This is a genomic window from Burkholderia sp. SRS-W-2-2016, assembly GCF_001931485.1.
Taxonomy (GTDB): Bacteria; Pseudomonadota; Gammaproteobacteria; order Burkholderiales; family Burkholderiaceae; genus Paraburkholderia.
In genome coordinates this window covers 1-55,669 of the sequence record NZ_MSDV01000028.1, presented here as the reverse complement: position 1 = coordinate 55,669, position 55,669 = coordinate 1, and the positions used below count along the sequence as shown (strand labels likewise).

The following is a 55,669-nucleotide window of genomic DNA, read 5'->3' as shown; positions in this document are numbered from 1 at the left end:
GCTGACAACGAACGGTGGTGCGATCATGATCGGTGCAGGTGGACTCTCGGGCACGCTCATCAACCTTGACCTCGTCTCGAAGCAACTCGCTATCAATGGTCCGGTCACGAACGACTATTCCAGTTCGACCGGCGGCGTCCGAACGATTACCGGCAGCAGCACGACAACTTGGGACACCGGGCTTTCGCCGTCCGACAACGGCCACGACTGGCTTGTCGAGTTGAATTCGCCTGGTGTGCAGGGGGCGGCCTATGCGGTCGATATCACGCAGGCTGGCGGCCTCACCGCGGGCCGCGTGCAGCTCATCGTCACGGATCAGGGCGCGGGCGTGCGCAGTGCCGGAACGCTTAACGCGACGGCGGGCGATGTGGCGGTACTGGCCAACGGCGACATCACGGTCGCCGGCGGCTCAATCCTTGCGGCCAATGACGTGGCGCTGACGACTTCCGGCGCGGCGTCAGTGCAGGGCGCGAACATCGCAGCGAACCACGACATCGGCATCAGCGCGGGCAGTATCGCGATCTCGGACAGCGTCTCGGGTTCCTCGATGGTCACCGCAGGCAATGCTGTCACGCTGACTGCCGCAGGGGAGATTACCAACACCGGCAGCCTGGTTCAGGCGGGTCTCGTAAAGTCCGACGGCACGCTCACGGGCGGCGACCTGACGTTGAACGCAGGCGGCGGCATCACGAACCGCTCGGATGCCGCAAATCTCGGCATCCTGTTTTCAGCGAATGGCCAGGCACTCCTTAACGCGCAAGGCGATATCACCAACGACAACGCACGCCTTCTCGCCAACGGCAACGTGATACTCGCTGCACAGGGCGACGTGAGCAACATGATCGACCATGCCGGCGGCGTCAACGGTGGCACCCCAGTGGCGTACGCCGATGCGGCGGGCCGCTTCCTGTTCTTCCGCCATACGTCGAGCGGTTTCAACGTCGACTACGGTACGGTCACCGAGCCTGAGCAACTTTCAACGATTGCGTCGAGTGGCGGCAACGTGCTGATCTCCGGGCGCAACGTCACTAATTCGGGAGGCGTCATTCAGTCGAACGATGGCGATGTGAGCGTCATCGCACAGGACGCCTTCACCAACGCGGCGGTGTTTTCCGGGCAGGCCAGCTACTCGCAGAGTTGCTTCATCTTCTGCCATGGCAGTGCGTCGAGCAACGTGACGCCATGGGGCGGCACCATCCAGGCGGGCGGCGACGTCGCAATCAAGGCGGGCTCCAGCGCGGCGAACCTTGGCGGGAATGTCTACGCGCACGGCGACCTCACGGTCGACGCGCCGCTCACCTACGCGACGGGCGTGACAGGCTATTCGTCGATCAACCAGGATCGCGGCTTCAAGGCGTTCTTCGGCTCGACGTGGGCGCAATTGATCGCGATGGACATCGGCGGCGGCTTCACCGCGGATGGACTCGTGAGACTTACCGGCGACGCGATCATCAACGGCGGCTATATCTCGGGCGGGCACGGCGTCAACGGCCGGCTCACGACGCTGCGCGCGCCCTCGAGAACGCCAGTGCAGATCGGTCAGCACCTGGGCCTGGTAACGTGGTTGTGGTTCTGACGATGCAGATGAAGAAGACCTGGCGGCACGCCGCACTTCCCGCGGCGCTTGCCGTCGCAACGAACGTTTGCGCGCAGACGCCCCCGCCGATCGCGCCGCGCCCTGTGCAGGATCCGGCGCAGCAACTGATCGACCAGCAGCGCGAGAATGCGCGTCAGAGACAACTGGCCGAGCCGCCGGCACAGATCAGCGTTGCGCCGTCTGGCAACGATATCTCGCTGAATATCCCATTGGACACCCCGGTCGACCAGATTCCCGAACCCGGCCCGACATTCCCGGTCAGGCAGATCGTATTGACCGGACCGGACGGCCGGCAAGTCGCACAGACCACGGTAGCGCGGTCGACCCTCGATGCGATCACGGCGGCGTTTGCCGGTCACGAGATCGGCTCGCACCGTCTGAACGTGTTGCTGCGGCGTCTCACCAACGCGTATGTATCCGCGGGATACGTGACGACCCGGGCGGTACTCGGGCCTCAGAACATCGGCTCGGGAACGCTGACGGTCGTGATCCAGACGGGCGTGATCGAAGCCTTCACCGTCAATGGCCAGCCTATCCGCCGTTTGGCGACGAACCAAACCTCCGCCGGCGGTGGATGGCTGACCGACGCGGGCTACCAGAACGCATTCCCGACGAGCCCAGGCGATCCTCTGCGGCTCGCCGACATCGACCAGGGCGTCGCGCAGATCAACCGGCTGCGCCGCAACCAGGCGAGCGTGCAGGTGCTGCCAGGACAGGCCGTTGGCGAATCGGTGATCGCGATCAACAACACGCCTGGCGACCGCACGTACTACACGCTCGGCGTGGACAACTACGGTGCTGCATCGACGGGTGTGACGCGCTACCGCGCGGGCGTCGAGGCCGATAACCTGATCGGCCTGCAGGAGTCGCTGAGCCTGAACTATATCGACAGTATCGAGAGCAATGCGCTCGTCGGTTCGTTCGCGATTCCGTGGGGCCGCAATACGTTCAGCTACACGCTGTCGGATTCCGAATACCAGCAGCTCGTCGGCACCACGGCGCTCGAATATGGACGCACGCTCAGTCACATCTTTGGCTGGAACTATCAGCTTGGACGTACCGCATCCGACCTCACCGCGCTCGACGCAACGCTCTCGTGGCGGCGCACCGATCGCGAGATTAACAACAACGATCTCGATCCGCAGCGCGTGGCCGTGCTGCGCGTGGGAGGCAACTGGCTGCATCGCTTCGTGCTGAACGATGCGCAGGGCAACGTCACGGTCGACGCGGGTCTCTCGCAAGGCCTGCCGTGGTTCGGCGCGAATCATGATGGAGCGGATGCGCCGCGCACCGACGCGCATGCGCAGTTCACGAAGTTCGACGCGACGGCGATCTGGACCGTGCCGCTGCCGAAGCTGGGGCGCGCCGCGTTGGCGTATCGAGGCGCGCTCGGAGGGCAGTACACCAACGTAGCGCTCTATGGCACCGACCAGCTGTACTTGGGCGGCATGGACACGATCAGGGGATTCCGGTCGGGTGACATTGCGGGCGACCGGGGCGTCTATTCGCGCAACGAACTGGCGTGGGTGAACGTGCCGGTCTGGCATGACGGCCGCATTGAACCCTACGTATTCCTCGACGCGGGCAAAGCCGATCTCATTGCGGTGCCAGGATTCTCGACGTTAGCAGGCGCCGGGGTGGGCCTGCGTGCGCAATGGCAGTGGCACCGTCAGCAATTCTCGGCCGAGGGGCTGATCGGACGGCAGCTTTGCCGGCCCGCGGCCATTGGCCCGAAGTCGACGCTCGCGCTCGGCACGATCAACTGGTCTTTCTAACGATTTTTCGAAAAAGGCGTACCCGATGTTCCGACTCGACAGCATGATCCGCACCGTTTGTGTGACCGCATTTACTTCGGTCTCACTGAGCACCTTCGCACCGTCGTTTGCGCACGCCGCCGATGCAGCATCGAGCCTGCCCGTCGGCAGCGTGGCCGTCGTCAATGGCGTGGCCGTGCCGAAGAGCGGACTCGACGATGCCGTGCGGATAGTCACGGCCAGGACTGGGCAAGCCGATACGCCGCAGTTGCGCCAGATGCTCAAAAGCGGGCTGATTACGCGTGAGGTGCTGTGGCAGAACGCGGAAAAGGCGCACTACGATCAGAAGCCGGAAGTGCTGCAGGCACCTGCCGCTGCGAAGGTCGGTACCGCAATCCAGTTGTATCTGAAAGACAGCATTCATCCTGAGCCGGTGACGGACGCGCAGGTGAAGGCGCGTTATGACCAAATCGCCGCTTCGCTCGGCAAGGACGAGTTCAAGCCTCGCATCATCACGGTCGGCGATGAAGTGACCGCGAAAAAGGTTCTCGACAAGATGAAGTCCGGCCAGCCGTTCGAGACGCTGGCAAAGGATTACAGCGTGGCGCCGACCAAGGCGAACGGTGGCGAAATGCCATGGCTGAGTTTTCCGGTGCCGGTGACCGAGGGCCGGACGCAGGGGTTGCCACTGGCGCTCGCGCAGACGATCTCGAAGTTGCCCGTGGGCGGAACGACGGCTCAGCCGGTTCAGGTCGGCAACGTGTGGTTGATCGTGAAGCTGGACGCAAAGCGTCCAACGCAGGTGCCGGCATTCGACCAGACGAAGGATGCGATGCGCAAACAGCTGGAAACGCTCGCTATTGAAAAGGCTGCGGCGCAGTTTACGGGAAACCAGATAAAGGGCGCGTCGATCCAGCAATAAGGTCTCGGCGCCGATAGCTCAGCGAACCGAGGACGACAGCGCGTTCACTGAGCGCGCGTCGGCATTCTTCCCACCCCAACCTCCAATATCGGCAAACCGTTCACCCGAGGAATAGCCACACCCGCCGTTTTCGCGCGATGATCCAACCGCAACCCGATCGCGCGACCACCCGCTATTCACCATCCATGGACAACGGTTTTCTCCTCTTCCCGGTCGCGGCCTTACACGTCGAGGCGACCGATAAGCCGCTCTGGTTCCGGCGCGCGCCCGACTCGCACGCGGCGATCATTTCCGAGTTCGGCGACGTCACCGACATGCTGGTGCGGCTTCCCGAATGCTGGTGCGTGGTCCCCGGTGCGCAACTCGAAGGTCTGCACGACGACGAGGACATCACGCGCGCCGATCCGCGTTTCAATGGCGAATTGCCGGGCCACAGCTTCGCGGTGATTCGCCATACGGACCGGCGTGTGAACGTCGCGCTGCTAGTGATCAACGCGGCCGAAGCGGTGTTGCTGCCAAGACGCCTGCTAGGCACGCGTGCCCACTTCGAAGCGTGCGTACCCGGCCTCGAACACTCCAGCGGCTCACCAATCCGGCAACCCGTTTAAACGCTGCCGCGCGCCGCGCTCGCATCCGGATGCGTCGTATGCGTCGCATGCACCGCGTGTGCCGTATGCGTATCCATCTCAGGGTCAACCCCGCTATTCATCGCAATCGAAAAATGCGTCGCATCGTGCTGTAAGCGCATTCTTCGTTTCGTAAGGAAGACGTAAAAAAACTCCCGATCGTTTGCCGATTTGGGAGCTGTTTCCCGGTTTCTGTACGGTTAATTTTTCGCAAGGCCACAACGAATGTTCTTGCGGAGAAGAGATGTCAAGAAAATGGAAATGGGCGCTGCTGATGGCGGGCAGTGCCGCGATATCGGCCCAGGTGCTTGCAGTCGAAAAAGCCGAGGACCTGACGATCGCGAAGATGCCGCCGTTCAGCCCGCACCACCTGTATGTGGTGGACGTGAACTTCAGTTCGATGACGGATGCGCGTACCTACGTGCTCGACGCGAACCGCGAAGGAATCCTCGGGCAGATCAACGCGGGCTTCGCGCCGGGACTTGCGATCAGCCCCGATCACAAAACGAGCTACGTCGCGACCAGCTACTTCGCGCGCGGCTCGCACGGCACGCGGACCGATGTCGTCGAGATGACCGACAACACGACGCTGCAAATCACCGGCGAAATCGTGATTCCGGCCAAGCACGCGCAAAGCGTGCCGTCGCCGTACAACACGTCGCTCTCTAAAGACGGCAAGTGGCTGTACGTGTCGAACATCACGCCCGCGACCTCGGTCACCGTCGTCGATACGGCCACCCATAAAGTGGCCGGCGAAATCGATACCGACGGCTGCGTGCTCGCCTATCCGTCCGGTAACGATCGCTTCACGGCCCTGTGCGAAAGCGGCAAGGCGTTGACGGTCGTGCTCGGCGCGAACGGCAAGGAGAAAAGCCGCAAGCTCTCCGAACCATTCATCGACGTCGCGAAAGATCCGGCCTTCGTCAACGCGTCGCGCAGCGGCAATACCTACTGGTTCACGACCTTCAACGGCAACGTGCGCAGCGCCGATTTCAGCGGCGCGGCTCCGGTGTTCGGCGCGTCGTGGCCGCTGGTGACGGCCGACGAGGCGAAGGCCGGCTGGCGTCCCGGCGGTCTGCAGCAGACCGCGTTGCATGTGCCGACCCAGCGTTTGTACGTCGCGATGCACGAGGGTGGTCCGGACACTCACAAGGACCCCGCCAGCGAGGTGTGGGTATTCGATCTGAAGACCCACAAGCGCATCGCGCGCTGGAAACTCGCGGACCAGAAGATCGATCCGCTGCTGTCGATCCAGGTCAGCGAAGACGCGCATCCGCTCTTTTACGGCATCACGACGACCTCGGACGTGATCGTCGCCGACGCGGCGACGGGCAAGCTTCAGCGCGTGCACAAGCAGATCGGCTCGACCGCGTCGCTGCTGATGAATCCGTGACGGAGCCCAAACGATGAATCCAACTTTCGCCATCGATCCGGTCGTCTCGACCGCCGCGCTCGCGATCACATCGATCGTCACGCTGACGCTCGCGCTGCCGAAGCTCGCGCGCCAGGCCGAACTGCGCGAAGCGGTCGCCGGCTTCGCGCTGCTGCCGCAGGTGCTGGTCGCACCGGTCGCTTTCATGCTGCCGCTCGCCGAAATCGGCGCGGTGCTCGCGGCCCTCGTGCCGGCCACCCGCGTGTTCGGCGCCACCGCGCTCGCCGCGCTGTTCGTGTTGTTCGCACTCGCGCTCGGAATCAACGTGGCGCGCGGACGTACCGATATCGACTGCGGCTGCAACGGCTTTCGCCAGTCCGGCACTCACGTATCGCACTCGATCGGCTGGGCGCATGTCGCGCGCTCCCTGCTGCTCGCCGCACTCGCGGTCCTCGTGTGCGTGCCGCAAAGCACTCGCGCGGTCGTCTGGTTCGACTATCTGAGCGTGCTCGGCGCGACGCTCGTCGCCGTGGCTGCCTTCTTTACCGTGGACGTGCTGCTCGTCAACCGTCCGAAGCTGAATCACCTGAGGAACTCGTAATGGAAAACGCACTGTTGGTCTCGAATGTCTTGCTGTGGATCGGTCTGCTCGCGCTCGGCGCAATCGCACTCGCGCTGGTGCGTCAGATCGGCATTCTGTACGAACGCATGATGCCGGTCGGCGCGCTGATGATCGATAAAGGTCCGGCCGTCGGCACGGTCGGTCCGTCGTTCGAACTGGGCGCGCTCGACGGCCGCCAGGTGAAGGTCGGCGGCATCTCGCCGAAAGGCCGCAGCACGCTGGTGTTTTTCCTGTCGCCGAGCTGCCCGGTGTGCAAGAAGCTGCTGCCGCTGCTGCCATCGATCCAGGCGCGCGAAACCGCGACCGACATCGTGCTCGCCAGCGACGGCGACACCACCGAACACGCGGCCTTCTACAAGAAGCTCGGCCTCGGCCAGTTCCCGTACGTGCTGTCGCAAGAACTCGGGATGGCCTATCAGATCGGCAAGCTTCCGTACGCACTCCTGCTCGATGAAACCGGCAAGGTCCGCGCAAAGGGTCTGGTGAATTCGCGCGAACACCTGGAAAGCCTGTTCGAGGCGAAGGAGCGCGGCGTTGCTTCGCTGCAGGAGTTCGTCCACGCGGAGAACCACAACCACGCCGCGCACGCATCGCACGCGGAGCAGCACGCCTGAGCACGTCAATACGAATCAGAACGACAGGACGACAAGCATGAAATGGTTCGACTCATTCTTCGAGCTGAAGGCGCGCAACGTCGCGCAGCGCAGCTCGCGGCGCGGCGCGATGGCCACGCTCGGCCGCGCGCTGGTCGGCTCGGCGCTGGTGCCGCTGCTGCCGGTGGACCGCACGTTCGCGGCGAACAACGCGGCGCCCGCGAGTGCGCCGGGTGCGGCGAGCGCGCCGGGCGCCGGCAAAAGCGACGACCCGTATAGCTGCGATTACTGGCGCTACTGCGCGATCGACGGCTGGTTGTGCAGTTGCTGCGGCGGCACGTCGAGCAGTTGCCCGCCGGGCACCTCGCCGTCGCCGATCACGTGGATCGGCACCTGCCGCAATCCGCACGACGGCACCGATTACATCGTGTCGTACAACGACTGCTGCGGCAAAACTTCGTGTGGCCGCTGCTTCTGCAACCGCAACGAACGCGAAAAGCCGCTGTACAAGCTCTCGCTGAATAACGACATCAACTGGTGCATGGCGAGCGGCAACGCGAACTATCACTGCTCGGTATCCGTCCTGCTTGGAGTGGCGCAGCAATGACCTCGACAGTTTTTAGCCGCCGCTTCGCGAAGTTGGCGACGACGTTGTGCGCGACGCTGGCGGCGCTCGGCGCGGCCGACGCGTTCGCACAGAACGTCCAGCACGCAGCGGGCAAAGCGTTCTTCGACAGCAAATGCGCGGTCTGCCACCAGGCCGGCGGCAAGGGCCAGGACGGTCTCGCGCCGGCGCTCACCGAGCTGCCCGGCCGCTACGCGGCGACCCCGCAAGGTCGCACGCAACTTGGCCTGACCGTGCTCAACGGGATGTTCGGCACGATCACGATCAAGGACAAGACCTACAACTTCAAGATGCCGAGCTTCAAGACCGAGTCCGACGAGGACCTCGCGAGCGTGCTCAATTACGTGGTGTTCGACACGAATCCGAAGCATGCGGGCGCGAAGCCGTTCACCGCGGCGGAGGTAAAGGCGATGCGCGCGACGCAGATGGACGGCGCGCAGGTGCGCGAGCATCGCGACGCCGCGTTGAAGAGCATCGGGCTATGACGACCGGACGTGCGCGCGCGCTACTCGCGCTGTTGTTGTGCGCGCCGTTCGCCGCGTACGTCGACGTGTATGCGGCCGGGCCCGGCAACGGGCCCGAAGCCGCGGCACCGACCGCCACACAAACCACGTCGCGCGGCTACGACGCGGCCAGCGCGCGCGAGGCGTGGACGCTCAATTGCATGGGCTGCCACACCGGCGACGCGCACGGCATTCCCGGCAAGGTGCCGCCGCTGACGGGCGCGATGGGCCATTTCGTGCGCGTGGCCGAGGGCCGCGAGTTCGTGATGCGGGTGCCGGGCGCATCGAATTCCGCGCTCAGCGATGCCGAGCTGGCGAATGTTTTGAACTGGCTGATCGACACGAAGAATGCCGACACCCGGCCCGCGGATTTCAAGCCTTATACCGCGCAGGAAGTGGCCGCGAAGCGGCGCCCCGCGCTCACCGATGTCGCGAAACATCGCGCGGCATTGATCGACATGCTGCACAAGAACGGCGATACGGCGGTCGCGCAGCAGTACTAAAGCTCGACCTCGCTTCAGACAAATCAGGAGTAGACATGAATCTCGACACCTTGCTTGCGAACCTCCCGACCCGCATGATCGTCGGCGGCGAGGCCACCGCCGCGCGCAGCGGCAAGACCTTCGCGGTCTACGACCCGGCCAGCGGCCGCGAGATCGCCCAGGTCCCCGACGGCGACGCCGAGGACGTCGCCGCCGCGGTGGCGGCCGCGAAAAGCGCGTTCGCATCGAACGAATGGCGTCGGATGCCGCCGGCCGCGTGCGAACGCCTGCTGCTGAAACTGGCCGATCTGGTCGAGCAGCACGGCGACGAACTCGCCGCGCTGGAGACCCTGAACCAGGGCAAGCTGCTCGGCTTTTCGCGCATGCTCGAAGTGGGCGGCAGCGCGCAATGGCTGCGCTATATGGCCGGCTGGGCGACCAAGATCGAAGGCAGCACGGTCGACCTGTCGCTGAGTTTTCCGCCGGGCGTGCAGTACCGCGCGTCGACGCAGCGCGTGCCGGCCGGCGTGGTCGCGGCGATCGTGCCGTGGAATTTCCCGCTTCTGATGGCGGTGTGGAAGATCGCGCCGGCGCTCGCGTGCGGCTGCACGGTGGTGCTCAAGCCCGCCGAGGAAACCCCGCTCACCGCGATCCGGCTCGCGGAACTCGCGCTCGAAGCCGGTTTTCCGCCCGGCGTGCTGAACGTCGTCACCGGTCGCGGCGAGACCGCGGGCGCGGCATTGGTTCGTCATCCTGACGTCGACAAGGTCACCTTCACCGGTTCGACCGAAGTGGGGCGCCTGATCGGCGCCCAGTGTGGCCGCGATATCCGCCGCGTGTCGCTGGAACTGGGCGGCAAGAGCCCGGTGATCGTGCTCGACGACTGCGATCCGCGCAAGGCGATCGAGGGCGCGGCCAACGCGATCTTCTTCAATCACGGCCAGGTGTGCACGGCCGGCTCGCGCCTGTACGTGCCGCGTGCAATGTACGCGCAGATCGTCGACGGCGTCGCGCAGGTCGCCAACAGCCTCGTGCTCGGTTCCGGCTTCGACGAAAAGACCCAGATGGGGCCGCTGGTGTCCGCGCGCCATCGCGACAAGGTGGTCGGGATGATCGCCGAGGGCCGCGCGCAGGGCGGCGAGGTGATCGCCGGCGGCGGCGCGCGTGACGGCGACGGCTACTTCGTGCGTCCGACCGTGGTCGCCAACGAAGCGCGCAAGCCGTTGTCGCTCGTCAACGAGGAAGTGTTCGGCCCGGTGCTGGTCGCGATGCCGTACGACGACCTGGAGGAAGCGATCAGCGCAGCCAATTCGAGCGAGTACGGCCTCGGCGCCAGCGTGTGGACCAACCAGCTCGACAAGGCGCTGCGCGTGGTCGACCGGATGGAAGCCGGCACGGTGTGGGTCAACTCGCACAACATGGTCGATCCGGCGTTGCCGTTCGGCGGCTTCAAGTCGTCGGGCGTCGGGCGCGAGCATGGCCGCGCGATCATCGATTCGTATACCGAAACGAAATCGGTCTGCTTCGCGTATTGATCGGCGACAGAAGCAAAAAGCCGGGACATGTCCCGGCGTTTTGCGTTAACGCTGTCAAGTTGCGGCGCCTATTGAGGCCGATTGTCCGACGGCATCGCGTCGAATAGCTCGCGATAGTGCTGCGTAAAGTGGCCCGAGTGAAAAAAGCCCCAGTGTTGCGCCGCGTCGCGCACGGTCAGTTCGGCGGCCGACGTGGTGCGCAGCAACTGGCGCACATGGTTCAGACGAATCGCGCGCATGTACTCGACCGGCGATTTACCGGTCACCAGACGAAAGCTCGTCTGCACCGTGCGCCGGCTGAGCCGCAGCGCTTCGCACAACTCCAGTACGGTCACCGCTTCGAGCGGCCGCGCGACGATCATCTCGTGCGCGCGGGCGACCACCGTGCTATGCGACATCCACGTGATATCCGCCTTTTCGTCGGCAAAGCCGTTTTCGACCAGCGAATCGAGCATGTCGAGGATCCGCGCCGACACCTGGCGTTGCCCGAGTTCGGGCTGCGCGAACGCGTTCAGCGCGAGCGCTTCGCCGGTGATGTCGCGCCACAACGCGGTGAACTGCTCACGCGCCGCTTGCGCGAGCGGCAGCACCGGACTCTTGCCGGCGATCAACCGTTCGAGACGCTGCGCCAACCGCGGGTGTTCGTCGAGAAGCGGCAGCCTCACGCCGACGCCGAGCAGCGCGGTTTCACTCGGAAAATGCAGCACGAAATCGCGATTCGCGCGCGCGCAGATCATCGATTCCGCGGTGACGGAGCGGTCCGCGAACGTCACCGGCGCGTTGCCGTCGAGCACGACGCCGAACACCAGCATGTCGCTCGGCGTGCTGCCGCGTTGCACGACCCGCACGTTTGCGGACTCGTGGAACACGTGGACGCCATGCGTGCCGATCTGCTGGAGCCGGCTGTGAAAGGGCCCGCAATCGAGCTGGAAATACTGCTGCTCCCAGCCGGACAGCAGCGCCGCGTGTTCGCCGGCGTCGGTAAAGGTGTGGTTCTCGAGCTGCATGCTGATTGCGGATAACTCGCGGGGACGGAACGATGGACGGCGGGCCAGTGGCTCTTTCGCCGACCGTTTGGTCGGTTAATGAGATTGCGAGGATGCAGGGACGGCAGCGTCTTCGCAAGCCCGGGATGGCCCTGGCTTGCCGGCGCCCTTGCGTTTGGCGCTCGCGATATTCGCGGCCGCATAGTCTTCGGAGAAGGCCCGTTTCGCGAAGCAGGGCGCCGAGGCGGCGAGCAGCGCGTCGACGGTGGCGAACTGTTTGTCGAAGACCCACGGCCGGCGCGCGAGCGTGCGGTCGTTGAGCCAGTACGAACTCCAGTCGCGGGTCGTCGCGATGATTTCGCGCGCGAATTCCGGCCCGTATTCGAGCCCGCCTTCAATCACGACATCGATATACGACTGCACCAGCGGATGATTCGCGTCCGGCACCGGCAGACCTTCGCCGGGCGCGTTGCCGTCGGCTTTCGGCACGTAGACCCATACGGTGCCCGCGGCCGGCAGTTGTTGCCACGACACGGCCTCGATCAGCGCGCGCGGCACCTCGATGCGCACGTAGCCCTTTTCGCGTGCGTCGAACGCGGACATGTCGTTGCCGGCGACCGGATAGATCACACCATTGATTGTCATCGGCGCTTCGCCGTCGAACGGGCGTCGCAGGCCGAGCGCGGTAAAGCCGCTACGCGCGCGGTCGCTCCAGCTGCGCACATAGCCGAATGCCGCCGACACCCGCACCGGAATCGCCGCCACCGGCTTGCCGGCGGTGGCCTCGCGCGACGGCGAATTGATCAGAGAGCCGTAGCCGAAGATGAACTGGGTAGGCGGGTCGGGAAGACGGCTGCCCCAGAAGTCGGCAGGTTGCGCATGCGCGGTCGCGCCGACGAACGCGGTGACCACCAGTAACGCTCGAAACAGCTTCGCAATTTGCGACATCGTCGGGTCTCCGGCCAGTGCGGTATCGCAGATGATCGTCGCAGTCGGGGCGGCGAGCAACCCGCAGCCAAGGCCGCGCTGAGCGCTTCCGCTGCTCGCCGCCGGCAATCTCGCCGGCGCGTCGCCCGGCCCGCGGCGAACAGAATGAATGACCGGCGCGCGTTCAGGCCATCACGTTGCCGGGGTGTTACCTATGCCGCCGAGGAAAAGATCGACCAGGTGACCCACGCGCGATCTTGCCGTGCCGCCCTGTTCGAGCGCGAGTGAAATCGCGGTGACGATACACACGAGATCGTCGAGGCTGACGTCCTTGCGAACAGTCCCCGCCTTCTGGGCACGCTGAAGCAGCCTGCGTCCTTCTTCAAGCCCGGCGTGACAACCGGGCGTGTCGCTCTGAAGTACCGTCCCCAGCAACGCGGCCAGCCCACGATAGTGGCTCGCGTGAGTCACGAGCTCCTTGACGAAGACGCGTATCGAAGCGTCCGGTTCGAGTCTGTCGTCTCGTGCACGGCTCGCCCTGGCGAGTGACAGGAGGCGTTCATCGCTCGTCGCGGCAAGGAGCGCGTCACGCGTCGGGAAGCGACGGTAGAGCGTACCAATGCCGACCCCCGCACGCCTGGCTATATCGTCGAGCGAAACATCGGCGCCGCGTTCGATAAACATCTGTTCCGCCGCTTCCAGAATTCGTTCCCGGTTTCGGATTGCATCGGCACGCAGCGGTGTTTCGTCGGTTGCGGAAGGCTTGTTCTTCATCTTCGTTTCGATTCGTCTTGATAAGCGGATGATGCCTCCATATAATAAATGGAGCAACACTCCACTTAATCGAGGATCCTATGGCAAAGCGATTTGAGAACAAGATTGTGGCTATTACCGGCGGTAGTGAAGGAATCGGACTGGCGACCGCCAGACTCTTCGCCGCCGAAGGCGCGCGGGTCTATATCACCGGCCGCAGGCAGGAGCGGCTCGACGAGGCGGTAGAAGAAATCGGCAACGGTGCGGTCGGCGTACGGGGAGACGCCGCGAACCTTGCCGATCTCGATCGACTCTATGAGCGCATCCAGCGCGACCACGGCAGGCTCGATATTGTTTTTGCCAACGCCGGCCTCTCCGAGAGCGAGCCGCGACCGCTGGGAACGATCGACGCGGACAGCTTCGACCGCCTGTTCGGCCTGAATGTGCGCGGCCTGCTTTTTACCGTGCAAAAAGCTCTGCCGCTGCTATCCGCAGGTAGCGTAGTCATCCTTAACGGTTCCGTTGCCGGCAGCAAAGGCTTTCCCGGCCAGTCGCTTTACAACGCTAGCAAAGCGGCGGTGCGCTCGTTCGCACGAAGCTGGACGAGCGACCTGAAAGCGCAAGGCATTCGCGTCAACGTAGTCTCGCCGAGTGGCACCGAGACCCGCCCGATGCGCAGCTACCTCGACGCGCGACCGGGAGTCGAGGATTTTCTGAAGCAGATCGTGCCGCTGGGGCGCCTGGGGCAACCCGATGAGATCGCCCGCGCCGTACTCTTCCTCGCTTCTGAAGAGAGCAGCTATGTCGCGGGCGTCGAGTTGCTGGTGGACGGTGGCTCACTCGCGGTGTGAAATTTCGATGCCGCTGTTGCCGGCGGCACGATCAACCTGCTTTGCGCTGTCTAGTGAGTACGCGCGTTGTACCACTCGACAGCGTCTTCACCCGCGGGAATGCTGAATGGGCTCGATGAATCGGTGGCGGCCAGCCAGACTGCTTCGGCGACATCGGCGGCGTGCGTGACGGAGCTCTCTTGCTGCCAACGCGCGAAGACCTGTTGCACGAGTGCGTCGTACGGTTCGGGAAAGCCGTTTTGCATGCGCGACTGCGCGTTCTCGCCGAAGCGGGTGGACGGCGCGCGTCCCGGCAGCACGACGCGCACGCGCACGTTGAACTGCTCCAGTTCGAGCGCGAGCGATTCGCTGAATGCGTTGATCGCGGACTTGCTCGCGGTATAGACCGACAGTAAATGCAACGGCCTGCACGTGACCGTCGACGTGACATTGATGATCGTCCCCGCGCGGCGCTCGCGTAATTGCGGCAACACAGCCTGCGTCATTGCAATGGTGCCGAGCGTATTGGTTTCGAAGATCTTGCGCACCGTGTCCATCGGTGTACCTTCGAGGGCGTTCAGAAAGCCGATGCCCGCGTTGTTGACGAGCACGTCGATCGGACCGGCCGCGTCGATGGCCGCACGAATGCTTTGCGGGTCTTTCACATCGAGCGCGACGATCGAAAGACGATCTGAACTGGGCAATACGTCGGCGCGCGGCGTGCGCATCGTGGCGATCACGCGCCAGTCACGCTCCAGAAAATAGCGCGCGATTTCAAGGCCAAACCCGGACGAGCAACCGGTGATCAATACAGATTTCATGTCGACTCCTATGGTCGGTGACGATCCAGAGACGATACTTCGTGACCGGCCGGATTAGCTACAATCGACCGTCCACGTTTCATTCGAGATCGTCCGATCATGACCGACCCTCTAGCCGAAGTCGTCACGTTGCTCCAGCCGATGCCCACGTTCTCGAAAGTGGTCAGTGGCGCCGGCCGCTGGTGCGCGAGCCGCGCCGAAGCCGGGCAGCCGTTCTATTGCGTGGTGCTGGAAGGATCGCTTCGTCTGTCCGTGAACGGCGGCGAGCCGCATATCCTCCAGGCCGACGATTTTGTGCTCGTGCCGCGCGTTTTCAACTTCGCGATGTCGAGCGTCGATCCGCCCGACGACGACGAGTTTCCCAATCTCGCGCCCACGGCGCTGCCCGACGGCAGTTTTCGTTTCGGCGATGCGTCGGTCGCGCCGGAAGCGCAATGGCTCGCGGGCCTCTGCGCATTCGGTTCGGCGGATGCGGCGTTGCTCGTTTCGCTTCTGCCCGAACTCGTGCTGGTGCGCGGCGATAGCAGACTGGCGACGCTCGTCAAACTGTTGCGCGACGAATTGCGCGCGCAGCGGCCGGCGCGCGAGGTCGTGCTCGCGCGCCTGCTCGAAGTGCTGTTCATCGAAGCGTTGCGATCGACGCAAACAGGTGCGTCGCCCGGGCTCGTCCGCGGTCTCGCCGACGCCCGTCTCGCGCTCGCGATCCGGTACATGCACGAAAGCCCGGAAAAACCGTGGACGGTTGCGCAACTCGCGAAGGCCGCCGCGCTTTCGCGTTCGTCTTTTTTCGAGCGCTTCAGTCGCGCCGTGGGCATCGCGCCGATGGAATATCTGCTGTCGTGGCGCATGGCCATCGCCAAAAGCCTGCTGCGCCGGAATGAAGTCGGCGTCGCGACGATTGCGGCCCGCGTGGGCTATCGCTCGGCGAGTGCCTTCAGCGTCGCGTTCACCCGCCATGTCGGCGTGGCGCCGACGCGGTATGCACAGGATGCAGCGGACGCCGTCGCCGGCTAGCGAGCGTCTTGAATACCCCCGGGCGAGAAAAAGTGGCGATGCACGTTTTGTCCGGTCGAACGTGATCTCTGTCCATTGAGGGGGGCGCGGCTCACGCTCTAAATTGGTGTCACCAAAGAGGAGACACCGCGATGAGCCATCAGATCACCCTCCGTTTCGAGGACGGAGTAACCCGCTTTATCGACTGCGAGGAGGGCGAGCGCGTCACCGATGCCGCCATTCGCGCCAGAATCAATATCCCGCTCGACTGCCGCGACGGTGTGTGCGGTACCTGCAAAGCGGTCTGCGAGTCCGGCGAGTACATGCTGGGCGATTGCGTCGACGATGCGCTGAGCCCGGAAGAAGCGAGCGAGCGCAAGGTGCTCACCTGCCAGATGAGCCCGCGCTCCGATTGCGTGATCCAGCTCGCGACGAATTCCGATGTCTCCGGCACCGGCCCGTCCTCCCACCACGGCCGTATCGCCGCCTGCCAGCGCCTGTCGGACAGCACGATCGCGTTCTCGGTCGAACTCGAGAAGCGCGCGGAACTCAGCTTCCTCGCCGGGCAGTATGTGAACATCCGCGTGCCCGGCACCGATCAGACCCGCTCGTATTCGTTCAGCTCGGGGCCGTCCGGGTCGCGCCTGTCGTTCCTCGTGCGCAATGTGCGCCAGGGGGCGATGTCGAGCTGGCTGTGCGATAGCGCGAAGGTAGGAGACCTGATCGAATTTCGCGGCCCGCTGGGAAGCTTCTACCTGCGCCCGATCGAGCGGCCGGTGCTGTTTCTCGCGGGCGGCACGGGCCTCGCGCCGTTCCTGTCGATGCTGGAGAAGATCGTCGAGGACGGCGGCAGTCCTTATCCGATCCACCTGATTCTCGGCGTGAATACCGACGAGGATCTGGTCGGGATCGATCGCCTCGAAAGCCATGCGCAACGTCTGCCGAACTTCACCTATGCGTGCACGGTCGCGAGTCCCGATAGCGCGTATCCGAACAAGGGCTATGTGACCCAGCACATCAGCGCCGCGCAGCTCAACGACGGCGACGCGGATGTCTACCTGTGCGGTCCGCCGCCGATGGTGGATGCGGTGCGCGGTTTTCTGTCGTCCGAAGGGCTGACGCCGCGTAACTTCTACTACGAGAAGTTCGCCGGCACCGGCCTCGTGGTTCAGACCGGCGAAGAGCACCTCGCACCGGTCGACGTCGATGAAGCATTCGACCTGCGTATGGCGCTCGAACTGGGGGCCGCTCAGCTGACGATGGGCCGGCTGTCGAGCGAGCAATTGATCCGCTTCCGCCAGCTCGCCGAGGCGACCGCGCAGTTCGTGGCGGGACGGCGCTTTACCGATGTGCCGCGCTATATCGAAGCGAATCACGCGTTCCACCTGTTCACGATCGAAGCGTCGGGCAACGCGCAGCTGATCGCGCTGTACCGGCAACTGGCGGTGCAGGACTATATCGTTCGCGCGCTGACCGACCAGATCGAGATTGTCGGCGATCTGGTTCAGCAGCACCGCGACATCGTCGCCGCGTTCGAGCTGGGCGACCTGAACGCGGCCCGCGACGTGATTGCGCTGCACGCGCGTCATTCCAAGGCAACGATGAGCCGGGCGCTGGAGCGGATGGCGCTGGGCAAGGCGGCCCCCGCGGCTGCGGTGCTGGCAGCCGCTCCAGCTACCGCGCCTGTGCCAGTGCCAGCGCCAGCGCCAGCGCCAGCGCCAGCGCCGTCCGCGCCGATTGTCGTGCCGCAAAGCATGTCCCAAAGCATGTCCCAAAGCGCGCCGCAGATTTGCCCGTTCATGGCGAACACGCTGCCGGACTATTCGCACGAACTGAACTGGCCCGCGGGCATGGAACCGTTCAAGGTGGTCGACGACGGCTCGCAAGCCGATCCGTACGAGCATTACCGCTGGATGCGCGAGCATGCGCCGGTGCTGCGCTGCCAGTCGGCGACCTCGGACGTGTGGTTCCTGTCGCGCTACGACGATGTCTATCAGGCGATTCGCAATCCGAAGCTGTTTTCGTCCGAGGTGGTCAGCCCGCCGCCGCTGACGTTCCTCACGCTGTTCGACGCGCCCGACCATTCGCGCTTGCGCAAAGTCGTGCAGCCGTCGTTCCTGCCGCTCGCGCTCGATCCTTTTAACGAGCAGATCGCGCAACGCGCGGAAGAACTGCTCGACGCGATGATCGCCAAAGGCGGCGGCGACGTCGTCAATGACTTCGCGATCCCGCTCAGCATCTCGACCATCTCGACGATGATCGACGTGCCGAACGAGGACGAGGAGAAGATGAAGTTCTGGTCGGACGAGACCTTCAGCTATTTCGGCCGGCTCGCCCGCAATGCGCCGGGCACCGGCACCGACGAACAGAGCGCGCACGCATTCTTCGCGTACCTGAAGGAGGCGATGGAGCGGCTCGCGGTCAACGGCAGCCAGTCGATCGGCGGGCATATCGCGCGGATGTGGAAGGACGGCCTGCTGTCGGAGAAGGAAGCGAAGGAGTTGTGCGCGTTCGTCTTTATCGCCGGACACGACACGACGACGATCCTCGTCGCCAACGCATTCCGGATGTTCGCCGAACAGCCGCAACTGCTGGGACGGATTCGCCGGAATCCCGCCGACGCGGACCGTTTCGTCGAGGAAGTCGCGCGTTATCGGGGCACCGTGCAGCGCGTGAGCCGCATCACCACCGAGGCGACGACGGTGTCGGGCGTCGACCTGCCGAAGGGCGCGGTGGTGCGTTTGCTGCTGTCGGCCGCGAACCGCGATAGCCGCAAGTTCGCCGACGGCGAAACGTTCGACATCGACCGCGATTCGAGCGGCCACCTGGGTTTCGGCAACGGCATGCACAAATGTCTCGGTGCGCCGCTCGCCAAGCTGGAGACGCTGATCGCGACAAAGGCGCTGGCCCGCAAGATCGGCGAGATCGCGCTCGATCCGGCGCGGCCGATCCAGTACGTACGCGGCAACAACCTGACCAATTCCGGACCGGAGCACCTGTTCGTGAAGCTCGGCGGCTTGCCGGCCTGAAGCGGCTGATGGACGATGGACGACGGACGACGGCAAGCGGGCGTGGTTTAGCCCGCTTGCCCGTGGTCCGGCGGCAACGAGCGGTCGTGCGCGGCGGCGCGGTATTCGGTCGGCCGCAGTCCCGTTTGTTTGCGGAAAAAGCGGCCGAAATACGCTTCGTCCTGAAAGCCCAGTTCGCTGGCGATCTGCTTCACGCTGTACGTCGAATAGCCGAGCAGCCGCTTCGCTTCATGGATCGAGCGTGCATCGATCGCCTCGATCGCCGAGACCCCGAACGCGGCGCGGCAGATGCGCGATAGCTGGCCGGTGCTCACGCCCATTGCGTCGGCGTAGCTGGCGACCGGGCGCCGCTCGCGGCAATGGCGGTCGAGTAGCGCGCGGAATCGTTCGATGCGCGCGGCCATCGTGCGCTGCTCGGAGCCCGCGGACAGCCGCGCGCTTTCGCTGAGGCGACCGATCTTGACGAACAGCGCGATCGCCAGCGCCGCGCCCGCGGTGAACTGCCAGCGCTCGTGACTCTCGGCCTCGTGACCGATCGATTGAAACAGCGTGTCCAGCGAGGTGCCGCGCTCGAGGTCGGGATCGATCGACAGCACCGTCGGCGTGCGAATGAATTCCAGCAGTTCGGGCGCGGCCGTCATGGCCAGCGATTCCAGCGCGGATTGCGCGGCGGTGATCACGTGTCCGTCGATATCGCTGCGGAAGCGAAAGCCATGCACTGAATGCGCGGGCACGACGATCAGGCAAGGCGCGTCGACCGCCCAGTTCTTGCCGTCGATAAAAGTCTCGCCGCCGCCGGCGGTGATGTAGAGCACCTGAATCAGCGCATCGTGGACGTGCGGCTTGATGTCGAAGTCGAAACGGCCGGCCCGCATCGGAATGCGTTCGTAATGCACCATGTCGACCCAGGGCTGTTCCGCTTCCGCGCCATAGAGCGCGAAATGCAGAACGGTCCGGCGGCGCTGCGGTTCAGGGGCCATGATGCACGTTATGTCCTGCTCAATAGGGGTTCTGTGCATTGTTCCATACGCGCCGGACGTGTTCAATGGCGATCCGGACGCCTGTCGGCAGCGTGCTTTCGCTCGCCGTCGCGCGGTACTAGGCTAGAAGCCGGAGCGACGACGACCGGCCGATGCGCGAACCACAGCCGCACTGGCATCGGCCCGCCGTCGCCGTGTGTTACCGGCGTTTCGCCGCAATGCAGCGAGGTCCACCATGCAACTGTCCGCCGTCAAGGTCGTCAAGCCCGAAGCGACCAACTTCATTCTCGGGCAAAGCCACTTCATCAAATCCGTCGAGGATATTCACGAGGCGCTGGTCGGCGCGGTGCCCGGCATCAAGTTCGGGCTCGCGTTTTGCGAAGCATCCGGCAAGCGTCTCGTGCGGCGCTCCGGCACCGACGAGAGCCTCGTCGGAATGGCCTGCGAGAACGCGACCAGCGTCGGCGCGGGACATAGCTTTTTCGTGTTTCTCGGCGACGGCTTTTTCCCGGTCAACGTGCTGAACACGATCAAGGCTGTGCCCGAGGTGTGCCGCATCTTCTGCGCGACCGCGAATCCGGTCGAAGTGCTGATCGCCGAAACGGATCAGGGCCGGGGCATTGTCGGCGTGGTCGATGGGTTTGCGCCTGTCGGTGTGGAAACCGCGGAAGACGTTCAGTGGCGCAAGGATCTTCTGCGCACGATCGGGTACAAACTGTAGCGACCGCGCTCTCGCTCACTTCAGGCGCTTCGTCACGCCGGCTCAGATCATATGGAACCACCACCACGCCTCGTGCCGGGCACGCTGTGGCCCGCAATCCTGCGACAGACCGCGCACGCGCTGGCTTGCGGCGCGCTGCAGCCGATCGATACCCAACAGTCGGTGCTCGATAGCGGCGGTATCCGCTTTCTCGTGCGTCAGGTTTCGAGCCTGGCGCGCAAGGAGCAGCAGCGCGAGCAGGCGCGCAAGCTGCAAACGGTGCAAACGCGACAAACGCAGAGGATCCCTAAAGCAAACCCGTTCCTGCCGTACGAAGCGGATCTGTTCGTCGCCGATATCTCCGCCACGCATCTGGCGTTGCTGAACAAGTTCAACGTGATCGAGCATCATCTGCTGATCGTCACGCGCGAGTTCGAACGCCAGGAAGCGCTGCTCGATCTGGCCGATTTCGACGCGCTGATTGCGTGCATGGCCGAGTTCGACGGTATCGGTTTTTACAACGCGGGCGAGGAAGCGGGCGCGAGCCAGCCGCATAAGCATCTGCAGATCGTGCCGCTGCCGCTTGGCGATAGCGGGCCGCCGGTGCCTGTCGAGCCTTTGCTGGGCGTGGCGGGACGCTCGCCGGTTCTGCCGTTTCGGCATGCGTTCGCACGCCTCGACGTGGCTGGGTCGACTCACGCCGCTGCGGCGAAGCTGGCGCTGTCGCGCTACCACGCGCTGCTCGACGCGGCGCGTGTCGGCACGGTCGAGCGCGACGGTGCAACCTGTCATGCGACGCCGTATAACCTGCTCGTCACGCGGCGCTGGATGTTGCTGGTGCCGAGGGCGGCGGAGCGGGTCGAAGGCGTGTCGGTGAACGCGCTCGGATTTGCGGGGTCGCTGTTCGTGCGCGACGCCGCGCAACTGGCGGTAATCGAACGGCTCGGCCCGATCACGGCATTGCAGCGCGTCGCGCTGCCCGCGAATACTTAGCGAGAGGCGCGATTGGGCGAGCGGTTCATGCAACGGGGTTCGTCCCGCGGCTACTGTCGCCTTTTATTCATCGCGGCATCCAGCGATTCGCCGTCGGCGCAGCTTTCCAGCGCCGCTATCGCCTTTTCCGCGGCGGCGACAATTTCTTCGCACTCCGCATGACGTGGGCTGTTCGGCACGCTGGTGCAGCCGCCGTAGTGGCGTATCTGCCCCAGGTCGGTACGAACTCTGGCGAGTGCCCGCGCCGCCGAACCACTGTCGGCGATCATCTTCGCGACATCGAAGACGGTGCCGGACGGTAGGACAACGTAGGTCGGACAGACATCGTCCGCGTGGCCCTTCGCTACAGGCAGACACGCAAAGCCCGCGAGGGCGACGAGTCGCGCGGTGCGACTCAGGTGCTTGCTCATTGCCATCTCCCTTCTGTCGCGTGCCCCGGTGAACCGGCATTGGGTTGTTTTTGTCAGGAGGTAAGTTCGGCAACCCGGGCGACGCTGAGCGAACGCTGAGAGCGTTTTCACACCACGCATTAAGCGATGGTACTGGCTCGCGACCGCATTACAAGGCGATGGCGGACGGATATTCTCGAATGGCGAATGGATGCAAGCCGTCGGCGGGCGGGACGCGGGTGAGGGCGCGATGAGCGCGGCAGAGGTGGCGAAGACTGTGAGCAGGGGTAAAACGCCTTCTCATCGGGATGCGAGCGACGCACGGTATCAATAATGTTATGTATATATAACTTTAATAGACGATTTAATTTAAAGTTATGTATATGTAACGTTATGAGCGGACGCTTATTGTTTCGTATATGATGCGTTATGTGAAAGTCATTAGTTATTGTTACGTATACGGAACATGAACCTTACCGAACTAGGCGCAGCATTCCGCGACGCCCGTATCGCCGGAAATCTCACGCAACAGCAGGTCGCCGAACTGAGCGGGGTGCCGCGTTCGCGCATCAGCCTGTTCGAGTCCGGCATGCTCGCGGAACTGGGCGCGGTCAAGATGCTGAGCCTGTTCGACGCGGTCGGGCTCGAACTGCTCGCGCGGCGCCGCGGCCACCAGCGCACCCTCGACGACGTCCTGCACGAGCGTGAAGAATCCGCCGGCGCGGCAACCGGCCGGCGGCGCGTGCGGTCGCGCCGGAATACTTCGGAAGGCCAACCATGAGTCGCGATAGTCTCGATGTCTACGTCGGCGGACAGTTGGTCGGCACGCTCGCCGAAGAGGCGGGCCGCTACGTTTTTACGTATCTGCCGGAGGCCGAGGAAGCGCATCAGGTGTCGCTGCTGATGCCGGTGCGCGCGCAGTCGTATGTGTGGCCGCGTCTGCACCCGTTCTTCCAGATGAATCTGCCCGAGGGCGCGAAGAAGGAGATTCTGATCCGCCAGCTAGGGCCCCACGCGGATGTCAGCGATTTCGGCCTGCTTGCGCTCACCGGCGCGAACACGATCGGGCGCGTGCAGGTGGTGCCGCGCGGCGCCACGCCCGCAACCGCTGCGAGCCAGGCCAACATGGCGGAGTTGCTGGCCTCCACCGACTCGCGTGAGAACTTGCTGCGTCTTCTCGAAACCGGCGTGACCGAAGGCGTGTCGGGGGTGATGCCCAAGGCTCTGCTGCAGTCGTTCGACAGAGCCACTACCTGGACCGACGAGTTCATTCTGAAAACCGGCTTCGACGATCTCCCGGGACTCGCGATTAACGAATACCTGTGTCTGGAGGTTGCGCGCCACGCCGGTCTCGAAGTGCCGGACGCGCGCTTGTCCGGCGACGGCCAGGTCCTGGCGGTACGACGCTTCGACCGCATGGCCGATGGCCGCAAGCTGGCGATGGAGGATTACTGCGCGCTGAAGGGCCTCGATCCCGTCGATAAATACAAAGGCACGCTCGAAGTTCTCGAGACACTGACCAAGGCCTACGTTCCGCGCGAGCAATTGAAAGACAACTCGCGGCGTCTGTTCACGCTGCTGTTGCTCAACTATGCGGTCCACAACCAGGATGCGCATCTGAAGAACTTCGCGCTCGTGTACACCGGCCGCGACGACGTGCGGCTCGCACCGGTCTACGACGTTCTCAGCGGCACCGCCTACCGGCAATACGCGACCGCGATTCCCGCGCTGCCTTTGAAGGGCAAGCGGGTGTGGGCGTCGGGCGCGCTGCTTCAGACGTACGGCGGCGCGCGGCTCGGCCTGAGCAGGACCGACATGAACGACGCGGTGGAGCGGGTCACGGCGGCGATCCATCGGGTCACGCCAATGGTGTCGGAATTGGCCGACCAGTACCCGGGTTTCCGCGAGGTCGCCAAGCGCATGCTGGACGCGTGGGCGAGCGGTCTTGACGATATCAGGCCCGACTCGCGGCCGGGCAAATACCAGCCGGCGCCGCTGCGCGAGCAGATGGGGATGTCGGATGGAAGTCCGGATCGCGCGCGCAAGGAGGCGAATCCCTATGCCAATCCTGACGGCGCGTTCAGTCATAAATCCAGATAAGCGTTTGCTTCGTTCCTGCGCTTCGCCGCGCGCACGCATTGCTCCGGTGCAGGCCCGGCTTTTGCGCGGCATCCGCGGGAGGGCGCTCCGATCGAGCGGCCGATGGACGAAACGACTGGATCAGACGTTTCGCACGAGCGGATCGTCAGGAGGACAGAATGTCAATCCATGCGAAGGTAACCCGGTGGCGCAATGTCGGCCGCTTTTGCGTCGAACGGGTGGGCGACTATAGCGAACTGCTGGCGCTGGAAATCGACGAGACACGCCGGCGGCTGGTCCGCGAGTTGAGCGCACTCGTCGCGCTGGCGGTCGGAGGCCTGTTCACGCTGTCGTTTCTTTGCATCGCCATCATTGCCACCGCCTGGCAGACCCGCTACTTCCTGGTGGTGGTGTGGGCGGTGGCCGCCGTGTGGTTCGTGGTCTGCATCGTTGCGCTGCTGGTGATGCGCGCGCAGAAGCCGACCCAATCGCTTCATGTTCTCAAGGGCGAGATTCACAGCGATCTCGACACGCTCAGGGAGGCGCTCAAATGAGTTCCAGACAGATGCATGAAGTCGCTCGCGTGGCGGTCCTCGAACGGATGGAAGCATCGCGGCACGCGTTGTTGCTGGCCAATCGCAGGCTCGCGTTGCCAGCGCCAGGCTCGCCCGTGCGCACGTCGGCTGTCAATGTGATTACTTCGCTCGCCGAAGTACCGCATGTGACGACAGTCCTCGCGGTGCTGCTCGGCGCGCTCGTACTCGGGCCGCGTCGCGCGCTGTCGATCGCGAGCCGCACCGGTTTGTCCGCATTGATCGCGAGGAGCGTGCGGCGGTCGGTGCCGGGTTGAAAGGAGGGCGGCGCCGGCGGAGCCTTCCGGCGCGATCGATGTAGCGATGCGTTATGCGGTCGGCGCGGCGCGCGTTTTCGGCGCCGTGCCGTTCGGCTCCGTTTCGTTTCTTACGCGCTGCGCGCGAGTTCGCCGGTACCCGTATTGAAGATGGCTTCGCCGCGCGCCTGCCGCCCGTTGGCCGACGCCCCGGTTCTCGTGCGCGTTGGTGCTTTGCGCTCGCGCAGGTCGCGAGGCGCGGGACGTGCGTCGACGAGTTCCGCGTACAAAGCCAGATAGTTCGACGTCGACAGTTCCCACCCCGAGTCGCGGCTCATTGCGTTTCGCTGCAATGCGTGCCAGGCCGCCGGCCGGACGAATGCGGCCAGCGCGCGACTCATCGCGTGCACGACGTCGTGCGGCTGGTCGCCGTCGAACAGGAAGCCGGTCGCACAGGTCTCGTCGCGCGCTTCGTGCGGCGCGTAATCGACGATCGTATCGGCAAGGCCGCCGACGCGCGACGCAACCGGAATCGTGCCGTAGCGCATCGCATAGAGCTGCGTGAGTCCGCACGGCTCGAAGCGGCTGCCATGCAGCAGGATGTCCGCGCCCGCGTGCAGCTCGTGTGCACGGCGCTCGTCGTAGCCGATCTGTACACCGACGCGGCCGGGCCACGCGGCGGCGAGTTCCTGCATCGCGTGTTCGAGGCCGCGCTCACCCTGGCCGAGGATCGCGAACTGCAGGCGCGGATGCTGTTGCAGCAGAGCGGGCAGCGCGCGTACCACCACGTCGGCCATTTTCTGTTCGGTTAGACGGCTGCCGATCGCGACGAGCGGCGCAAACGGATCGCGCGTCAAACCGAACGCTTGTTGCAACTCGCGTTTGCACGCATGCTTGCCGGCCGTGTCATCGACGCAATACGGGCGCGCGATCAGCGGGTCCGTGGCCGGATTCCACACCGACGTATCGATTCCATTGACGATGCCGCTCAGCTTCGTCCGCTGCGCTTGCAGCACGCCCTCCATGCCGTGGCCGAAGTGCGGCGTGACGATTTCGTGCGCGTAGCGCTGGCTGACGGTCGTCACGCGATGCGCGTGAACGATGCCGGCTTTCATCATGCTTAGCAGACCGTAGAACTCGATGCTGCGTTCGTCGGTCAACGCGGGGACCAGCAGTTCGGGCGGCACGCCGATCCAGCTGCCCATCGCGAGCGGATGGTTGCCCTGGAACGCGAGGTTGTGAATCGTGAAGACGCTTTTCGCAGCGACGCCCGCGACGCGCAGATACAACGGCGTGAGGCCCGCATGCCAATCGTGCGCGTGCACGATGTCGGGGCGCTTCAGGTTGCGCACGCCGCGCGCGATGCGCGTGGCCGCCGCCGCGAGCGACGCGAACCGCGTCAGGTTATCGAGGTAATCGCGTCCGTGCGGATCGCGGTACAGGCCTTCGCGCGCGAACAGGTGATCCATTTGCAGCAGCAGGACGGTGACGCCGCTGTCGGGCATCTGTCCGCGCAGCAGCCGCGCGTCGCCGCCGGGCAGGCCGGTCATGCGCGCAACGGGGGCGATGTCGACGGCGCCCTCGAGCGCGGCCGGGTACGCGGGCATCAGTATCGACACCTCCACGCCCGCATCGCGCAACGCGGCGGCGTAGGCGCTGACCATATCGCCAAGGCCGCCCGTTTTGGCCAGTGGGAAGGCTTCTGAAGCGACAAGCAGGACGTTAAGCGGCAAGGTGGCCCCCAGGGAAGACGCGGTTTGCACTTGTGCGGTGCGGCGAAAGGACAGGGCAAGTTGAGAGCAAGCGATGTGCCTGGAGGCGGTGGGTTGGGGCGAGCGAGGTTGGTTGAATGGGTTGTGGCGGTGGGCCTGGCTAGCGCGGCGTCGGACTCGCTAATCAGAGGGAAAGGGCGGCGGTTGCCGAACGTTCGGCTTGTTGTGAAGAGGCTTTTGCGCAAGAGCGAGTGGACCCCGGCTTTGTGAAAAATTTGCCAGGGGCAGGGGACGATTTGCGCATCGGGGCGGTCCCCATCTCCTTTCCGAACCGTCGATTGCCGTCGCCGTCGATCCAGTAAGGCCCCAACACCACAAAAAAAAGCGCCGCAGGCAAAGCCTGCGGCGCCATCGCTATCGCACTACGACGAGAACCCTACAACAACCTCATCCCGTCATAGCCCAACAGCACGCGAATTACATCGCGACGGTATCGGCCACTTCCTTGAAGTCCTGGATCTGGTCGAAGTTCATGTACTGATAAATCTTGTCGCCATTGGCGTTCAGCACGCCCATGTCGGCCATGTACTCTTCCTTGGTCGGGATCTTGCCCAGACGCGAGCAGATCGCCGCCAGTTCCGCCGAGCCGAGGTACACGTTCGTGTTCTTGCCCAGACGGTTCGGGAAGTTACGGGTCGACGTCGACATCACCGTCGCGCCTTCGCGCACCTGTGCCTGGTTACCCATGCACAGCGAGCAGCCCGGCATTTCGGTACGCGCACCAGCCGTGCCGAACACGCCATAGTGACCTTCTTCGGTCAGCTGCTTCTGGTCCATCTTGGTCGGCGGCGCGACCCACAGCTTGACCGGAATGTCGCGCTTGCCTTCGAGCAGCTTCGACGCCGCACGGAAGTGACCGATGTTGGTCATGCACGAACCGATGAACACTTCGTCGATCTTCGCGCCGGCCACGTCCGACAGCGTCTTCACGTCGTCCGGATCGTTCGGGCAGGCAACGATCGGCTCATGCACGTCGGCCAGATCGATTTCGATCACGGCAGCGTACTCGGCGTCCGCATCCGGTTGCAGCAGTTGCGGATCGGCCAGCCATGCTTCCATTGCCTTGATACGGCGCTGCAGGCTGCGCGGGTCCTGGTAGCCTTGCGCGATCATCCACTTCAGCAGCGTGACGTTGCTGTTCAGGTACTCGATGATCGGTTCCTTGTTCAGGTGCACCGTGCAACCGGCGGCCGAACGCTCTGCCGACGCATCCGACAGTTCGAACGCTTGCTCGACCTTCAGATCGGGCAGGCCTTCGATTTCCAGAACACGGCCGGAGAAGATGTTCTTCTTGCCTTGCTTGGCGACCGTCAGCGTGCCTTGCTTGATCGCGTACAGCGGGATCGCGTTGACGAGGTCACGCAGCGTGACGCCCGGCTGCATCTTGCCCTTGAAGCGGACCAGCACCGATTCCGGCATGTCCAGCGGCATCGTGCCGGTAGCAGCCGCGAACGCGACCAGACCCGAACCAGCCGGGAAGCTGATACCGATCGGGAAGCGGGTGTGCGAGTCGCCGCCGGTGCCGACGGTGTCGGGCAGCAGCATGCGGTTCAGCCACGAGTGGATCACGCCGTCGCCCGGACGCAGCGCGATACCGCCACGGGTGCTGATGAAGTTCGGCAGCGTGTGGTGGGTCTTCACGTCGACCGGCTTCGGATAAGCGGCGGTGTGGCAGAACGACTGCATCACGAGGTCGGCCGAGAAGCCGAGGCACGCGAGGTCCTTCAGTTCGTCGCGGGTCATCGGGCCGGTGGTGTCCTGCGAGCCGACCGAGGTCATCTTCGGTTCGCAGTACGTGCCCGGGCGCACGCCCTGGCCTTCCGGCAGACCGCATGCGCGACCGACCATCTTCTGCGCGAGCGAGAAGCCCTTGCCGCTGTCGACCGGCTGCTGCGGCAGACGGAACAGCGTCGACGGTGCCAGACCCAGCGCTTCACGCGCCTTCGAGGTCAGGCCGCGGCCGATGATCAGCGGAATGCGGCCGCCAGCGCGCACTTCGTCGAACAGCACGTCCGACTTGACCTGGAATTCGGCGATCACTGCGCCGTTCTTCAGCGCCTTGCCTTCGTACGGACGCAGTTCGACCACGTCGCCCATTTCCATCTGCGACACGTCGAGTTCGATCGGCAGTGCGCCGGCGTCTTCCATCGTGTTGTAGAAGATCGGAGCGATCTTGCCGCCGAGGCACACGCCGCCGAAGCGCTTGTTCGGGATGAAGGGGATGTCTTCACCGGTGAACCACAGCACCGAGTTGGTCGCCGACTTGCGCGAGGAGCCGGTGCCGACCACGTCGCCGACGTAGGCGACCAGGTGACCCTTTTCCTTCAGCGATTCGATGAACTTGACCGGGCCGCGCTTGCCGTCTTCTTCCGGCGTGATGCCGGGACGTGCGTTCTTCAGCATCGCCAGCGCGTGCAGCGGGATGTCCGGGCGGGTGGTCGCGTCCGGTGCCGGCGACAGGTCGTCGGTATTGGTTTCGCCGGTCACCTTGAAGACGGTGATGGTCAGGCTTTGCGGGACTTCCGGACGGCTCGTGAACCATTCGGCGTCGGCCCAGCTCTGCAGCACGGCCTTCGCGTTCGCGTTGCCCTGGTCGGCCAGTTCCTTGACGTCGTGGAACTGATCGAACATCAGCAGGGTTTTCTTCAGCGCGTCAGCGGCGACGGTGCCCACGGCGGCGTCGGCCAGCAGTTCGATCAGCGGCTGAATGTTGTAGCCGCCCAGCATCGTGCCGAGCAGTTCGGTGGCGCGTTCGCGCGAGATCAGCGCGCAGGCGGTCTGACCTTTGGCGACCGCGGCGAGGAAACCGGCCTTCACGCGGGCGGCTTCGTCGACGCCGGCGGGAACGCGGTTGGTGATCAGGTCGAGCAGGGTCTGCTCTTCGCCGGCCGGCGGATTCGCCAGCAGTTCCACCAGCTCGGCGGTTTGCTGGGCGGTCAGCGGCAGGGGGGGGATGCCGAGCGCAGCGCGTGCGGCAACGTGAGCACGAAAGTTTTCAAGCATGGGGGACCTGCTGTATTGCGTTTTAAGGGGAAGGCCTTTCAGGCACTTCGCGACGGTATTCCAGGTGCAGCTTTGGCCGCGATTTTAAGTGCAATACCCCTATTCGGTCAAATGTCTTATGTCTTATATAAGAGTTGAAAAGTAAAAGCCTTTGAAAATCATGGGGATGGGCGGTTGGCGAGACCAATCAGAAAGGCCGCGCCCGCTTTCCGAAGGCCGCTGCGTCATCCATCGTTACCGCTGAGAATGAGAACGATAACCAACGTCAAGCCGTAATTATTACGGTCCCGTCCGCGATTTCCGCAGTTTCTGGCGCGTTCCTCCCTCCCGACTCGAGTCCTGCGCAAAAGTCACCTTCGGCCGCCTTTTTGTCGGAAGAATGCGCTTATTTTCGGTCGCGCTCTAACGTCGCCGACCCCGCTGCCGACATCCAGGTATGTGTTACTCATCGAGGTCAGGATACCTGGCATAACTTACCGAAGCGACGTTTTCCTGTTCCTTTCCGAATGCGCGCGGCTCACTGCTTCCACGCAGTTCAGTCGCCAGCCGCCCCGAGCGATCCAGATCCTTCGACGTCAGCAGTTCGCTGAATAACCCGGCGTGCCGGTAACGCCGTGGACTCGCTGCCGGATCGCGGAGTCGGCCATTCAATCAGGATCACGAATTAAAAATTGGACGCGCATTTTGTCGCCCGGTCGAGCCGCGTGACGCGGGCGCGGACGGACTGAATTTTGCCGGTTCTCCGGCGGCGGATTATCTCTGTGATCAATCGACGACAATTTCTCGGCTACCTGACGGCAGCCGCAAGCAGCTCTGTACTGATGGCATGTGGCGGCGGGGGCGAAAACGATAGCGATGCGCTCGCGCCCGGCGCACAAAGCAATGCGGCAAAAGCCAAAACGGCCGTGTCCGCCTCGGCGAACGGCACGATGACGCCGCCGGCGACATCGATCGTCGACACCGGCGGCAACGTGTGGAAGACCTCCAGCGGTTTTATCTACAGGAATGGCACCAGGGATGCGGGCTCGTACAACGTGACGCTGCTGCTGTGGTACGGCGGCAGCGTCTACCAGGAAAACACCGGCGGCGACTTTTACCGGTACACCGGGTCGGGCTGGGAGTATTCGCTCGATCCGCGCCTGGGCGGCGTTTCCGCGGACGGTACGACGCTGCCGTCTGCGTCGTACATCATCGACAAGTCCAACAACATCTGGACGTTGTCCGCCGGCTATATCTACAGGAACAGCGTGAAGGATCCGTATTCCTATAACGTGAGCCTGTTGTTGTGGTACGGCGGCCTGATCTATCAGTCGGGCACCGGCGGCCAGTTCTATGTGCTGACCTTCAACGGCAACTGGTTGCCGTGCGCGGACCCGCGGATCGCCGCGGTCGCGACGGCGGGTGCGTTCTACGGCATCAACGGCCATCACGACTATCCGTTCACGCCGTCGCAGGTCGTCGCTGCGCTGCGCGGGCTCGGCTGCACCACGTATCGCGTCGGATGCGTGAACGTTCCGGCGATGATGAACCCGGTCGTCGCGCTCGCCAGCGCGTTCCAGTCGGCGGGACTGAAGCTGTTTACGCTCGTCGATTACGGACTGCGCGATGACCACGGCGTGCTGTACACCAGCGAATCGGCCGCGTACTACGCGTCGTTCGCCGGCGCCGCCGCGGTTGCGACCGCGCTCGCGCCGTATGGCGTGACGATGTACGAATGCGGCAACGAATTGACGCGCGACCCGGCGATCATTCTGAATTCGGCGACCGCGGGCAACGGGCGCGGCGACTTCGACAACGCGAACTGGCCGATCATGCGCGGCGCGATGCTCGGCATGATCGATGGGATCAAGTCGGTGCAGCCGAACGCGAAGTGCGGGATCAACTTCTGTGTCGCGGACATCGCCGCCGCCGACATGCTGTGGGACGGCATGCAGCCGGATGGCTCGGGCGGCTATCCGAAAGTGCGCTGGGACATCACGACGTGGCACAACTACGAGGTGTACGGCGATATCTTCGACGTGGGTACCGACGGCGCCGGTCCGGGCTTTAACCTGCCGGTTTATTGCAAGGCGCGCTATGGGGTGCCGTTCATGATCACCGAATGGAATGCGAGTCCTGAGCAGACCGAAACGTTCCGCTCGACCTACGTCAAGCAGCAACTCGGTGAATTCTATGCGGCGCGCAAGACGAGTGCGATCCAGTCGGTGATGTACTACGAGTTGACGAGCGGCGACGAGACGTACGGGATCGTCACCGATAGCCTGGTGCCGATCCAGCCGACTTATGGCACGTTCAAGACCTTCGTCGCGGCGCACCCGGACAGCTGACTTGTATTGCGGACAGCGAGTGAAGTAATGCGCTGATACCGCGGACCCGAACGCCCGGCATGCGTGCGGGTCCGCTCACGAAATGGGACGAACCGCTTTAAACGATACTGTCCAGCGCCTTCTCGAACCGGGCGACCGCGGCGTCGACGTCATGCAGTTTGTCGAGGCCGAATAGTCCGATCCGGAAGGTCTTGAAGTCGTCCGGCTCGTCGCATTGCAGCGGCACGCCCGGCGCAATCTGCAAACCGGCATCGGCGAATTTCTGGCCGGAGCGGATGCCGTCGTCGTCCGTGTAGCTGACTACTACGCCCGGCGCCTCGAAGCCCGCGGCCGCCACGCTTCTGAGACCTTTGCTGGCCAACAGCGCGCGAATCCGCGCGCCGAGTTCGAGCTGCTCGTCTTTCACCTTGTCGAAACCATATGCTTCGGTTTCCTTGATAACGTCGCGCAGCGTGGCGAGGCTGTCGGTGGGCATCGTCGCGTGGTACGCGAAGCCGCCGCCCTCGTAGGCTTCCATAATCTGCAGCCATTTGCGCAGATCGCACGCGAAGCTGGTGCTGGTGGTCGCGTCGATTCGCTCGCGCGCGAGCGGGCTCAGCATCACCAACCCGCAGCAGGGCGATGCGCTCCAGCCTTTTTGCGGCGCGCTGATCAGGATATCGACGCCGCTCGCCTGCATATCGACCCACACCGTGCCGGACGCGATGCAATCGAGCACGAACATTCCGCCGACCGCATGCACGGCGTCGGCCACCGCGCGCAGATAGTCGTCGGGCAGCATCATCCCGGAGGCGGTTTCGACGTGCGGCGCGAACACCAGATCCGGCTTGTGCTCGCGGATCGCGGCGACTACTTCCTCGATTGGCGCCGGTGCGTACGCTGCCTGCCGTCCGGCCTCGACCGGACGCGCCTTCAACACGACCGATTCGGACGCGATGCCGCCCATGTCGAAAATCTGCGACCAGCGGAAACTGAACCAGCCGTTGCGAATGACCAGGCACTTGCGGTTCGTCGCGAACTGGCGGGCCACCGCTTCCATGCCGAAAGTCCCGCTGCCCGGAACGACGACGACCGACTTCGCGTTATAGACTTTTTTCAGGCTGGCGGAAATATCGCGCATCACGCCCTGAAAGAGCCGCGACATATGATTGATCGACCGGTCGGTGTAGACGACGGAATATTCGAGAAGCCCATCGCGATCGACATCGGGAAGTAAGCCTGGCACGTTCGCCTCCGTTAAATGGACGAATAAAAGAATCGAAAAGAGATTCTAACGAAAGCCGGCTGCAATGGAGGCAAAAAGCCCGGGTGGATGGGGAGGCGGGAGCGAATCCCACATGCTGCCGGTTATGCCGGGTAAGTAAGGTGTTGGGCCGTAGGTAGAGCCGCGCGCGTGGGGTTGCGCGGCCACCGGCCGTGGCGGGACGATGGCCGCGAATCGAAAAGCGAAAAGTAAGGTATTCGTAATATCTAGCCGACGTCCATCCAGTTACGCGCAAAAGCCCGCGCGCCCCGGCCGAACTCCCGCCTCAACCGTCTCAATGATGAACGGGCCGAGCCGGCGAACCCATCGGCGACCCCATCGGCCGGATCACCGCGGCCTCTCGCGCCTCGATTCTTTGCGCGGACGAAGTCGTTTCACGCGGATGGTTGGCGCGATCGTAGCCGTTTATTTCTTCATCGATGACAAAGTTCGCGGCTTTCAAAGGGTCCATCGCGTTGCCGTCCACGTCGTACCACTCGCGGATCGCGCGATTGACCTTGGTGAGGGAAGAGACGGCCAGCAGCACGGCGTCGGTCTCGGTGATCTTGCCTTCCAGATCGTCTGCCAGGTAGTCTGCGACACGCAGGGACGCGCCGATCAGATTGGCGTCGTCGAGCATGTCCGACAAAACTGCGTGAACCACGGCGAGACAAGCATCTTTGCGTGCAAGTGCGATATCTGTCATGAGGTTCTCCAGAATCGGGGTTACGGATTAGCGTACGTTGGCGGCCGCGTAAGACCCGGGTAGAACAAGGGAACGCAATTGCGCCGATCACGGCGACGGCCACGGCTACAACGACGGCAACGGCGATACGGACGAAAACACAATTTACTCCGGGTTCGCGTCCGCTGCCTGCGGCGGCCGGCACTCGTCGAACTGGTTCGGCCCAGCACGTCGCCGGCCCACGACCGGCACGAGCCTAGAACGCGCTCTTGATCACGCCGCCGTCGGCGCGCAACGCGGCGCCCGTCGTGGCCGACGCCAGCGGACTGGCGATATAGGCGACCAGCGACGCGACTTCCTGCGGCAAGCCGAACCGCTTGATCAGCGAGGTAGGGCGCACCTTCTCGAAGAACTCTTTTTCGAACGCTTCGAACGATTTGCCGTCGGCCTTGGCAAGGCTCTCCACGAAATCGCCGACGCCGCGCGATCTGGTCGGCCCCGGCAGCACGCTATTGACCGTGATGCCGGTGCCCGCAACCGCTTCGGCGAGCCCGCGCGCGACGGCCAGTTGTGCGGTTTTCGTCATCCCGTAGTGGATCATTTCGGCCGGAATCTGCACGCCGCTTTCGCTCGAAATGAAAATAATGCGCCCCCAGTTGGCCCGTTTCATCGCGGGTAAAAACAGCCGGGCGAGGCGCACGCCGCTCAACACATTGACGTCGAAAAAGCGCTGCCAGTCCGCGTCGGGGATCTCTTCGAACGGCTTCGGCTCGAAGATGCCCAGGTTGTTGACCAGAATTTCGACGTCCGGATAGCGTCGCGCGAGTTCTTCCGCCGAGGCGGCGCTACTGAGATCGCCCGCGAATCCGAGCACGTCGGCGCCCGTCTGCGCTTTCAGTTGCGCGACCACCTCATCCACCGACGGCTGCGAGCGGCCGTTCACGATCACGCGCGCGCCTTCCTGCGCGAGCGTGCCGGCGATAGCGAGGCCGATGCCGGCCGTGCTGCCGCTCACCAGCGCGAGTTTGCCTGTCAGATTCAGGTCCATGAATAGTGTCCTTTAAGTGAGTGAAGCGGGAGTGACGGGAGTGCTTCAGGTACGGGTAATCGATGCGCCGCCGTCGACCAGCGACGCGGTGCCGGTCACGAACGACGAATCGTCGGATGCGAGATACAGCACCGAACGCGCCAGTTCTTCCGGTTTTGCGACGCGCTTGAGCGCGTGCAGCCCGGTCACGAACGCCTGCGATTCGTGGCTGTCGTTCATGCCGCGATACATCTCGGTGTCGACCGCGCCGGGCAGCACCGCGTTCACGCGGATACCTTGCGCGCCGTACTCGGCGGCGAGTGCCTGGGTCAAACCGATCAGGCCGGCCTTGCTCGCCGCGTAGGCCGCGGTGCCGGGAAACGCGAACGAGTAACCGACGAACGTCGACGTGAAGATGATCGAGCCGCCGCCTTGCTTCAGCATTTCGGGAATCTGGTGCTTCGCGCCGAGGAACGCACTTGTCAGATTGGTGGCCAGCGCGGCGTTCCAGCCTTCCGCGGAAATGCCGGTGCTCGGGCCCATCTCGCCGAGCGTGCCGGCGTTGTTGTAGGCGATGTCCAGACGGCCGAAGCGGCTCACCGCGAGCTCGACCAGCGCCTTCGCGAAGTCCTCCGTCTGCACGTCGCCGGCCAGATATGCGGCTTCGCCGCCTTCGCTGACGATCTGTCCGACCAGCGTTTCGAGTTCCGCCGCGCGGCGCGCCGCCACGACCACTTTGGCGCCTTCCTTCGCGAACAGCGTCGCGGTCGCGCGGCCGATGCCCGCGCTGGCACCCGTCACGATCGCGACTTTTCCCGTCAAACGTTGCATGTTCTCTCTCCTGATCCGTTCGATTCGTGTGGCCGGTCAGTGCCCGATGCGCTGGCCGTCAAACGACTATAGGAGTCAGTCCCGCGAGCGGAAAGGTCGAAAAGCATCGCGTGTGCCGGCGCGGCTGGGCACCGATCGGCGCCGGCGCCACCGGGTACTGCCGATCCCGGTATCGCGCCTCACCTTGCTCCGGCGCCGCAGAGTTGCAACAATTCAGCCCGACGACGTCCGCGCGCTGTACGCCGCGCGCGGTTACCCGCGGTTGCCCATGCACTCCCATACGACTCCCTAGCCCATGACGGACGGTCTGCCCAATCCCCAGCGCGCGCTTGCCTACGTGGCGATCGCCATCGCAACGATGATGTCGGTGCTCGACACATCGATCGTCAATGTCGCGTTACCCACTATTTGCAACGACCTGTCGATTGCGCCGGCGGACGCGATCTGGGTGGTCAACGCGTATCAGCTGGCGATCACGGTGTCGCTGCTGCCGCTCGCGGTGCTCGGCGACAGCCTCGGCTACAAGCGGGTCTACTGCTACGGACTCGCGCTCTTCACGGTCGCGTCGTTCGCCTGCGCGAACGCGCATACGCTGACCTTCCTCGCGGTCGCGCGGGTGTTTCAGGGGCTCGGCGCGGCCGGCATCATGAGCGTCAATATCGCGCTGGTGCGCTTCATCTTTCCGCGCGCGAAACTCGGCATTGGCGTCGGTTATACGTCGCTGGTGGTCGCGGTATCGTCGGCGGCGGGGCCCAGCATCGCGTCGGCGATTCTGTCGGTCGCGCACTGGCAGTGGCTGTTTCTGGTCAACGTGCCGCTCGGCGTGCTGGCCCTGCTGATCGGGATCCGCACGTTGCCCGCGACGCCGACTTCCGACGCGCGTCTGAACCTCGTCAGCGTGGTGCTCAACGCGCTGACGTTCGGTCTCCTGATTTCCGGTCTCGCCGCGTTCGGCGAAGCCGGCGCGACTCAACGCGGGATCGTGATGGTCGCGGTCGCGCTGGTTGCCGGCGCGCTGTTCGTGCGCCGCGAAAGCCGTCTCGCGACCCCGATCCTGCCGCTCGACCTGCTGCGCATGCCGGTGTTCTCGCTGTCGATGGCGACGTCGATCTGCTCGTTCGCCGCGCAAACGATGGCGTATATCGTGTTGCCGTTCTATTTCGAGCAGTCGCTGAAGCTGTCGGAAACGCAGACCGGCCTGCTGATGACACCGTGGCCGCTGATGACCGCGTTGATCGCGCCGATCGCGGGGCGGCTGTCGGACCGCGTGTCGCCGGGGCTCATCAGCAGCATCGGGCTGTTCGTGCTGGGCTGCGGGCTCGCGCTGCTGTGCCTGCTCGGCGATACCGCGACACAGTTCGACATTGTTTGGCGGCTCGCGATTTGCGGGCTCGGCTTCGGCCTGTTCCAGTCGCCGAACAATCGCGTGATCATCGGCAGCGCGCCGAGAAATCGCAGCGGCGGCGCGTCGGGCCTGCAATCGATGGGTCGTCTGCTCGGCCAGTCGAGCGGCGCGGTGGTGGTCGCGATCGTGTTCGGACTCGTGCAAGGCCGGCATCTGACGCTGATCGCCGGGATTGCCGCGACGTTGGCCGTGATCGCCGCGTGCGCGAGTTCGATGCGGCGCATGAATACCGAGCAGGTCGACGCGCCGCAGCAGCGCGGCGCCGCTTCGAGCGAGCGGCCGGTTTCCGACCGGTAGCCACTAGTCAGTAGCGGTTTGAAGCCGCTACGCGTTACGCGAGATTCGACGGCGCGGCCCGCAGCACGTCGACGTGTTTCGGAATCAGCCCCAGGTCGAGGAACGTGTCGGCGATCTGTTGCTGCTCGCCGAGAATCGCGCGCGTGATCGGCACCGTGCCGAACTGCTGCCGCTGCACCACCACATCGACGAACGGCTTCGGCACACCCCATAGCTGCGCGAGTTCGCTCGCGAGCTGATCCCTGTTCTGCTGACCCCACTGATCGATCTTCTCGAGTTCCTCGATCAGGATGCGAATCACGTCGGAATTATTCGCCGCAAAGTTCTGCGACGAGAAATAGAACGCGCGATTGCCGACCACGCCGCTTGCGTCCGCCAGCACGCGCGCGCCGAGCGACTTCTCCGCCGCCGCGAAGAACGGATCCCAGATCACCCATGCGTCGATCGACGCGCGCTCGAACGCGGCGCGCGCATCGGCGGGGGCGAGAAACACGGGTTTCACGTCGCTGTATTGCAGCCCGTGCTGGCGCAGCAGTTTGACGAGAAAGTAGTGGACGTTGCTGCCTTTGTTGAGCGCGATTCGTTTGCCCTTCAGGTCCGCGACCGAGCGGATCGTCGATTGCGGCGGCACCAGCACCGCTTCCGATTGCGGCCGCTTTACCGTCGCCGCCACATAGACGAGCGGCGCGCCGGCCGCCTGCGCGAAGATCGGCGGTGCTTCGCCGACGTCGCCGAAATCGATCGAGCCGACGTTCAGCGCTTCCAGCTGCACCGGTCCGGCGTTGAACTCGGTCCACGTGACCGCGACGTTCAGCGGCGCGAGCCGTTTTTCGAGCGTGCCGCGCGCCTTCAGCAGATTCAGATAACCCTTCTGATTACCGATGCGCAGCGTACGCGGCGTGCCTTGCGCGAACGACAGCGCCGAGCCCGCCATCGACGCGGCGGCCGCCGCTGCGCCCAGCGAAAGTTTCAGGAACGAGCGGCGCTCGTACGAATGACGTGTGAACTTGGACATGACAGGCAGGGCGATAAAAGAGAGCGGATGGGCGGCGGCCGGAATGCCGCCGCTGACGTGATACGCGCGATCAGTGCTGCGGTGCGCCGTCCCAGGCCGGCAGCGTGGCGCCGTGATAGACGGTCAGGATCGAAGACGCGACGTTGGCCTGCTGGTAGCTGTCGACGATCGTCTTCACCCACGGCGCGCTCGCGTCCTTCGCGTTGACCGCGATGAAGTTGCGATACGGATTGCCGGGCACCTGCTCCTGCGCGATGCGTTCCTGAGGAATCCTGATGCCGGCCTTGATCGCCCAGTCGGTATTGACGACGGCCGCGTCGAGGTCGCCGATCGCGCGGCCGACGATACCCGCGTCCAGTTCCTTGATCTGCACATGCTTCGGGTTTTCGGCGATGTCGCGCGCGGTCGGCAACAGACCGACGTCGGGGCGCAGCTTGATCAGTCCATTTGCCTGCAGCAGAAGCAGCGCGCGGCCTTCGTTGCTGGGGTCGTTCGGCACGCCGATCGTCGCGTTCTGCGGCAGCGCCGCGACCGACTTCACCTTGCGCGAATACAGACCGATCGGCTGCACGTAGGTGAAGCCGACCGGCACGATGTCGTAGTGGCGCGCGGCGATCTGCGCATCCAGATAGGGCTTGTGCTGGAACGAGTTCGCGTCGAGGTCGTGTTGCGCGAGCGCTTCGTTCGGCTGCGTGTAATCGGCGAACGTCGTGATCTTGACGGTGATGCCCTGCTTCGCGGCATTGGCGGCGACCGCGCGCCACACGTCCTCGTCCTCGCCGGACATGATGCCGACCCGCACCGTTTGTCCCGCCGCGAGCGCCGGTTGCGCGCTGACGAGCCCGCATGCGAGCAGAACGGAAAAGAGGGTGGCCTTGAGTACTTTGGTCGTTGTCATGGTCTCGACGCTATAGAAGTGAAGGTGTCGAGATCGTAGAGAGCCGGCCGTTAGCGCACAAATAATATCGAGCGCTATCGTTATCGCGATTCGATGCAAGCCGTTTCTGTATTACGTCATTCCATTGCGCGTTCTAAACAAATGAAATTTGATTGGTTCTGCCGCGCGCATCGTTTGGCCGATGATCGTTACTGATGGCTATAGACGGTATGCCGCGCGCTTGCGGCACGCTCCATCGACCAGGGAGGCGACATGACAGCAGTACTCGAAGAACGACCGCTTAACGCAGTGCTCGAGACGGCACGCGAGGAGGCGGAAACGGCACGGCTCGCGTATGCCGGCGGCGTGACGCCGCGCGACGCGTGGGCCCTCGTTTCCAGCGGCAATGCGCTGCTGGTGGACGTGCGAACCGCGGAGGAGCGCAAGTTCGTCGGCTATGTGCCCGGCTCCGTGCATGTGCCGTGGGCGACCGGCACGAGCCTGACGCGCAATCCGCGTTTCGTGCGCGAACTCGAAGCGAAAACCGGCAAGGACGCAGTCGTGCTGCTGCTGTGCCGCAGCGGCAATCGTTCGGCGCAAGCCGCGGACGCGGCGGCGAAAGCCGGCTTTACCCAGGTGTTCAACGTGCGGGAAGGTTTCGAAGGAGACCTGAACGATGGACAGCATCGCGGTGCGCTGAATGGCTGGCGTTTCCACGATCTGCCGTGGGTGCAGGACTAGCGCGAACCCGGCGCGTTCGTGAAATGCCGCTTGCCGGTGTTCAACATTCCAGGAGTCAGCACAGTGGCGGCATTCGATATCGATGAGATCGCCGGATCGCTTCAGACGGTCCGGCAGCAATGGCGTGACGTGCAGCGTCGCGCGCTGGAGCCGGGCGGCAGGGATCTGCCGTCGCGCGACGCGCTCGCGGCCGTTATCGACGCGCTGAAAGGCGCGTTGTTTCCGATGCGGCTCGGGCCGCCCGATCTGCGTCAGGAAAGCGAAAACCTCTACGTCGCGCATGCGCTCGACGCGGCGCTGCACGGTCTGCTCGCGCAGGCGCGGCTCGAATTGCAGTACGCGGCGCGCCGCGATAAAGCGCCGGCGGACGGGAGCGAAAACCGCGCAATCGAAACCCGCGCGCTCGACGCAATCCGCGCGTTCTCGCGGCGTTTGCCGGCGATCCGCTCGCTGCTCGACAGCGACGTGATCGCCGCCTATCACGGCGATCCGGCGGCGGGCAGCGTCGACGAGGTGCTGCTGTGCTATCCCGGCGTGCTCGCGATGATCCATCACCGGCTCGCGCACGAACTCTATGGTCTGGGCCTGCCGCTGCTCGCGCGGATCGTCGCCGAACTCGCGCATGCGCAGACCGGTATCGATGTTCATCCGGGCGCGCAAATCGGTTCGGGCTTTTTTATCGATCACGGCACCGGCGTCGTGATCGGCGAGACCGCGGTGATCGGCGAGCGGGTGCGCGTGTATCAGGCGGTGACGCTCGGCGCGAAGCGCTTTCCGCTCAACGAGAACGGCCATTTGCAGAAAGGGTTGGCGCGCCATCCGATCGTCGAGGACGACGTCGTGATCTATGCGGGCGCGACGATTCTCGGCCGCGTGACGATCGGGCGCGGCGCGACGATCGGCGGCAACGTGTGGATCACGCACGATGTCGCGCCCGGCTCGCACGTAACCCAGGCGGTGCTGCGCAGCGAATCGGCCCGGGCCGTCGCGCCGGCGGCCGACGCGATAGCAGCGGAGGTGCCGGGATGACAGCACTCGTGCGCGAGTTCGGCGCGACGGTGCGTGCAGCGCGCGAGGCACTGTCGTGGTCGCAGGAGCAGCTTGCCGAATACGCGGGGCTGAATCGCTCGTATGTCGGCGAGATCGAGCGGGGCAGCGCGATTGCGTCGATCGTCACCGCCGACAAACTCGCGCGTGCGCTCAACGTGCCGGTCGGCACGCTGCTGTGCGCGCCGTTGACAGCGGACGCGCCGGCCTGATTCGCCCTTCGTTCTTGCCGAGCGAGGTTCATCCAAACAGAGCAACACTGCGCGCGTTAGCGGCAGCAGGGCCCGCGACGCGCGTGATGATGGCTATAGCATGTTGAGCCATTTTTCGAGTCTTCCGATAATTCCCTGCCGTAATAAGCATTCCCGATTTTCTTCTAAAACCTGGAGCCTTCGAATGTCGACGTCAGCGAGCGGCCAGACCGCGCTCGGCGATAACGCAGCACGGCAACTAGCCAACGCCACCAAAACAGTCCCGCAGCTTTCCACGATCACGCCGCGCTGGCTGACCCATCTGTTGCAATGGGTGCCCGTCGAAGCGGGTATTTATCGACTGAATCGCGTGAAGGATCCTGAAGCGGTGCAGGCCGCCTGCACCGCGCGCGAAGACGTGAGCACGCTGCCGACCACCTACGTGCCGTACGAGGAGAACCCGCGCGAGTACTTTCTGAATGCGGTCAGCACGGTGCTCGATGTGCACACCCGTATCTCCGATCTGTATAGCAGCCCGCACGATCAGATCAAGGAACAGCTGCGCCTGACCATCGAGACGATCAAGGAAGTTCAGGAAAGCCAACTGATCAACAATCCGGACTACGGTCTGCTCGCCAATGTCGACGACGCGCAGCGCGTGTTTCCGCTGACCGGCGCGCCGACGCCGGACGATATGGACGAGTTGCTGACGAAGGTCTGGAAGGAGCCGGCCTTCTTCCTCACGCATCCGCTCGCGATCGCCGCGTTCGGCCGCGAATGCACGCGCCGCGGGGTGCCGCCGCCGACGGTCAGCCTGTTCGGTTCGCAGTTCCTGACGTGGCGCGGCATTCCGCTGATTCCGTCGGACAAGGTGCCGGTCGCCGACGGCAAGACCAAGATTCTGTTGCTGCGGGTCGGCGACAAGCGGCAGGGCGTCGTCGGTCTGTATCAGCCCGGCGTCGCGGGCGAACAGGGACCGGGGCTGTCGGTGCGTTTCATGGGCATCAACAATCAGGCGATCGCGTCGTATCTGATCTCGTTGTATTGCTCGCTCGCGGTTCATTCACCCGATGCGCTCGCAGTGCTCGATGACGTGGAAATCGGCAAATACCATGACTATCCAGAGACCTACCGGTAGTCCGCCGCGCGCGGAAGCGTTGTCCGCCGCACCGCCGCCGGGGTTGCCCGCGGGCTTGCCCAATCCCGCGCAACTCGCGCGTCTTGCAACCGGGTTCTTCAGCGCATTGCCCGGTGGCGCGCCGTCGCCTGGCGTGTCCGCGGGCAGCGGTGCGGTAGGCGGCGTCGCGTCGGCATTGCCGGCCGCCGCGCCGATCCTCGCGTCGCTCGGCAATCCGGCACCGGCGGGCTCGCCGCTGGCCGGCCCGGGCGGTAGCGGGACCGGGGTGCCGGGCCTCGCGGTGCCGCAGGGCAAAGCGGCGGGCGCGAACCTGCTGCCGTCGGCGCCGACCCATGTGCTCGCGCTCGGCAATCGCGCGCCGGCGCTCGTGCCGCATGCAGCGGCGCAGAACGGCTTGCCCGACAACGCGGCGACGATTGCGCCGGCGCTCGAACCGCGCGCCGGCGGTGCCGCGCTCGGCGTCGCGCCGTTCTACTTCCTCGATACGCCCGGACACGGCTGGCAGCGGCCCGAGCAGCCGATCGCGCTGCCGGCGAGCGGCATTGCCGCGCCGGCTTCGTTCGGTCTCCCAGGCGAAGACGAACTGCGCGAGCTGCTGTCGATCCATCGCTATGCACCGCTCGACGATCAGCACGGTTTGCCGCGCGGCGGCGCGCCGTACTTCGTCGAAGGCACGCGCGCGCAGGATGCAACGCTCGCGCTCGCGCCGAGTGCGCCGGCAGCCCGACCGCCGTTCGACGTCAACGCGATTCGCCGCGATTTCCCGATCCTGCAGGAGCGCGTGAACGGCAAGCAGCTGATCTGGTTCGACAACGCGGCGACCACGCACAAGCCGCAGTCGGTGATCGACCGTCTCGCGTATTTCTATGCGCACGAGAACTCGAACATCCACCGCGCCGCGCATACGCTGGCGGGCCGCGCGACCGATGCATACGAGGGGGCCCGCGCCAGGGTGCAGCGCTTTATCGGCGCGTCGTCGCCGGACGAGATCGTGTTCGTGCGCGGCACGACCGAAGCGATCAACCTGATCGCGAAGACGTGGGGCGTGCAGAACGTCGGCGCCGGCGACGAAATCATCGTGTCGCATCTCGAACATCACGCGAACATCGTGCCGTGGCAGCAGCTCGCCGCGCAAACGGGCGCGACACTGCGCGTGATTCCGGTCGACGATTCGGGTCAGGTGCTGCTCGACGAGTACCGCAAGCTACTGAACGATCGCACGAAAATCGTTTCGGTAACCCAGGTATCGAACGCGCTCGGCACGGTCGTGCCGGTGCGCGAGATCGTCGAGCTAGCGCATCGCGCGGGGGCGAAGGCGTTGGTGGACGGCGCGCAGTCGGTGTCGCATATGCGGGTCGACGTGCAGGCGCTGGACGCGGATTTCTTCGTGTTCTCGGGGCACAAGATTTTCGGTCCGACCGGGATCGGCGTGGTCTACGGCAAGCGCGCGGTGCTCGACGATATGCCGCCCTGGCAGGGCGGCGGCAACATGATCGCCGACGTCACGTTCGAACGCACGGTGTTCCAGCCGCCGCCGAACCGCTTCGAAGCCGGTACCGGCAATATCGCCGATGCGGTCGGTCTCGGCGCGGCGCTCGATTATGTCGAGCGTGTCGGCATCGAGAATATCGCGCGCTACGAGCATGATCTGCTCGAATACGCGACTGATGCGCTGGCGCCGGTGCCGGGCGTGCGGCTCGTCGGCACCGCGCGCGACAAGGCGAGCGTGCTGTCGTTCGTGCTGCAGGGCTACGCGACCGAAGAAGTCGGGCGGGCGCTGTCGCAGGAGGGCATCGCGGTGCGCTCCGGGCATCACTGCGCGCAACCGATTCTGCGTCGCTTCGGGCTCGAGGCGACGGTGCGTCCGTCGCTCGCGTTCTACAACACGTGCGATGAAGTGGATGCGATGGTGTCGGTGGTTCGTCGACTGGCAGCAAGGCGAACCTGAGCGGCGACGCAGCGCATTGTCGTTGGCCGCGTGACGCAGAAAAAGCAAAAAGCAAAAAACAAAGGCATGGTGCCGGAAGACACCATGCCTTTTTCATGTATGTGGCCCGCGCGCCGCGCGTGTCAGCAGAGCGTCGTGCTCGTCACCCACGACATATCGTTAAAGCGCGTGACGATATGATCGAGCGATTCCCGCGGCGTGTGACGCAGTGCGATCGTCGCCTGGTCGAAGCCGTCGGCCGGCAGCGTCTTGATGTCGACCTTTTCGACATTGCCCGAAAACGGCAGCAACACCTGCCAGATCGCCGCGATGCGGATCCGTTGTGTCCCTGCGCGAACGATCAACCGATGGTGATCCGCGGATTGCAATGGTGTCATCGGCAATCCCGTTTCCACGTGCGTACTGCTCATTGTGTTTCTCCTGAGTGTGTGTCGCGGCGCCCTGTGAGCGCCGCATTATTTTTCGATCTCTCGTTTTTCCGGTCCTGCATCGGCGATGCGATGCAGTCGATCCATGACGGCCTGTGCATGTTTTCGATCTGCTCCGGAGATATCCTGACGGCCCAACAATCCTTCGATGCGGCAGCGCCAGTAGTCCGGCACGTTGATCAACGATGTCGGTGCGATCTCGTCGCCGCTCTCTGCAATTCGTTCGAGCTGGGCGACGATCGCCTCGATGTGCAACAGGTCGCTTTTGTAAGAAGCGTCGAGTGCCATCCCATTCCTTATCGGTTCGTTTTGCTAAATGCCCTCGTTGCGGTCACGCCGGTGCGGGCCTGATACCACCATTCCTCGTGATTGAGATTGCGGAGCAGCTGACCGCGGCGTCGCTCGCGGCGGTAGTGGCTACAAATCAGCGGCATTGCAATCAGCAATGCGACGCCGGCGATCGTCAGTCCCATCCATGTTTCGCTCATCGTGACCTCGCTGACAGGAAAACCACGCTAGCGGGCGGGTCGAGCTTCGCTGGAAGCGCGTTCGGATGCGCGACCCGCCCATCTGGAATCATCCGATTCCGACTACCCTGGTCGAAACGGCTGAACGACCCAGCGACACTCAACCGGGTTGACCGGCGGAGCGAACGGCAGCCTGACCCTGCTGCGCCATCGCGATCGCCTGGGCGGCGCTCTTGCGGATCGTGTCGATCCCGACGCTGCCGAACGACACCGCCGACTTCATCACGGACACCGCGGCTTCGGAACCGGCGGGCGCGTTTCTCGCGAAGCCTTCCACGACCTCACGCAATTTCGCTTGCTGTTGCTGGAAGCCGGCGTCGAAGATTTCGAGAATCGCGGCATAGGTACGAGCCGAGATGTCGGACGTCTGGCGGTTGTATTCGAGCAGCTTCTCGGCGAACGGCTGTACGTTGCCCGCCTGGTCGATCCACAGATCGAGCGGCGTTTTATCCGCGAGACGTTGCGCGTCCTCGCTGCCGGGCAGTGCCTGCTTCGCCACGCGCAGGTTCAATCGAACGAGCTCTTCAAAACCTTGGAACGCGTGTTGCGCCACCGAAAAGCCTGTGAAAACGGTACCACTGTGCAGCCGGTCGAACTGTTCAGTCATCGGGACGGACACCTGAAAACTCCTTTAGTGATACGAATTAAATAAGCAATAAGTCGGCGGTAAAAAACCCGTCTCATCAGACAACACACAACGTGCTGATAACTTGTCACGATGCGGATTTTCCTTCCGCATTGCAACATTAGATGGTTGATTCTAACTTTGTTAAATATACCTTTGGAAGGCCCTTTTATAAGGGCTTACCCGTAGTTATTTCGGCATATTTGCCGCCCCTTTTGTCTGATGCAACCGGCTTCCCTTACCAGGTCTGGCGGAGCGGGGAGTTGCGACAGAACGTCACCCGTGCTGATTGCGAGTATTCGGCTTTCCGATGACAAAAAGACGCGTTTCAATCGCGATGTTGCGTTGCGATAGTTCGCGTTAGGCGGTGCGGAAGTTTCGCGGGTCGCGGATTGAAGTGGCAGGGAAATCGGCCCGCATAAACAGGAACGAACGTGCGTGCGTCGAGACTCGACAGTCCGCAGACGAGCGTGAAGAGATAGAGAAAGAAAGAGAGAGGCGCGTCGCGCGAGGAAGCGCGAACGGCGGCGCGTGCGAATCAGCACGCGCCGCCGTTCGAGGTTTAATCGATCAAGCCTGCGGCAGCAGCAATGCCGCGAGCAAGCGGCGCAATTGCGCGGACTCGCCGGCCGTCAGCTTCGCGGTGAGAATCCGCTCGACCTGCTCGACGCGCGGCCGCAACGCGATCAGGCGCTTCTTGCCGGCGGCGCTGAGAAACAGCACATAGCTGCGCTTGTCGACCGGATCGTCGGCGCGCTCGACCAGGCCATTGCGAACCATCCGGGCGACGAGATCCGCGATCGTCGAGCGGTCGACGTCGAGCTGGTCTCCGAGTTGCCGCTGACTGACGCCGGGCGTTTCCTGCAGGATCTCGAGCGCCGCGTACTGCACGCTCGTGATCTCCGCGGAAACCTCGCTGAGCCACACTGCCGCGTGGCGTTGTTGGGCACGGCGCACCAGACTGCCAGTGAATCTGGGTAGCGTGCCGGTGTCTTCAGGTTCGATCGGCAATTTCGGAGTGTCGGATTTCAGGGTGATTTAACGCGCGCGGAAGATCGGCTTGAAGAACGCGGTCAACTCGGCGTATGCATTCAACGGCAGCACGTGGGCCACGTATTGATCCGGACGCACCACGACGAGCGCGCCGCGTTCGCGATCGATACCGCGCTCGTCGAAGATATCAGCGCTCGCGTCGCTCGTAAATGCCTTTTCATAGTCGACCAGGCCGTAGCGGCCCTTGCGCGGCAGCAGCAGCGCGGGCAACGAGTCGAGACTGACTTCGCGATGCGGTTGCTGCAACACCGCGCGCAGATCGAACACGCTGTCGATGTCCGCGCCTTCCGGCGTGAACAGTCGCACGATCGAATCGGCCGACGTATTCAGATGCTCGCACAGCGCATTGAGCTCACGGCGCGATGCATCGCCGAATGCGTACAGACGCCAGCGGCCGTCCGCGCGCGCGGCGTGGCCGAGATGGAACGGCTTCGCATCCGCGACGCGCACGACCGGCGCCGAATGAAAACGCGTGCCGATCGTAAAGCCCTTCGCGAGCGCCTGATGCGTGGCTTCGCCGGTCAGCATGGCCGGCTTGTAACGCGTTGCGATACCCGCGGTGTAGCGGCCGGCGCGCACGAAATAAGCCTGCAATTCCGCCGGATCGACGCCGCCCGCTTCGGGGCGGTTCGGATCTTTCGGCGGCGCGGCCATCATCGCCGACCATTCCTTGTCGAAATCGATCAGTTCCTGCGCGATCGGCTGGCGCTCGTCCGAATACGTGCGCAGCAGGCTGACGTCGCTGCGCCCTTCGAGAACCGCACCGAGTTTCCAGCCGAGATTGAAGCCGTCCTGCATCGACACGTTCATCCCCTGGCCGGCCTTCGCGCTATGCGTGTGGCACGCATCGCCGGCGATGAACACGCGCGGTTCGCGCGAACTGCCGTCGGTTGCGATTGCGTCGTCGAAGCGGTCGGTCAGACGCTGGCCGACTTCGTACACCGAGAACCACGCGACTTCCTTTACGTCGAGCGAATACGGATGGAGGATGTTCTGCGCGGTTTCGATAATGCGATCGACCTTGATCTGCTTGAGGCCGTCGCGGTTCTCCGCGGTGACGTCGCCGAGGTCCACATAGAAACGCACCAGATAGCCGCCTTCGCGCGGAATGATCAGCAGGTTGCCCTTGCTCGCGGATTGAATCGCCACTTTCAGACGGATGTCCGGGAAGTCGCTGACCGCCAGCGCGTCCATCACGCCCCACGCATGGTTGGCCGCGTCGCCGCGCAGCGTCTGGCCGATCGCGGTGCGCACCTTGCTGCGCGAGCCGTCGCAACCGACCACATAACGCGCGCGCACGGTCACGAGTTCGTCGAGCCGCGCCGGATCGGTGCGCTTGAGCGTGACCAGTACCGGATATTCGTGGCTGTCGTCGCGCTGCAGTTCGACGAATTCGAGGCCGTAGTCCGGTTCGAAGCGGCGCGCGGAGCGGCGCATCACGTCGAGCAGATATTCCTGGATGCGCGCCTGATTGACGATCACGTGCGGAAATTCCGACAGACCTGGTTCGGTATCCTGAACACGGCCGGTACGATGAATCGCGTTGCGATTGTCTGGAGCGGGACGCCAGAAGGCCGTTTCATTGACCCAGTAAGCTTCGTCCAGCAGACGATCGCCGAGGCCGAACGCATTGAACATTTCGACGGTCCGGCACGCGACGCCGTCGGCCTGACCCATCTGCAACGGGCCGTCGCGACGTTCGACAATGCGCGTGCGGATCGACGGGAATTGCGACAGTTGCGCGGCGAGCACGAGTCCGGCCGGGCCGCTGCCGACGATCAGCACGTCGACGGTGTCGGGCATTTCCGCGCTATGGGCGTTTTCGATAGCGGGTTCGATGGTCGGGTCGCCGACCCGAAAGCCGTTCAGATGAAACTGCATGACGTGCTCCTCCGGATATGTGTGAAAGACTGTGACCGGAAATATACTCCGTACACCAACCATTTTGAAGCACTTCTTGTGTGGATGGATGTTTACCCTGGCGTCGGGCGTGTTCGACGTTTTAGGGGGCGCGCTTTTTCGCCACCGGATCGACAGAACCCGTTCGTCGGCGGCGAAGTAAAGCGGAAGTGTGGGGGGATAGGCGAGGTGTTGCGGTACGCGATGCGGTGTGCCGCCGAATATCAGTGCGGAATCGCGTGGTAGCCGTGCATCGGCACGCGCTGGAGCGCGTGAGTCGCGCGAGCGGTTGCTCGCGGGTTTGTGCGCCGAGCACGAGGCGCACGGTCGTCATGTCGAAGTCGAATGCGTCGAATGCGTCGATGTGTCGATGCGTCGTGTAATCAGCGCGAAATCGGCGGTCCGAAAGCGCACCGTAATGCCGAGCTTTTGCCGATCGCGCACTTCAGCCCGGCTGCGCATCGCTCAGCTTCCCGCAGCCGTCACCCGCCAGATTGTGTTGCCGACATCGTCGGCAATCAGCAGCGCGCCGTCGCGATCCTGCGCGACGCCGACCGGCGCTCCATAGGATTCCTTCTGGTCCGCCGACGTGAAGCCGGTCACGACATCCTGCGGTGCGCCAGCCGGTTTGCCGTTCGCGAACGGCACGTAGGCGACCACGTAACCGCTCAACGGCGAGCGGTCCCAACTGCCGTGCTCGCCGACGAACGCGCCGCCGCGATAGCGCGCGGGCAGGCTGTTGCCGGTATAGAACAGCAAACCGAGCGCCGCGACGTGCGAACCGAGCGCAAAGTCCGGCGGAATTGCTTTGGCGACGAGGTCGGGACGCTGCGGTTGTGCGCGCGGATCGACGTGCTGGCCGTAATAGCTATATGGCCAGCCGTAGAACGCGTTCTCTTTCACCGAAGTCAGATAGTCGGGCACGAGGTCCGGGCCGATCTCATCGCGCTCGTTCGCGATCGCCCACAGCTGTCCGGTTTGCGGCTCCCATTGCAGGCCGGTCGGATTGCGGATGCCCGCCGCGTAAATGCGGCTCGCGCCGGTCGCGGTGTCGACTTCGAGCACGTCCGCGCGCCGGTACTCGACGTCCAGACCGTTCTCGCCGACATTGCTGTTCGAGCCGACGCCGACATACAGTTTTTTGCCGTCGAGACTGGCCAGCAGCGCTTTGGTCCAGTGATGGTTGATCGTATCGGGCAGGTCGGCGAGTTCGACGCCGCGTTGGCTGATGCTGGTCGCGCCGCTCTGGTACGGAAACTTCAGGATCGCATCGGTATCGGCGACATAGAGCGTATTGCCGATCAGCTGCATGCCGAACGGCGAGTGCAGATGGTCGATGAACACGAAGCGCTGCCATGCGCCGCCGCCGTTCGCGGGCTTTCTGAGCAGCGTGATGCGATTCGCGCCTTCGGCCTTCTTGCCCGACTTGCTTTCGATCAATCCGGCAATTACCTGCTTCGGCGTGGTCACCGCTTCTTCGTTCGGGCTGTTCGACTCGGCCACCAGTACGTCGCCGTTGGGCAGCGTGTAAAGCTGGCGCGGATGCACGAGTCCCGACGCGATCTTCTCGATCTTCAGCCCGTCCGCCACCTTCGGCGTTGCACCGTTGCGCCAGCCGACGTATTTCGGCACCTGCATCGGCGGCGCGAAGAAGTTGCGCGCATGCGGCAGCGATGGATCGGTGCCCGCCTGTTGGGTCGCGCTGTATTGCGCGTCTTCGTGGCAGCCGCCGAGTAGCGCCGCGATGGCGACGACGAACACGCTGGTCGTGTGGCGCTTATTCATAAACCACCTCCGCGCGAGCCAGCCGGTTCATTGCCATTACGACGTGGGCAATGCTTAGCAGTACGACGGTGATTACCGACAGAATCACGTTGTCCGGCACCATCGCATAGGCATCGCGACTATGCACGAACGCATTGACGGTTGCCGCGGCGATCGCGAGCAGATTGAGCCAGAAGTCGACTCGTTCGAGGCGCGAGACCGGCCGGCGTCGCTGGAACCACACGTGGCCGAGGTTCAGCAGCCGCGGAATGATCGCGATGATCAGGCCGACCGTGACGAGCCACGCGGCGCCTTTGCCCCAGAACACGTTGCGTGTGTTCAGGTAGGTGATGTCGAAGATCAGCGTGGCGACGAACATCCCGTACGGGATCGGATTGAGCCATTCGAACAGCGCGGCGGCGAGCTTCGCTGATGCGCGGGCGGGGTGGCGGGCGGGATGGTGAGGTGAAGCGCGGGTGGCGGACGGCGCGGTGGACATGACTTTCCTTCCTTTTTTCGGAACCGGTCGCCAGTTAATGCGCATTAGGCATGCCTGAGGTTTTCGTTTGTCTGTCGGTGGTCTGTTCGTGCAGGCCCGCGAAGCTGGGCATGCGCGCTGCTGTCTTACCAGGCGACCCGGCGCAGTGTCACCAAACCGCGGGCGAGGAGGAAAGATGAAACGATGGATAGGCGTGGCGTTACTGCTCGTGCCGATGGCCTTGAGCGTGACGGCTTGCAGCAAAGCGCACAAGGCGGGCAACGACAGCATGAGCGTGCACGGCGGCAGGATCGTGGCCGCGGCGTCGTTACCGGTGATCGGTGGAGTGGCGGGGTGGCGTTACAAGGTGGCGTTCGGTACAGACGCCGCTCAGTGCTAATCCGCGCTTTTCGGCCCTTCCGCAGCCTGCCCCGCGGCACCGAGAATCGCCTCGGCATCCGCGCGCGCATTGTCGAGCTGCACCCGGCTCGCCTCGCTGGCCGCGCGCGCGTCGCGGTTCTCGATCGCGCGCAGAATCGCCTCGTGGCGCGGCAGCGAAAGCGCGTGCGTATTCGGATGGCGGCTCGTCAGCTTGATCGACTCGCTGAGCGCGAGCGACAGCATGTTGCCGATATACGCGAGCATGTCGTTGTGCGTCGCGGCCATGATCGCGCGATGAAACTCCAGGTCCGGTTCGAGCAGATCCGCCGCCGTTTCGGCCTGCTCCATGCGCGCGTAGGCGGCCGCGATGCGCGCGCGGTCGGCATCGCTCGCGCAGGTGGCGGCCAGCGCGGCCGCCGCGGGCTCGATGATCTGCCGCACCATCATCAGCGAGTGGAAGAATTCCCCTTCGGCGACGCTGTTGACGGTCCAGTACAGCACGTCCGGGTCGAGCAGGTGCCACTCTTCGCGCGGCCGCACCACGCTGCCCACGCGCGGCTTGGACAGCACCAGCCCTTTGGCCACCAGCACGCGGGTCGCCTCACGCAGCACCGGACGGCTCACGCCGTAGGTTTCGCACAACGACGGTTCGGCGGGCAAGCGCTGGCCCGGCGCGAGCGCGCCGCTGACGATCCGCATGCCGAGCTCCTGCACGATGCGCCCGTGCATGCTCTTGCGTTTCTCCAGATTTCGGTAGTCCATAGTATTTCTGAAGAGGCGGCGGCGCGCAGCCCGTGTGGGCCGATCAACTCAATGCGAGCCGGCCGCGCGCATCGCCCGGTATTCCCGCCGCACGATATCCATCAGTTCGGCGACCGAAGTAAGTGCGCTCTGCTGCTCATAGGTCACGCGGCCGCGCTGCATCAGCATGATGCGATCGGCGATGTCGAGCGTCTGCGCATAGTTGTGCATGATCATGATGATCGACAGGCCGCCTTTTTCCTTCAGGCGCATCAAAAGATCGATGATCAGTCCCGCCTCGCGCGCGCCCATTGCCGCGAGCGGCTCGTCGAGCAACAGGATTTTCGCGTTCGAATGCACGGCGCGCGCAACCGCGATCGCCTGGCGCTGGCCGCCCGACAAACGCTCCACCGGCAGATCGACCGACGGCACGTGCACGCCGATATCGTCGAGACACTGCGCGGCGCGCTCGCGCATCTGTTTATGGTCGAGTAGCCGGAACGGCCCGCGCCGCACGATCTCGCGGTTCAGGAACATGTTGTGATAGATGCTCAGCGAATTGGCGAGCGCGAGATCCTGGTACACGCATTCGATGCCGAGCGAGCGCGCATGGTCGACCGAGCGCAGCAGCGTCTCGTTGCCGTCGATATAAAGCGTGCCGCCGGTTTGCTGATGAAAGCCGGTGAGGATCTTGACCAGCGTGGATTTGCCCGCGCCGTTGTCGCCGAGAATGCCGAGAATTTCGCCCTTGCCGAGCGCGAGCGACACGCCGTCGAGCGCGGTCACCGCGCCGAAGCGTTTGACGAGGCTGTCGCCGCGCAGCGCGAGCGGCGCATCGGCTGTGTGATGAGGCGCCGGGGCGGCGGGCGGGTGAGGCGATGGGTTCGGCGCTTCGTCCATCAGTGGCCTCCCTTGCGGCGAATGCGCCCGACGTGAACATTGAAGATCATCGCCGCGAGAATCGCCGCGCCGAGAATGATGTTGAACGTGAACGCGTTGATCCCGATCAGCGTGAAGCCGTCGCTCAGAATGCCGAGCACCGCCGCGCCGATCAATCCGCCGACGATCGTGCCCGAGCCGCCGGTAAGCGGCGTGCCGCCGATCACCGCGGCGGCCACCGCGAGAAACATGATCTGGTTGCCGCCGGCCTGCGGATCGATCGACGTAATCCGGAACGCTTCGAGGATGCCGGTGAAACCCGCGAGCACCGCGGCGATGATGAAGTTGCCCAGACGCAGCCGGTTCACGTGAATACCGGCTTCGCTCGCGCCGATCGGATTCGCGCCCGCCGCCTGGGTATGCAGGCCCCAGCGCGTGTGCCGCAACAGCACATGCATCGCGAACGCGATCGCGAAGGTCCAGAGAATTTCGCTGTAGCCCCACGCGCCCATCACCGCCGCGAACAGCGGCGAGCCGGGCGTGGGGGCGGGCGTGCCGCGCGACACGGTGAGCGTGATGCCGTTGATCAGAAACAGCGTGCCGAGCGTGGTGACGAACGACGGCAATCGCAGCCACACGGTCACCGCGCCGTTCACGAAACCGATCAGCGCCGCGGCGATCAGTCCCGCGATCAGCGCGAGCCACATCGGCGCGCCCGCGTCGTTCGCGAACACCATCATGAACGGCGCGAACGCGAACACCATGCCCGCGGACAGATCGATGTCGCCGCCGATCATCAGCATGATTTCGCCGAACGCGATGATCGCGACCGGCGCGATGTACTGCGACAGGTTGACGAGGCTCGCGTTGCTGAGCAGAAAATCGTGATTCGCGAACTGGAAATAGGCGGCCAGCAGCACCGCCACCAGCAGAATGCGCAGTTCGGCCCCCCAATGCGATGCAAACGAGACGCCCGCGCGCCGGGGCACGCGGGACGTTTCGATTTTGCCGGTCTCGTCCACTGTGTTCATCACGACTTGATCGCGCCGCGCATCGGCACGATTTGCGGCTTGGTGGTCTTGCCTTCATAACGCGTCGACGTGTTCAGGTACGGCTCGACGGTGTCCTTCGTCACGAATTTAAGGCCGGTGTTGGTATCGGCCGGGCCGACGAGGCCGCCGGACGCGAGCGTGACGAACGCCTGCATCACCGTATAAAAACCCTGCACGTACGGTTGCTGATCGATCGTGAAGTCGAGGAAGCCTTCGTGGATCAGCTGCACGGTGGTGGGCAGCAGGTCGAAGCCGCCGCCGTGCACGCCCTTGGCGGGCAGGTTCGCTTCCTTCATCACCTGCGCGACGCCCTGGGTGCTGCCCGCGTCCACCGCGAACATGCCTTTCACGTCCTGGTGGCCGAGGTAGAACGATTTGATTTTCGACAGCTCCTCGTTGACGGTCGCGCCGGTCGCGATGGTCTGGATATCGATCTTCTTGCCGGACTTCTTGATCGCGTCGCTCGCGCCGTCGAGGCGCGGCTGGATGTTGAGCTGGCCCGGCGTCGCGATGAAGAGGGCCACCATCCCGCTGTCGATCAGACTGACGATCCGCTCGCCCATCTGGTAGCCGGATAGATAGAGATCCTGACCGATATACGCGAGACGCGGATTTTTCTTGCCGCGCGGCGCGTCGGCGTTGTATGCGAATACCGGAATGCCGGCGTCGAGCGCGGCCTGGATCGGTTTATCGAATGCGCTCGGATCGACGATCGGCACCGCGATCGCGTCGGCCTTGGCGGCGATTGCCGAATTGACCGCGCGGACCATTTCGCCGGCGTCCGAGGTGGCCGAGCCGGTCCACTGATAGTCCATGCCGAGCAATGAGCAGGCATCCTGAATACCGTACTGGGTCGGCACGAAGAACGGGTTGGTGGTGACGTGATTGACGAACACGATCTTCCACTTCTTGTGCGCGGGAAAAGCGGCTTCAGCCGCCTGCGCGGTGCCGATCAGTCCGCCGCTGCCGCCTAGCGCACCGAGTAGAGAAAGCGCGGCGCCGAAGCCCGCGCCCTGCATCAGCCCGCGCCGCTGCGCGCTGAAACCATTGCCGCCATTCGCCTCTTCGTCATCCCGTTGCTGTGCCATTTTTTCCTCCGGTTCACTTCTGCGTTGGTCGATGCGGTCGACGTCGAGTCGATCGTGTGCAGATGCAGGATGGCACCGGGAGTGCGCTGCTCAAGCGCAGCGCAGGGTGGTGGCGTGAATTCGGGCAGCCCGGATTCGGAAGCGCTCGTTACGCGCCGTGCGGTACCGCAAAAATGTTAGTTCAGTGCGGTTGCGGCGGCTAATACTTGTATACCCGTAACTAGTAAGACTATTTGGGGCACACCACCCCTCACCCCGGCACAAACA

Annotated in this window: 54 protein-coding genes and 1 pseudogene (1 of these 55 cut by a window edge); 28 read left to right on the top strand and 27 right to left on the bottom strand. The window is 64.2% G+C overall.

Features of this window, described 5'->3' with window-relative positions:
* From BTH42_RS14235 to styD, 11 genes are all read left to right on the top strand, one after another.
* On the top strand, positions 1 to 1,576 hold the 3' portion of the coding sequence (locus tag BTH42_RS14235; protein ID WP_075300571.1) for a filamentous hemagglutinin N-terminal domain-containing protein. 446 nt of this gene lie to the left of the window's left edge; 1,576 of the gene's 2,022 nt are visible here — the last part of the coding sequence; its start codon lies beyond the left edge, outside the window; the stop codon is at positions 1,574 to 1,576.
* An 8-nt stretch (positions 1,577 to 1,584) separates the two neighbouring features.
* Positions 1,585 to 3,372 (top strand): ShlB/FhaC/HecB family hemolysin secretion/activation protein, encoded by a 1,788-nt coding sequence (locus BTH42_RS14230; protein WP_075300573.1) that lies wholly within the window; start codon positions 1,585 to 1,587, stop codon positions 3,370 to 3,372.
* A 25-nt stretch (positions 3,373 to 3,397) separates the two neighbouring features.
* Entirely contained in the window at positions 3,398 to 4,273 is an 876-nt protein-coding gene (locus BTH42_RS14225; RefSeq protein ID WP_256702023.1) for a peptidyl-prolyl cis-trans isomerase, read from the top strand.
* A 137-nt stretch (positions 4,274 to 4,410) separates the two neighbouring features.
* Positions 4,411 to 4,881, top strand: coding sequence for a hypothetical protein (locus BTH42_RS14220; RefSeq protein ID WP_256702022.1), 471 nt, complete (start codon positions 4,411 to 4,413; stop codon positions 4,879 to 4,881).
* 292 nt (positions 4,882 to 5,173) lie between these two features.
* A complete protein-coding gene (locus tag BTH42_RS14215) occupies positions 5,174 to 6,292 on the top strand; it encodes an amine dehydrogenase large subunit (RefSeq protein ID WP_372237264.1) in 1,119 nt (372 codons plus the stop codon).
* A gap of 13 nt (positions 6,293 to 6,305) precedes the next feature.
* On the top strand, positions 6,306 to 6,872 hold the full coding sequence (locus BTH42_RS14210; RefSeq protein ID WP_075300347.1) for a MauE/DoxX family redox-associated membrane protein: 567 nt from the start codon (positions 6,306 to 6,308) through the stop codon (positions 6,870 to 6,872).
* On the top strand, positions 6,872 to 7,507 hold the full coding sequence (gene mauD, locus BTH42_RS14205) for a methylamine dehydrogenase accessory protein MauD (RefSeq protein ID WP_075300345.1): 636 nt from the start codon (positions 6,872 to 6,874) through the stop codon (positions 7,505 to 7,507). Before BTH42_RS14210 ends, mauD begins: the two co-directional genes overlap by 1 nt.
* Before the next feature lie 37 nt (positions 7,508 to 7,544).
* Positions 7,545 to 8,093, top strand: coding sequence for a methylamine dehydrogenase light chain (locus BTH42_RS14200; protein ID WP_075300343.1), 549 nt, complete (start codon positions 7,545 to 7,547; stop codon positions 8,091 to 8,093).
* Entirely contained in the window at positions 8,090 to 8,596 is a 507-nt protein-coding gene (locus BTH42_RS14195; RefSeq protein WP_075300341.1) for a cytochrome c, read from the top strand. Before BTH42_RS14200 ends, BTH42_RS14195 begins: the two co-directional genes overlap by 4 nt.
* Positions 8,593 to 9,117: a cytochrome c gene (locus BTH42_RS14190; RefSeq protein ID WP_256702020.1), complete on the top strand. Its 525-nt coding sequence runs from the start codon at positions 8,593 to 8,595 to the stop codon at positions 9,115 to 9,117. Before BTH42_RS14195 ends, BTH42_RS14190 begins: the two co-directional genes overlap by 4 nt.
* 35 nt (positions 9,118 to 9,152) lie before the next feature.
* The gene (gene styD, locus BTH42_RS14185) at positions 9,153 to 10,631 is read left to right on the top strand and encodes a phenylacetaldehyde dehydrogenase StyD (RefSeq protein ID WP_075300339.1); all 1,479 of its coding nucleotides are present in this window, start codon (positions 9,153 to 9,155) and stop codon (positions 10,629 to 10,631) included.
* A 68-nt stretch (positions 10,632 to 10,699) separates the two neighbouring features.
* Here the strand turns inward: styD and BTH42_RS14180 are convergent, their stop codons facing one another.
* The 3 genes from BTH42_RS14180 to BTH42_RS14170 all read right to left on the bottom strand — a co-directional run bounded on the left by BTH42_RS14180 (position 10,700) and on the right by BTH42_RS14170 (position 13,318).
* Entirely contained in the window at positions 10,700 to 11,638 is a 939-nt protein-coding gene (locus BTH42_RS14180; RefSeq protein ID WP_075300337.1) for a helix-turn-helix domain-containing protein, read from the bottom strand.
* 75 nt (positions 11,639 to 11,713) lie between these two features.
* Positions 11,714 to 12,565, bottom strand: a complete 852-nt coding sequence (locus tag BTH42_RS14175) for a gamma-glutamylcyclotransferase family protein (protein WP_256702019.1) — start codon at positions 12,563 to 12,565, stop codon at positions 11,714 to 11,716.
* A 171-nt stretch (positions 12,566 to 12,736) separates the two neighbouring features.
* The gene (locus BTH42_RS14170) at positions 12,737 to 13,318 is read right to left on the bottom strand and encodes a TetR/AcrR family transcriptional regulator (RefSeq protein ID WP_075300335.1); all 582 of its coding nucleotides are present in this window, start codon (positions 13,316 to 13,318) and stop codon (positions 12,737 to 12,739) included.
* An 80-nt stretch (positions 13,319 to 13,398) separates the two neighbouring features.
* Here BTH42_RS14170 and BTH42_RS14165 point away from each other — a divergent pair, with 80 nt between their 5' ends.
* Positions 13,399 to 14,148 (top strand): SDR family NAD(P)-dependent oxidoreductase, encoded by a 750-nt coding sequence (locus BTH42_RS14165; RefSeq protein ID WP_075300333.1) that lies wholly within the window; start codon positions 13,399 to 13,401, stop codon positions 14,146 to 14,148.
* Positions 14,149 to 14,198: 50 nt separating this feature from the next.
* Here the strand turns inward: BTH42_RS14165 and BTH42_RS14160 are convergent, their stop codons facing one another.
* Positions 14,199 to 14,948, bottom strand: a complete 750-nt coding sequence (locus tag BTH42_RS14160; protein WP_075300331.1) for an SDR family oxidoreductase — start codon at positions 14,946 to 14,948, stop codon at positions 14,199 to 14,201.
* Between the two features lie 99 nt (positions 14,949 to 15,047).
* Between BTH42_RS14160 and BTH42_RS14155 the strand changes: the two genes are divergently transcribed.
* Both BTH42_RS14155 and benC read left to right on the top strand, forming a co-directional pair.
* Complete coding sequence (locus tag BTH42_RS14155) at positions 15,048 to 15,962, top strand: AraC family transcriptional regulator (RefSeq protein WP_075300328.1); 915 nt, start codon at positions 15,048 to 15,050, stop codon at positions 15,960 to 15,962.
* 131 nt (positions 15,963 to 16,093) lie between these two features.
* The gene (gene benC, locus BTH42_RS14150) at positions 16,094 to 18,970 is read left to right on the top strand and encodes a benzoate 1,2-dioxygenase electron transfer component BenC (RefSeq protein ID WP_075300326.1); all 2,877 of its coding nucleotides are present in this window, start codon (positions 16,094 to 16,096) and stop codon (positions 18,968 to 18,970) included.
* 47 nt (positions 18,971 to 19,017) lie between these two features.
* Here the strand turns inward: benC and BTH42_RS14145 are convergent, their stop codons facing one another.
* Positions 19,018 to 19,950 (bottom strand): helix-turn-helix domain-containing protein, encoded by a 933-nt coding sequence (locus tag BTH42_RS14145; protein WP_075300324.1) that lies wholly within the window; start codon positions 19,948 to 19,950, stop codon positions 19,018 to 19,020.
* Positions 19,951 to 20,185: 235 nt separating this feature from the next.
* On the opposite strand from BTH42_RS14145, the gene BTH42_RS14140 reads away from it, so the two are divergent.
* Both BTH42_RS14140 and BTH42_RS14135 read left to right on the top strand, forming a co-directional pair.
* A complete protein-coding gene (locus BTH42_RS14140; RefSeq protein WP_075300322.1) occupies positions 20,186 to 20,671 on the top strand; it encodes an adenosine-specific kinase in 486 nt (161 codons plus the stop codon).
* A 51-nt stretch (positions 20,672 to 20,722) separates the two neighbouring features.
* Positions 20,723 to 21,643: a phosphorylase gene (locus BTH42_RS14135; RefSeq protein WP_075300320.1), complete on the top strand. Its 921-nt coding sequence runs from the start codon at positions 20,723 to 20,725 to the stop codon at positions 21,641 to 21,643.
* Between the two features lie 50 nt (positions 21,644 to 21,693).
* On the opposite strand, the gene BTH42_RS14130 is transcribed toward BTH42_RS14135, so the two are convergent.
* The gene (locus BTH42_RS14130; RefSeq protein ID WP_083654798.1) at positions 21,694 to 22,053 is read right to left on the bottom strand and encodes a hypothetical protein; all 360 of its coding nucleotides are present in this window, start codon (positions 22,051 to 22,053) and stop codon (positions 21,694 to 21,696) included.
* Positions 22,054 to 22,498: 445 nt separating this feature from the next.
* Between BTH42_RS14130 and BTH42_RS14125 the strand changes: the two genes are divergently transcribed.
* From BTH42_RS14125 to BTH42_RS14110, 4 genes are all read left to right on the top strand, one after another.
* Positions 22,499 to 22,813, top strand: coding sequence for a helix-turn-helix transcriptional regulator (locus tag BTH42_RS14125; protein ID WP_075300316.1), 315 nt, complete (start codon positions 22,499 to 22,501; stop codon positions 22,811 to 22,813).
* Positions 22,810 to 24,132, top strand: coding sequence for a type II toxin-antitoxin system HipA family toxin (locus tag BTH42_RS14120; RefSeq protein ID WP_075300314.1), 1,323 nt, complete (start codon positions 22,810 to 22,812; stop codon positions 24,130 to 24,132). The genes BTH42_RS14125 and BTH42_RS14120 overlap by 4 nt, the downstream gene beginning before the upstream one ends.
* Before the next feature lie 158 nt (positions 24,133 to 24,290).
* Positions 24,291 to 24,665 (top strand): phage holin family protein, encoded by a 375-nt coding sequence (locus BTH42_RS14115; RefSeq protein WP_075300312.1) that lies wholly within the window; start codon positions 24,291 to 24,293, stop codon positions 24,663 to 24,665.
* The gene (locus BTH42_RS14110; protein WP_075300310.1) at positions 24,662 to 24,961 is read left to right on the top strand and encodes a hypothetical protein; all 300 of its coding nucleotides are present in this window, start codon (positions 24,662 to 24,664) and stop codon (positions 24,959 to 24,961) included. Before BTH42_RS14115 ends, BTH42_RS14110 begins: the two co-directional genes overlap by 4 nt.
* Before the next feature lie 110 nt (positions 24,962 to 25,071).
* Here the strand turns inward: BTH42_RS14110 and glgA are convergent, their stop codons facing one another.
* Both glgA and acnB read right to left on the bottom strand, forming a co-directional pair.
* Entirely contained in the window at positions 25,072 to 26,673 is a 1,602-nt protein-coding gene (glgA, locus tag BTH42_RS14105; protein ID WP_075300308.1) for a glycogen synthase GlgA, read from the bottom strand.
* 456 nt (positions 26,674 to 27,129) lie between these two features.
* Positions 27,130 to 29,715: a bifunctional aconitate hydratase 2/2-methylisocitrate dehydratase gene (gene acnB, locus BTH42_RS14100; protein ID WP_075300306.1), complete on the bottom strand. Its 2,586-nt coding sequence runs from the start codon at positions 29,713 to 29,715 to the stop codon at positions 27,130 to 27,132.
* Positions 29,716 to 30,476: 761 nt separating this feature from the next.
* Here acnB and BTH42_RS14095 point away from each other — a divergent pair.
* Positions 30,477 to 32,042 (top strand): hypothetical protein, encoded by a 1,566-nt coding sequence (locus tag BTH42_RS14095; RefSeq protein WP_075300304.1) that lies wholly within the window; start codon positions 30,477 to 30,479, stop codon positions 32,040 to 32,042.
* Positions 32,043 to 32,139: 97 nt separating this feature from the next.
* Here BTH42_RS14095 and BTH42_RS14090 read toward each other — a convergent pair whose 3' ends face one another.
* The 4 genes from BTH42_RS14090 to BTH42_RS14075 form a co-directional block, all read right to left on the bottom strand.
* Entirely contained in the window at positions 32,140 to 33,267 is a 1,128-nt protein-coding gene (locus BTH42_RS14090) for an aminotransferase class V-fold PLP-dependent enzyme (RefSeq protein WP_178392169.1), read from the bottom strand.
* Between the two features lie 313 nt (positions 33,268 to 33,580).
* Positions 33,581 to 33,991 carry a hypothetical protein gene (locus tag BTH42_RS14085; RefSeq protein ID WP_075300300.1) on the bottom strand — a complete coding sequence of 137 codons (411 nt, stop codon included), beginning with the start codon at positions 33,989 to 33,991 and terminating at the stop codon, positions 33,581 to 33,583.
* Positions 33,992 to 34,226: 235 nt separating this feature from the next.
* Positions 34,227 to 35,018, bottom strand: a complete 792-nt coding sequence (locus BTH42_RS14080) for an SDR family NAD(P)-dependent oxidoreductase (protein WP_075300298.1) — start codon at positions 35,016 to 35,018, stop codon at positions 34,227 to 34,229.
* 45 nt (positions 35,019 to 35,063) lie between these two features.
* Positions 35,064 to 35,828: an SDR family oxidoreductase gene (locus BTH42_RS14075; protein WP_075300296.1), complete on the bottom strand. Its 765-nt coding sequence runs from the start codon at positions 35,826 to 35,828 to the stop codon at positions 35,064 to 35,066.
* A 295-nt stretch (positions 35,829 to 36,123) separates the two neighbouring features.
* On the opposite strand from BTH42_RS14075, the gene BTH42_RS14070 reads away from it, so the two are divergent.
* Positions 36,124 to 37,530: an MFS transporter gene (locus BTH42_RS14070; protein WP_075300294.1), complete on the top strand. Its 1,407-nt coding sequence runs from the start codon at positions 36,124 to 36,126 to the stop codon at positions 37,528 to 37,530.
* A gap of 34 nt (positions 37,531 to 37,564) precedes the next feature.
* Here BTH42_RS14070 and BTH42_RS14065 read toward each other — a convergent pair whose 3' ends face one another.
* A complete protein-coding gene (locus tag BTH42_RS14065) occupies positions 37,565 to 38,545 on the bottom strand; it encodes a sulfonate ABC transporter substrate-binding protein (protein ID WP_075300292.1) in 981 nt (326 codons plus the stop codon).
* Between the two features lie 70 nt (positions 38,546 to 38,615).
* Positions 38,616 to 39,443, bottom strand: a complete 828-nt coding sequence (locus BTH42_RS14060; RefSeq protein ID WP_075300290.1) for a MetQ/NlpA family lipoprotein — start codon at positions 39,441 to 39,443, stop codon at positions 38,616 to 38,618.
* A gap of 252 nt (positions 39,444 to 39,695) precedes the next feature.
* Here BTH42_RS14060 and BTH42_RS14055 point away from each other — a divergent pair, with 252 nt between their 5' ends.
* From BTH42_RS14055 to BTH42_RS14035, 5 genes are all read left to right on the top strand, one after another.
* Positions 39,696 to 40,163 carry a rhodanese-like domain-containing protein gene (locus BTH42_RS14055; protein WP_075300288.1) on the top strand — a complete coding sequence of 156 codons (468 nt, stop codon included), beginning with the start codon at positions 39,696 to 39,698 and terminating at the stop codon, positions 40,161 to 40,163.
* 63 nt (positions 40,164 to 40,226) lie between these two features.
* The gene (gene epsC / locus BTH42_RS14050) at positions 40,227 to 41,192 is read left to right on the top strand and encodes a serine O-acetyltransferase EpsC (protein ID WP_075300286.1); all 966 of its coding nucleotides are present in this window, start codon (positions 40,227 to 40,229) and stop codon (positions 41,190 to 41,192) included.
* Positions 41,189 to 41,422 carry a helix-turn-helix domain-containing protein gene (locus BTH42_RS14045; protein ID WP_075300284.1) on the top strand — a complete coding sequence of 78 codons (234 nt, stop codon included), beginning with the start codon at positions 41,189 to 41,191 and terminating at the stop codon, positions 41,420 to 41,422. The genes epsC and BTH42_RS14045 overlap by 4 nt, the downstream gene beginning before the upstream one ends.
* 184 nt (positions 41,423 to 41,606) lie before the next feature.
* A complete protein-coding gene (locus tag BTH42_RS14040; protein WP_075300282.1) occupies positions 41,607 to 42,539 on the top strand; it encodes a family 2A encapsulin nanocompartment shell protein in 933 nt (310 codons plus the stop codon).
* Positions 42,514 to 44,487: a family 2A encapsulin nanocompartment cargo protein cysteine desulfurase gene (locus BTH42_RS14035; RefSeq protein WP_075300280.1), complete on the top strand. Its 1,974-nt coding sequence runs from the start codon at positions 42,514 to 42,516 to the stop codon at positions 44,485 to 44,487. The genes BTH42_RS14040 and BTH42_RS14035 overlap by 26 nt, the downstream gene beginning before the upstream one ends.
* Before the next feature lie 122 nt (positions 44,488 to 44,609).
* On the opposite strand, the gene BTH42_RS14030 is transcribed toward BTH42_RS14035, so the two are convergent.
* The 9 genes and pseudogenes from BTH42_RS14030 to BTH42_RS13995 form a co-directional block, all read right to left on the bottom strand.
* Positions 44,610 to 44,897, bottom strand: a complete 288-nt coding sequence (locus BTH42_RS14030) for a hypothetical protein (RefSeq protein WP_075300278.1) — start codon at positions 44,895 to 44,897, stop codon at positions 44,610 to 44,612.
* Between the two features lie 45 nt (positions 44,898 to 44,942).
* The gene (locus BTH42_RS14025; protein WP_075300276.1) at positions 44,943 to 45,203 is read right to left on the bottom strand and encodes a hypothetical protein; all 261 of its coding nucleotides are present in this window, start codon (positions 45,201 to 45,203) and stop codon (positions 44,943 to 44,945) included.
* An 8-nt stretch (positions 45,204 to 45,211) separates the two neighbouring features.
* On the bottom strand, positions 45,212 to 45,403 hold the full coding sequence (locus BTH42_RS14020; protein WP_075300274.1) for a hypothetical protein: 192 nt from the start codon (positions 45,401 to 45,403) through the stop codon (positions 45,212 to 45,214).
* A gap of 139 nt (positions 45,404 to 45,542) precedes the next feature.
* Positions 45,543 to 46,061 (bottom strand): TIGR01841 family phasin, encoded by a 519-nt coding sequence (gene phaP, locus BTH42_RS14015; RefSeq protein ID WP_256702017.1) that lies wholly within the window; start codon positions 46,059 to 46,061, stop codon positions 45,543 to 45,545.
* A gap of 576 nt (positions 46,062 to 46,637) precedes the next feature.
* Positions 46,638 to 47,078, bottom strand: a complete 441-nt coding sequence (locus BTH42_RS14010; protein ID WP_075300270.1) for a MarR family winged helix-turn-helix transcriptional regulator — start codon at positions 47,076 to 47,078, stop codon at positions 46,638 to 46,640.
* Between the two features lie 27 nt (positions 47,079 to 47,105).
* Positions 47,106 to 49,001: an FAD-binding monooxygenase gene (locus BTH42_RS14005; protein ID WP_075300268.1), complete on the bottom strand. Its 1,896-nt coding sequence runs from the start codon at positions 48,999 to 49,001 to the stop codon at positions 47,106 to 47,108.
* A gap of 135 nt (positions 49,002 to 49,136) precedes the next feature.
* A pseudogene (locus tag BTH42_RS36455) lies at positions 49,137 to 49,460 on the bottom strand (ABC transporter substrate-binding protein); the annotation flags it as partial.
* A gap of 24 nt (positions 49,461 to 49,484) precedes the next feature.
* The gene (locus BTH42_RS14000) at positions 49,485 to 50,804 is read right to left on the bottom strand and encodes a sorbosone dehydrogenase family protein (protein ID WP_075300257.1); all 1,320 of its coding nucleotides are present in this window, start codon (positions 50,802 to 50,804) and stop codon (positions 49,485 to 49,487) included.
* Complete coding sequence (locus BTH42_RS13995; RefSeq protein WP_075300255.1) at positions 50,797 to 51,282, bottom strand: DUF2231 domain-containing protein; 486 nt, start codon at positions 51,280 to 51,282, stop codon at positions 50,797 to 50,799. The genes BTH42_RS14000 and BTH42_RS13995 overlap by 8 nt, the downstream gene beginning before the upstream one ends.
* A gap of 175 nt (positions 51,283 to 51,457) precedes the next feature.
* Between BTH42_RS13995 and BTH42_RS13990 the strand changes: the two genes are divergently transcribed.
* On the top strand, positions 51,458 to 51,661 hold the full coding sequence (locus BTH42_RS13990) for a hypothetical protein (RefSeq protein ID WP_075300253.1): 204 nt from the start codon (positions 51,458 to 51,460) through the stop codon (positions 51,659 to 51,661).
* Here the strand turns inward: BTH42_RS13990 and BTH42_RS13985 are convergent.
* The 4 genes from BTH42_RS13985 to BTH42_RS13970 are packed head-to-tail and all read right to left on the bottom strand — an operon-like array spanning position 51,658 to position 55,402.
* Positions 51,658 to 52,404 (bottom strand): FadR/GntR family transcriptional regulator, encoded by a 747-nt coding sequence (locus BTH42_RS13985; protein WP_075300251.1) that lies wholly within the window; start codon positions 52,402 to 52,404, stop codon positions 51,658 to 51,660. The two genes, BTH42_RS13990 and BTH42_RS13985, sit on opposite strands and share 4 nt — an antisense overlap.
* 48 nt (positions 52,405 to 52,452) lie before the next feature.
* Entirely contained in the window at positions 52,453 to 53,283 is an 831-nt protein-coding gene (locus BTH42_RS13980) for an ATP-binding cassette domain-containing protein (protein WP_075300249.1), read from the bottom strand.
* A complete protein-coding gene (locus tag BTH42_RS13975; protein ID WP_075300247.1) occupies positions 53,283 to 54,293 on the bottom strand; it encodes an ABC transporter permease in 1,011 nt (336 codons plus the stop codon). The genes BTH42_RS13980 and BTH42_RS13975 overlap by 1 nt, the downstream gene beginning before the upstream one ends.
* Entirely contained in the window at positions 54,293 to 55,402 is a 1,110-nt protein-coding gene (locus tag BTH42_RS13970) for a sugar ABC transporter substrate-binding protein (protein WP_075300245.1), read from the bottom strand. The genes BTH42_RS13975 and BTH42_RS13970 overlap by 1 nt, the downstream gene beginning before the upstream one ends.
* Positions 55,403 to 55,669: the final 267 nt, after the last annotated feature.

What these genes read in the sequence shown, in the direction of transcription:
- BTH42_RS14230 (WP_075300573.1), top strand. Translation starts at nt 1,585, where the DNA reads ATGAAGAAGACCTGGCGGCACGCCGCACTTCCCGCGGCGCTTGCCGTC.
- BTH42_RS14225 (WP_256702023.1), top strand. Translation starts at nt 3,398, where the DNA reads ATGTTCCGACTCGACAGCATGATCCGCACCGTTTGTGTGACCGCATTT.
- BTH42_RS14220 (WP_256702022.1), top strand. Translation starts at nt 4,411, where the DNA reads ATGATCCAACCGCAACCCGATCGCGCGACCACCCGCTATTCACCATCC.
- BTH42_RS14215 (WP_372237264.1), top strand. Translation starts at nt 5,174, where the DNA reads ATGGCGGGCAGTGCCGCGATATCGGCCCAGGTGCTTGCAGTCGAAAAA.
- BTH42_RS14210 (WP_075300347.1), top strand. Translation starts at nt 6,306, where the DNA reads ATGAATCCAACTTTCGCCATCGATCCGGTCGTCTCGACCGCCGCGCTC.
- mauD (WP_075300345.1), top strand. Translation starts at nt 6,872, where the DNA reads ATGGAAAACGCACTGTTGGTCTCGAATGTCTTGCTGTGGATCGGTCTG.
- BTH42_RS14200 (WP_075300343.1), top strand. Translation starts at nt 7,545, where the DNA reads ATGAAATGGTTCGACTCATTCTTCGAGCTGAAGGCGCGCAACGTCGCG.
- BTH42_RS14195 (WP_075300341.1), top strand. Translation starts at nt 8,090, where the DNA reads ATGACCTCGACAGTTTTTAGCCGCCGCTTCGCGAAGTTGGCGACGACG.
- BTH42_RS14190 (WP_256702020.1), top strand. Translation starts at nt 8,593, where the DNA reads ATGACGACCGGACGTGCGCGCGCGCTACTCGCGCTGTTGTTGTGCGCG.
- styD (WP_075300339.1), top strand. Translation starts at nt 9,153, where the DNA reads ATGAATCTCGACACCTTGCTTGCGAACCTCCCGACCCGCATGATCGTC.
- BTH42_RS14180 (WP_075300337.1), bottom strand. Translation starts at nt 11,638, where the DNA reads ATGCAGCTCGAGAACCACACCTTTACCGACGCCGGCGAACACGCGGCG.
- BTH42_RS14175 (WP_256702019.1), bottom strand. Translation starts at nt 12,565, where the DNA reads ATGTCGCAAATTGCGAAGCTGTTTCGAGCGTTACTGGTGGTCACCGCG.
- BTH42_RS14170 (WP_075300335.1), bottom strand. Translation starts at nt 13,318, where the DNA reads ATGAAGAACAAGCCTTCCGCAACCGACGAAACACCGCTGCGTGCCGAT.
- BTH42_RS14165 (WP_075300333.1), top strand. Translation starts at nt 13,399, where the DNA reads ATGGCAAAGCGATTTGAGAACAAGATTGTGGCTATTACCGGCGGTAGT.
- BTH42_RS14160 (WP_075300331.1), bottom strand. Translation starts at nt 14,948, where the DNA reads ATGAAATCTGTATTGATCACCGGTTGCTCGTCCGGGTTTGGCCTTGAA.
- BTH42_RS14155 (WP_075300328.1), top strand. Translation starts at nt 15,048, where the DNA reads ATGACCGACCCTCTAGCCGAAGTCGTCACGTTGCTCCAGCCGATGCCC.
- benC (WP_075300326.1), top strand. Translation starts at nt 16,094, where the DNA reads ATGAGCCATCAGATCACCCTCCGTTTCGAGGACGGAGTAACCCGCTTT.
- BTH42_RS14145 (WP_075300324.1), bottom strand. Translation starts at nt 19,950, where the DNA reads ATGGCCCCTGAACCGCAGCGCCGCCGGACCGTTCTGCATTTCGCGCTC.
- BTH42_RS14140 (WP_075300322.1), top strand. Translation starts at nt 20,186, where the DNA reads ATGCAACTGTCCGCCGTCAAGGTCGTCAAGCCCGAAGCGACCAACTTC.
- BTH42_RS14135 (WP_075300320.1), top strand. Translation starts at nt 20,723, where the DNA reads ATGGAACCACCACCACGCCTCGTGCCGGGCACGCTGTGGCCCGCAATC.
- BTH42_RS14130 (WP_083654798.1), bottom strand. Translation starts at nt 22,053, where the DNA reads ATGAGCAAGCACCTGAGTCGCACCGCGCGACTCGTCGCCCTCGCGGGC.
- BTH42_RS14125 (WP_075300316.1), top strand. Translation starts at nt 22,499, where the DNA reads ATGAACCTTACCGAACTAGGCGCAGCATTCCGCGACGCCCGTATCGCC.
- BTH42_RS14120 (WP_075300314.1), top strand. Translation starts at nt 22,810, where the DNA reads ATGAGTCGCGATAGTCTCGATGTCTACGTCGGCGGACAGTTGGTCGGC.
- BTH42_RS14115 (WP_075300312.1), top strand. Translation starts at nt 24,291, where the DNA reads ATGTCAATCCATGCGAAGGTAACCCGGTGGCGCAATGTCGGCCGCTTT.
- BTH42_RS14110 (WP_075300310.1), top strand. Translation starts at nt 24,662, where the DNA reads ATGAGTTCCAGACAGATGCATGAAGTCGCTCGCGTGGCGGTCCTCGAA.
- acnB (WP_075300306.1), bottom strand. Translation starts at nt 29,715, where the DNA reads ATGCTTGAAAACTTTCGTGCTCACGTTGCCGCACGCGCTGCGCTCGGC.
- BTH42_RS14085 (WP_075300300.1), bottom strand. Translation starts at nt 33,991, where the DNA reads ATGACAGATATCGCACTTGCACGCAAAGATGCTTGTCTCGCCGTGGTT.
- BTH42_RS14080 (WP_075300298.1), bottom strand. Translation starts at nt 35,018, where the DNA reads ATGGACCTGAATCTGACAGGCAAACTCGCGCTGGTGAGCGGCAGCACG.
- BTH42_RS14075 (WP_075300296.1), bottom strand. Translation starts at nt 35,828, where the DNA reads ATGCAACGTTTGACGGGAAAAGTCGCGATCGTGACGGGTGCCAGCGCG.
- BTH42_RS14070 (WP_075300294.1), top strand. Translation starts at nt 36,124, where the DNA reads ATGACGGACGGTCTGCCCAATCCCCAGCGCGCGCTTGCCTACGTGGCG.
- BTH42_RS14065 (WP_075300292.1), bottom strand. Translation starts at nt 38,545, where the DNA reads ATGTCCAAGTTCACACGTCATTCGTACGAGCGCCGCTCGTTCCTGAAA.
- BTH42_RS14060 (WP_075300290.1), bottom strand. Translation starts at nt 39,443, where the DNA reads ATGACAACGACCAAAGTACTCAAGGCCACCCTCTTTTCCGTTCTGCTC.
- BTH42_RS14055 (WP_075300288.1), top strand. Translation starts at nt 39,696, where the DNA reads ATGACAGCAGTACTCGAAGAACGACCGCTTAACGCAGTGCTCGAGACG.
- BTH42_RS14045 (WP_075300284.1), top strand. Translation starts at nt 41,189, where the DNA reads ATGACAGCACTCGTGCGCGAGTTCGGCGCGACGGTGCGTGCAGCGCGC.
- BTH42_RS14040 (WP_075300282.1), top strand. Translation starts at nt 41,607, where the DNA reads ATGTCGACGTCAGCGAGCGGCCAGACCGCGCTCGGCGATAACGCAGCA.
- BTH42_RS14035 (WP_075300280.1), top strand. Translation starts at nt 42,514, where the DNA reads ATGACTATCCAGAGACCTACCGGTAGTCCGCCGCGCGCGGAAGCGTTG.
- BTH42_RS14030 (WP_075300278.1), bottom strand. Translation starts at nt 44,897, where the DNA reads ATGAGCAGTACGCACGTGGAAACGGGATTGCCGATGACACCATTGCAA.
- BTH42_RS14025 (WP_075300276.1), bottom strand. Translation starts at nt 45,203, where the DNA reads ATGGCACTCGACGCTTCTTACAAAAGCGACCTGTTGCACATCGAGGCG.
- BTH42_RS14020 (WP_075300274.1), bottom strand. Translation starts at nt 45,403, where the DNA reads ATGAGCGAAACATGGATGGGACTGACGATCGCCGGCGTCGCATTGCTG.
- BTH42_RS14005 (WP_075300268.1), bottom strand. Translation starts at nt 49,001, where the DNA reads ATGCAGTTTCATCTGAACGGCTTTCGGGTCGGCGACCCGACCATCGAA.
- BTH42_RS14000 (WP_075300257.1), bottom strand. Translation starts at nt 50,804, where the DNA reads ATGAATAAGCGCCACACGACCAGCGTGTTCGTCGTCGCCATCGCGGCG.
- BTH42_RS13995 (WP_075300255.1), bottom strand. Translation starts at nt 51,282, where the DNA reads ATGTCCACCGCGCCGTCCGCCACCCGCGCTTCACCTCACCATCCCGCC.
- BTH42_RS13990 (WP_075300253.1), top strand. Translation starts at nt 51,458, where the DNA reads ATGAAACGATGGATAGGCGTGGCGTTACTGCTCGTGCCGATGGCCTTG.
- BTH42_RS13985 (WP_075300251.1), bottom strand. Translation starts at nt 52,404, where the DNA reads ATGGACTACCGAAATCTGGAGAAACGCAAGAGCATGCACGGGCGCATC.
- BTH42_RS13980 (WP_075300249.1), bottom strand. Translation starts at nt 53,283, where the DNA reads ATGGACGAAGCGCCGAACCCATCGCCTCACCCGCCCGCCGCCCCGGCG.
- BTH42_RS13975 (WP_075300247.1), bottom strand. Translation starts at nt 54,293, where the DNA reads ATGAACACAGTGGACGAGACCGGCAAAATCGAAACGTCCCGCGTGCCC.
- BTH42_RS13970 (WP_075300245.1), bottom strand. Translation starts at nt 55,402, where the DNA reads ATGGCACAGCAACGGGATGACGAAGAGGCGAATGGCGGCAATGGTTTC.